Genomic DNA, 57,671 nt, shown 5'->3' with positions numbered 1-57,671 from the left:
CGGAAAGTGCGATAGTGGAGCCGAAAAGGTCACTCGGGTCATTGTTGGGGGCTTTCAGGTAGGCGGTTTGTTGCCACTGGCTCTGTTCACGCTTGAACAGATAAGCCGCGCCAGATCGGTAGTTGTCGTTATTGTTCGGGGCGGCTTCAAAGCCCTTGCCGTTGCTGGCCTCTCGGGGAGCGCCTACGGCGAGCAGATTACCATCGGCTGATAGGGACACACCTTGGCCAAAATAATCGCCGCCATCCATGTTGGAAGGCTTGATATAGGCCTGACGTTCCCAGTCGCTGCTGTATTGATAAATGTGGACTGCGCCGGCGTAGCTCGCGTTGACGACACAGCTGTCTGCGGCAGGGTTATTGATCTCGCTGATGACACATTTCTCGGCATGATCCGCGATGGCCAACGTATTGCCATCATCAGACAGGGCAAGGGCGGTGCCAAAATCGCCGGTGATGCCAACGGAGGGAGGTGTCAGTTTCTGCTGTTCGACCCAATTACCGGTTTGCAGGGCAAAGACATAGACCGAGGAGCTCACATTGGGGGCTTCGGCGGCGGCAAGACGGGTGCCATCCGCATTCAATGCGATGGAACGGCCTAGTTGGCGAACGTTGGTCTGGCCGATGATGATGTCTGCCTGGCTCCAGTCGCTATCGTTACGTTCGAACAGGTACACGGCGCCAGTAAGGTTGTCACCATAGCCCGGTGAGCCGACAGCCAGGACGTTGCCGTTGGCTCCCAGTGCAATGGATCTGCCAAAGTTGCCCCCTTTCCTGGGCGCGTCGGCCTTGATATAGGCTTGTTCTGACCAGCTGCCTCCGCTATCACGGCTGTACACGAATACAGCGCCGCTGTTGTCCAGGCAGTTCACGTCGTTTTCCGGGTCACCGTCATCGCAATGACTGTACGTCTGCAGCCCGTCGATGCCACTGGCGGCGCTGTGTTCACCGTAATGGCTGACGGCCAGAGTGTTGCCATCGTCAGAGAGGGTAAGCGCCAGACCATAGGCGCTGTTATTGCCGCTCATGGCATGGACGAGCTCAGCCTGTTGTTGCCACTGGCCATCACCCTCGTGACTGAACACCAGTACATCTGTGGCGGTATAGGCGGCCATGGTGGAGCCGTCCGCTGACAGCGTCATTTTGTAACCCAGCCCATCGCTTACCCAGGGCACTTCAGCTTTCAGGTAGCCGATGGCACCTGTCAGGTAGCTGGCCACAGAATAGGAGGGGGTATCGGAACACTGTGCCTCGTTGTCGCAAATTTGAAGGAGGTAACTGGCATTGACCAGGGTGTGCAGCGACACGTTCTCAAAGGTATAGGAAAGCAGGCCGGTTTCCGGGTCCGGTTCCAGGCTGTCGAGCAAGTTGGTGGCGGGCTCATAGCCGGATTGACCATCGATATTGAGCAGCAAACGGTAGCTCACTGCCCCCTCAATCGGTTCCCAGCTGAGTTGCAGGGATTTGCTGGCGGGTGACTCCAGCGTAAGCGGGCTTTGCGGTGAAGGTTCTTTTTCCCCTGCGGTGCCATCGCTGCTACCACCACTACCGCCGCCACCGCAGGCAGTCAGAAGTGTGGCGGAGAGAAGTAGAGACGAACGGAAGGTGTTGCCATGTGTCAGAAACATGCAGGATCCCCGAGCTGGGCAGGGGCTGTGTGTTCACTACGCATGGTCGGCGTCCCTGCCTGATTATTGTTTAACGTTCCCGGGGCAAACCTAGCCAAAAGAATTACAAAAATCTGCATATAGTGAATACCGGCTGGAGGATTTGTGACCCAGTACGCACGTTCAGGTTCGAGTTTTGAGGTGTGACATCATATTGATTTCATTGGGGTTGATGGAGTTGCTGGTTATGCGAACAGGAATAACAAAACGGAAAAAGGATTTTGTCCGTTTGCGTTCCTCTGGTGCCTGAGGCATGGCTGCCAGCAGATAGGGGAAAATGAAGGGGGGGGCAGGAACACCATGAGGGTGTTCCCGCAGTGAGGAGATCAGCCGCGCGCTATTTCCAGCACGACCTTGCCTTTGGCGGTGCGTGAGGTCAGCGCAGCAAGCGCCTGCTCATAGTCTTCAAAGGCAAACACCTGGCTGATGCGCGGCTTGATTTTGCCTTGGCCGAACAACTGAAACAGTTCCATGATGTTCTGGATGTTGGCCTGGGGTTCCTGCTGGGTGAAGGCTCCCCAGAACACGCCGACGATGGAGCAGCCCTTCAGCAGGGCCAGGTTGGCGGGGAGCTTGGGGATGTCACCGGCGGCGAAGCCGACGATCAGCAGGCGGCCGTTCCAGGCCATGTTGCGCAGGGCGGCTTCAGTGAACTTGTCGCCCACCGGGTCGTAGATCACGTCCACGCCTTTCGGATAGCGTTGCTTAAGGGCGTCCTTCAGGTCTTCTTCGGCATAGTTGATCAGGTCGTCGGCGCCGGCTTCTTTGGCTACGGCCAGTTTTTCTGCACTGCTGGCGGCGGCAATCACGGTGGCGCCCATGGCTTTGCCCAGTTCTACCGCCGCCAGGCCCACGCCGCCACTGGCACCCAGCACCAACAGGGTTTCCCCGGGCTGAATGTTGGCGCGTTGCTTGAGGGCGTGATAGCTGGTGCCGTAGACCATGGAGAAGGCGGCGGCGGTGTGGTCGTCCATGGCATCGGGTACCGGAATCAGGTTGCTTTCCGGGGCGAGGATTTCTTCAGCGAAGGCTCCGTAGCCGGTGAGGCCCATGACGCGTTGACCGGGTTGGTAGCGTTTCACTCCCTCACCCACGGCGACCACTTCCCCGGCCATTTCTCCGCCGGGGGAAAACGGCAGCTCCGGCTTGATCTGGTATTTGCCCTCGATGATCAGGGTGTCAGGGAAGTTAAGCCCTGCGGCTTTGACCTTGATCTTCACCTGCCCCTTGCCGGGCTCAGGGGACGCTACATCTTCGATCACCAGCTTGTCGGCCGGTCCCAGTTCCTTACACAAAATCGCACGCATGCATCGCTCTCCCGGAAATCGTTTTTATAGAAGAGGAACGCTAACGCTGATGGGGGGATTAGACAAATGCAGGGGGTCGATGGGCAGGGATAAGTGAGGCTAATGAGGAGCAAGTTACAAGTTTCAAGTTACAACGCGGATCAGCCCTGATGGTTTTGCAAGGCCATGCCCGCGTTCCCTAGTAATGGCGCGGGCACTAAAGTTCAGAACAGGAAAAGCGGGCTCGCGCCTTGTAACTTGAAACTTTCAACTTGTAACTGCTTTTCAGCCGTTCTTCTCAATATGCGCCAGCACATTGGCTAGGCGGTCGACGAGGATCTTGTTGATGCTCTTTTCCAGCACTCGTCCCAGCTCGTCACTGACCACGGCATCAGCCAGGGGGCGAATACGGGTGATGAAATCGGCCAGCTTGGGCACGTCTTCACCTTCCGGCAGGGCGTCGTCGCCGTACTTCTCGTCCACCAGGTGGTGGATGATCATGCCGATAAAGCGCTCGGCCAGCTTGTCCACTTCTTCGCGCACCAGGGTGACGTGGGTGAGTACGGCATCCAGGGGGACGCCCGCTTCACTCAGTTCCTTGCCGGCGTTGTAGACGCGCGGGTAGGGGATGCGCAGTCGCATGCCTTCAGGGATGATGTAGCCCAGCTTGACCGCCTTGGTCATCACTTCAGGGGTGATGTCCTCACCGAAATCGTCCAGCAGGTTCTGGTAATCCAGGTAGGACGGGACCACCGGGTTTTGCCAGTTGGTCACGGCCACTTCCAGGCCAAGAATATCGTTGAGCTCGCGGCCCTGTTCCCAGGCGATGAGCAAGTCACGGATATTGTTGAGGGTGTAACCGCGCTCCAGCAGGGCGCCGATGATTTTCAGGCGGGCCAGGTGGACGTCGGTATAGATACCGGTGCGCCCGCGTTTCTCCGGCGACGGGAGAATGCCGCGATCCTGATAGGCGCGCACGTTTCGCACTGTCGAACTCCCCTCGCGGGCCAGTTCGTCAATGGTGTATTCCTTGTGATTGCCGGCTTCTGCCGGTGCTTCCTCTGCGTCGGCCTGGGTGTATTTCTTGAGGCTGCGCAGGATCGCTGCGGGGTTACGGTCACTGGTTTTCATGGCTGCGATGATAGCCCGGTTTTTGCACAGGCGCTAGAACAGAGCACACGGCATGCAATACGCATCACGCAACAGCACGGGCAAGCGAGGCGGATGACTTCATCCCCCGGTCGCGCCCGTGTTGTTCGATCTCTTCTACGGCGTGATTTCCACCTGGGCCAGATTACGGGCAAGGGTGGGGGAGAGACGTCCCAGCCACTGCATGCCGATGGCTTCCGGGCTGACCGGTACAACGGCCTGGTTGTTTTCTACTGCGCGAACAATGGCCTGGGCCACCCGGTCTGGGGTGAAGGCGCGGCGCTGGTAGAACTTTTGCGCGTTTTCACGACGACGGCTCTGCTCTTCGTCATCCACGCCCACGAAGCGGGTGTTGCCGGCGATGGGGGTGTTGATGATGCCCGGGCAGATGGCGCTGACGCCGATCCGGTATTCTGCCAGTTCCGCGCGCAGACACTCACTGAGCATGAGAACGGCGCTCTTGCTGGTGGCGTAGGCGGGCAGGATGCGTGATGGCATGAAGGCGGCGGCGGAAGCCACGTTAACAATGTGGCCGGCCTTGCCCTGATCAATCATCTGGCGGGCAAACAGTCGGCTGCCATGGATGACACCCCAGAGGTTAACGCCCAGTACCTGTTGCCAGTCTTTCACGCTGGTATCCAGCAAGCCACCGGACAAGCCGATGCCGGCATTGTTGATGACGATATCCAGTGCGCCGAATTCTTTTTCCACGTAGCCGGCCAGTGTCTCCATGGAGCGGGTGTTGCTCACGTCACACTTGCGGCTGAGCGCGTTGCCGCCTTCAGCCGTAATGATGCTGGCGGTGGCGGCTGCAGCGTCGGCATTGATGTCGGTGCACAGCACGGTAGCGCCGCGTCGGCCAAAGGCGAGGGCGGTTTCACGGCCGATGCCGGAACCGGCACCGGTGACCAGCACAACCTTGCCGGCATCAGTTCCCTGTAGTGAGTTGGCGCTAACTTTTGCCCGTTTCAGGGGGGCGCTGGCTGGAGCACCTTCAATGTGTTGAATGAATTCACGCACCCAGCGGGCAGTCACATCCGGGTATTGTTGCAGCGGGCCCCAGTGCCCGGTATCCAGTTCGCGACGCCAGAGCTGATCAGTCCACTTTGGCAGGTCTTCCAACATGTTTGGGCGTACATAGTTGTCCTCCCGTGCCACGATCAGTTGCACCGGCACCTTGGTATAGCGCTCGCGGGGCTTGAGCAGGCAGGGCAGCATGTTGGCGCGATACAGCTCAATGCCGTGGACACCATCCTTGAGCTGGCTTGGGCTGGGCTCGATATCGAGATTTTCCGTGCGTTTGAGTACGCCGGGCCAGGCTTTGGCCAAACCCGCTTTCCACAGGGTGGGGGCAAGCACGGGTAGCTGGAAGGCGCCGATGTACCAGGAATGCGACAGCTGGTTCAGTACCGCGGCCGGATTCTGTTTCAGGTTCGCCTTCATCCACTGGCCGACATGGTCGAGACAGGGACCTGACAAGGTGGTGTAGGAGGCGATCCGTTGCTCTGCGCCGGGATCGGTCACTGACTCCCAGGTCTGGATCGAGCCCCAGTCGTGGGCCACCAGGTGCACTTTTTCGTCCGGGCAGACCGCATCCATGACGGCGTGGAGATCATCGCGCAGTTCGCGCAGCTTGTACGCTGCACGACCTTTGGGAACAGAAGAATTGCCGGCACCGCGCACGTCATAGGCAACGACCTTGAAGTCCTGGCTGAGACGTTCGGCGACTTTCTCCCAGACATGGTTGGCGTCCGGATAACCGTGTACCAGCACCACGGTCGGGCTGCGGTCTTCGCTCCAGGTCCGTACTGCCAGGTCCACACCGTCGCGGGTTACCTTGCTGTCACGCCATTGCACCATGTCGGGCCTCTTTGTTTTTCTACTGTTGTGTCAGGGTGGCTGTGTCGACGCCCAGTGCATCGGCGGCTTCATTGAGCCAGCGGGGGCCGAGGTCATCCACAATCAAAAACTCACTGCCGGCCACTGTGTGACCTGCTTCGCTCAGGCTGAACTGCCATTGCCACAGGCCGGGGATCAGAGCGCCTTCACCAATGCGGTTCCCTTCCGGCAAGTTGCCGGTAATGGGAGCCAGCCGGTAGTGCTGGCGAATCGCCGGAAACTGTTGCGCCAGCTGCTGTGGGGTTTCTCCCCTTGCCAGGGCGGTGGGCAAGGCCTCGCGCCAGGTGTTCAGCTGCAGGTTGAGTGTGGCCAGTTGAGGAAGCTCTGTGGGTCCACTCAGGCTTGCCTTGGCGGCATAGCCATTCAGGACGGCATCGCACTGGAGTATATAGCTCATGCCGGGGCGATACCGGTGCCTTCCGGGTCTGTTCAGGCCAAAGCGACGCCGGGCCGGGCGGCCGGAAAAGCGCACTCTTGGCGGGCGGGCAGGATCGAACACCTGATGGGCGCGCAGCCAGTCCCGAATCAGGTGCTGACAATCGGCCTCGGTCATGCCCGGCTGCAGGGCCGCGGCAATGATCTGCAAACACTTCTCGGCGAGGCCTTTTGCCTCAAGGTACGGAGCCAGCGCCTGCTGGTCCGGGGTCCAGAATGCGGTCATGACGCCTCCGGGTTGTTTTTAGAGTGGTTCGATAATTACATTGAGTAATGTAACAGTCAATGGCTTCGGAGGTATAAGCTGCAAGCCTGAAGCTACAACGCGAAGATCGGCTGGAAGGTGGCTCAGACTGTGGAGTTCCGCGACCAGGGAGTTAGTTGAAAGTTTAAAGTTCAAAGTTTAAACGCGAGTGGGGGTTATCAGGTTTTGCTGTCCTGTGTCCGCGTTCCCCGGTAATGGCGCGGGCACAGAATTTCAGAACCCAAAACCCTGGTGCGCGCCTTTTCAACTTTGAACTTTAAACTTTCAACTCAAAAAAAGGGCCGGCACACAGTGCCGGCCCAAGAATCACCGTAGAAAAGGGAGAGCTAGGTGATTTGGAACGCTTATGCAGCGTCGCGGAGAATGTCGCCCAGCAGGGCTTCAAAGTTCTCCAGCTGTTCACGGTTATCGTGGTCCCAGGGGTGGAAGCCGGGCTTGAACCAGTCGAACCAGGGTTTGGTAATGTTCAAGAAAATGCCTTTGCGACCCCAGGTGTGTTTGGCCACGGCGCGCCAGCCTTTCAAGTCGAACAGCCCACCCTTGATACGCACATTGTGCAGGTAGAAGGGGATCATCAGGGCAAAGAAGATGCCGGTGGCGGCAACCAAGGTGCTGGTGCGCAGGGCATAAGCACCAATATTGCGGTCGCTGCCAATGACGGTGGTGTAAACGTCGAAGGCCACCGCCTTGTGTTCGGTTTCTTCCAGGGCGTGCCAGTTCCAGATGGCCTTGTAACCTTCGTCAGAGCCTTCCATGATTTCGGGCAGATCCAGCAGGCCCCCGCCCAGGATGGCAGTCAGATGCTCCAGGGCGACGGTCGCTGCCAGCTGGAAGGCATCCGGGGTATAGTCCTGTACGGCCTTGAGCAGTTTGGCGACGGCAGCTTCCTGGGCGTGCAGTGGCACGCCAGCCTCGGCGACGAAGTTGTTGTACTCTTCGTGCTCGCGGCCGTGCATGGCTTCCTGGCCGATAAAGGCGGTCACCGCTTTTTGCAGGTCCGGGTCGGTGATCTGATCACGGTATTTGCGTACGCTGTCGATAAAGAAGCGTTCACCCACCGGGAAAAACAGGCTCATGGTGTTCAGGAACTGGCTGACATTCAGGCCATCCTTGTGCCATGTGAGGGCCTTGGCCGGGTTCAGGTTGAACTTCAGATTACGACGAATAGGTAAGATGGATACGTTCATAATTGCGTACCTCCAAAACTGTTACATCATTCGATGATACAATGGCCGTGATCTGCTTCAAGGATTTTCTTCTTTCAGGACTGACATAAATGACGATATCTCCCCGCGAAACTGCAAACCGCTTGCTGGATGGTCTGGTGGATTACCTGTTGGCCCGACTGGAGCCTGCGCAGATGCAGGGTTTTATTGAGGCAGAGCTGGATTTTGTACTGGGCAAGGCGGCGGGTTACACCCTTAACGACTGGGTAACGCCAGAGCAGATTCAGCAGACCGCACGCAAATATGCCAGCGAAATGGACATCAGCGGTGCGATTCCGGAGCTGGTGGGCGACATGGTGGAAGAGTTCTACCAACAGGCCATGGACAGTGATCGGCTGGTCGCGGATGTGGTGGATGAAGATGTGATCATGGCGTTGCTGGACAAGGTGCTGGAGATCCCCTTGTCCCGTCAGAGCATGGCCTGGCTGGGGCGCAATCCGGTGCTGTTGGCCTTGTTGGCGGGTGGTGCGCAAATGGGGATCAAGACGCTGTTACATCAGGGAATGCCTGCTGCCCTGCGGGATCAGTTGAGCAGGCGGCTGCCGGAGCGCTGGGTGAACAGCCTGGATACCCGGATGCAGGACTGGTTGCTGCGGCGTACCGAGCAGTTGTTGAGTGACCCCTGGCTGTATCGCGATGAGAACCTGGATGAGCTGCGGGAGCTGGTGCTGGTGGGCTGGCAGGATTTTTCCCAGCGGCCGGTGGCGGAGCTGCGCGAGTTGCTCAGCAGTGAAGATATCCAGGAACTGTTCGTGATTGGTTTTGAATACTGGCGTGAGCTGCGCCACACCGATTATTTCAATGGTTTGCTGGATTCCGGTGTGAAGGCCTTCTTCGACAAGTACGGCGAGATGGGTTTGGTGGAATTGCTTGAAGAGTTGGGTGTTACGCGCACCCTGATGCTCGATGATGCCCGCCGCTTTGCGCCACCGATCATCGAGAAACTGCGCCAGGAAGGGCTGCTGGAAGAGTGGCTTCGTCGCCATCTTGGAGGGTTCTTTGAGGCGGAGGAGACGCTCCAGCTTTTGAGTGAACAGTGAATAGTTAACAGTGAACAGCGCGCGGCAAAAGTGCGCAGGGCTTTTGAACGCAAGAGGCCGCGCCCAGACAATGGGCGCGGCCTCTTTGCTTTCAGTAACAGCAGGCGTTGAACGCGCCGCTGTTCACTATTCACTGTTAATTGTTAACTGTCTATCGCCCTTCTATACGCCTGCGTATGCAACAACTCCACCAGCTCTTCTTCCGGCAGCGGTTTGCTGATCAGGAAGCCCTGGATAGTGTCGCAGGACATGCCGCGCAGGATGCTGAGGTGTTCTTCGGTTTCCACCCCTTCGGCCACCACGTTCATCTGCAGGCTGTGGGCCATGTCGATAATGGCGCGGGTGATGGCGGCGTCGTCCGGGTTCTTGTCCAGGTCCATGATGAAGGAGCGATCGATCTTCAGGGTGTCTACCGGGAAGCGTTTCAGGTAGCTCAGTGACGAATAGCCGGTACCGAAATCGTCCAGGGCCAGTTCGATGCCACGCTTGCGCAGCTGCTGGAGCATTTCGATGTTTTGCTCCATGTCTTCCATGATCAGGCTTTCGGTGAGTTCCAGTTCCAGCAATTGCGGCGGCAGCTCGGTGCTGGAGAGTACCCGGTCAACGATGTCGGCCACGTTGCCCTTGCGGAACTGGTGGGCGGACAGGTTAACGGACACGGTGATGTCACCAAGGCCTTGCTTGTACCACTTGTGGGCATGGCGGCAAGAGCGTTCCAGCACCAGTTCGCCGATGGCGGAAATCAGGCCGGTTTCTTCTGCCAGCGGGATGAATTCGGAGGGTGGGATCAGACCCATGGTCGGGTGCTGCCAGCGTACCAGCGCTTCTACCGAAGTGATGCGGTTATTGGCCAGCTCCATCTTGGGCTGGTAGTGGACCACGAACTCGTTCTTGAAGATGGCCTTGCGCAGGCTGGTCTCCAGAGCAAGCTGTTCCACGGAAGCCACGCGCATGTTGCCACGGTAGAACTGGAAGTTGTTACCGCCACTGCGCTTGGCCTGGTACACCGCCATGTCAGACTGGTTGATCATGCTCTGCGCTTCCTTGGCGGTATCCGGGAAGATGCTGATGCCGATACTGGCGCCGAGCAGCAGTTCATGGCCATCAATCAGGAAGGGCTTCTTCATGGCATTGATAATCTTCTGGCACAGCTGGCTGACGGTGGCCTCGTTGCTGTATTTCTCGACCAGCAGGGTAAATTCGTCGCCGCCGACTCGGGCCAGATGTTCTTCTTCGCCTGCGAAATGGCTGAGCCGCTCTGCGGCGGCTTTCAGCAAGCGGTCACCGATCTCATGGCCAAGGGACTCATTGATGGGCTTGAAGCGGTCCAGATCGATCATCAACAGGGCCACTTTTTCCCGGTTCAGGCGCGCCAGGGTCAGCGACTTGTGCAGGTGTTCGCGGAACTGGGAGCGGTTGGCCAGGCCGGTGAGGCGGTCGTAGTTGGACAGGAACTGCAGTTGCTGTTCGGTTTCCTTGCGGCTGGTCAGATCGGTGATCATGCCTACATAGCGGATGACCCGTTTCTGCTCATCGCGCACGGCGCTCACTTGTAGCCATTCCGGGAACGATTCGCCGTTACGGCGTTTCTCGTTGATTTCCCCTTCCCAGAAGCCGCTTTCATTCAGCGCATTGGTGATTTCCACATAGGTATCACGATTGGGCTGGGTGTCATCGTGATCCAGTACCTGTTTGCCGAGCACGACGGATTCGGAATAGCCGGTGATCTGTTCGAAGCGGGCGTTGACGGCAAGGAAGCGGAATTTGTGGTCGAGAATGAAGATGCCCTCGGGGGCATTTTCGAACACGGTAGCGGCCAGGCGCTGCTGCTCCTGTGCCTGGCGGTCTTCGGTGATATCCCGACGGGTGCCGATCATGCGAGTCGCGCGGCCCTTGTCTGACCAGCGCACCACGCGGCCGTCATCCTCGATCCAGCGCCATTCACCGTCCGCATGACGGAGACGATAAACGGCGTGGTAGCGGTCACTCTCGCCCTTGAAATGGGAGACCATGGCGCGGCGGACGCGGGTCAGATCATCCGGGTGTACCAGGGTTTCCAGATCGCCGAAAAAGTTCTTGAAGTAGGCGCTGTCGTAACCGAGCAGGCGGTCGAAATTGGTGTGGTAATTGCGGCCGGTATCCAGCATCCAGTCCCACAGGCCGATATTGCTGGCTTCCAGGGCCAGCTCCAGCCGTTCGCTGGTGGCGCCCAATGCCTGGTTGGTCTCTTCCAGTGCCTGGGTGCGCTCCTTGACCATGATTTCCAGGCGCTCGTTGGTTTCCTGCAGCCGTTGCCGGGCTTCCTTGCGCTCGTAGATTTCCTGGGCCAGTTTTTCGTTCAGGGATTCCGCATCGCTGCGCGCCCGGTTGAGATAATCGATCAGTGAGCGGTTGCTGGCCTGCAGCATCATGGCCTGGTGGCCAGTGTTGTGGATGCGGCGAGCGGCCAGCAGGAAGAACAGACCCAGCACCAGCATCAACACCAGCAAGGATAGCTCGCTTTCGGTCTGGGTCTGGGACAGCCTCACCATGGTGGGGCCCAGCAGCATGGCAAGGTACAGGAAGACGGTGGGGAAATGGCTGCTGTAAGCGGCCAACGCCAGAGTGCTCAGCCCCAGCCCCATACAGGCAACCAGCAACTGGACGCTGAGCAGGTCGGGGCGGAATAACAGATCCAGCGGGTTGAACAGATAGCCTGCCATGCCGATCAGCAGCGGTGTACACAGAGCCATCGCTGAGAGGGCGGCACGGCAGTTGGCGTTAATCTCGTCATTGATGAGCTTGCGGCGAGCCATCAACAGTAGCGGTATCCGAGCCAGCTGAACCACGCTGAACAGCGCCAGCCAACCCAGCAACAGGGCGCGGGAAATCGGGGTATGCCAGTAAAAACCGACAAGCACCGCCACACTGGCGGATTCGAGAATAAAAAGCACGATGATCCCGCTGAACAGTAGTTGGCACTGCTCAGTGAGGATGCCCTTGAATGGGGCGGCCGCGCGGTTGTTCGGAGACTGCAAAGACACCTTGATTATTATCCTCTGGCCTTGTGGCCGAGTGTTTTTGTTTCTCAGTGTACCCACAGGGGAGGGGGAGGGGAACAGCCTTTATCGGACAGGATCACGAAGACAGGAAGCTGTGGTGTGATTCCACCTCTCCCGCGGCTCACATTCTGCTAAACTGCCGCGCCATGGATGACGTGACTTCCCTTATTGATGGTTTGAACTCGGCCCAGCGCGATGCGGTAGCGGCCGATGATCAGCATTTGCTGGTGCTGGCGGGGGCCGGCTCGGGCAAGACCCGGGTGCTGGTGCACCGTATCGCCTGGCAGATCGCCACCGAGCAGGCCTCGCCGTTCGGCATTCTGGCGGTGACCTTTACCAACAAGGCAGCGGCCGAAATGCGCGGGCGCATCGAGCAGCTGCTGGATATGTCTGCCGATGGCATGTGGGTGGGTACCTTCCACAGTATCGCCCACCGCCTGCTGCGCTCCCATTGGCAGGAGGCAGGGCTGCCCCAGGGCTTCGAGATTATTGATGCGGATGACCAACAGCGGTTGATCAAGCGAGTGATCAAGGAGCTGGGGCTGGACGAGCAGCGCTGGCCGGCCCGCCAGGCCACCTGGTTCATTAACAGCCAGAAAGACGAAGGCCTGCGCGCCAAGCACATGGACGCCAACGGGGATCTGTTTGCCCAGACCATGCAGAAGATCTACTACGGTTATGAAGAGGCCTGCGAACGCGGCGGCCTGGTGGACTTCAACGAGATGCTGCTGCGGGTACTGGAGCTGTTCCGCGACAACGATAGCCTGCGCGGCCATTACCAGCGCCGTTTCCGCCATATTCTTGTGGACGAATTCCAGGACACCAACAGCATCCAGTACGCCTGGCTGCGGTTGCTGGCCTATGAAGACAATGCGGTCACCATTGTTGGCGATGATGACCAGTCTATCTATGGCTGGCGTGGTGCCAAGATCGAGAACATTCACAAGTTCAGCCGTGACTTCCCGGATACCCGTACCATACGTCTGGAGCAAAATTACCGCTCCACCGGCACCATTCTCCGGGCTGCCAATGCGGTGATCGATAACAACAGCGACCGTCTCGGCAAGGAGCTGTGGACCGACGGGGGCGATGGGGACCCGATTCGTCTTTACACCGGCTTCAATGAGGTGGATGAGGCGCGCTTTATTGCTGGCCGGGTGGACAAGCTGTTCCAGGAAGGCACCGCCCGCCGTGAGATGGCGGTGTTGTATCGCTCCAATGCCCAGTCCCGCGTGTTGGAAGAAGCCTTTCTGCAGGCGGGGATACCCTATCGAATCTATGGTGGCCAGCGCTTCTTCGAGCGCCTGGAGATCAAGAACGCGCTGGCCTACCTGCGCCTGATCAGTCATCGCCATGCGGATGCCGCCTTCGAGAGGGTGGTGAATACGCCCACCCGCGGCATCGGCAACAAGACTCTGGAAACCCTGCGGGAGATTGCCCGGACCCGTGGCTGCTCCCTGTGGGATGCCGGTCAGGCCATTGTGGGTGAGCAGCTGCTTACTGCGCGGGCAGTTAACGCGTTGGCGGTGTTCCTGAATCTGGTGGACCAGCTGGCCCAGCAGACGGAAGGTCTGACTCTGGGCGAAACCACAGAGCATGTGGTGGAGGCTAGTGGCCTGGTGGCCTTCCACGGCAAGGAAAAAGGCGAGAAGGGACAGCAGCGGCTGGAGAACCTGCGCGAACTGGTGGCGGCCACTCGGGAGTTTGGAGAAGAAGACGAAGATTCTGAAATCGACTCACTCACCGCTTTCCTCGACCATGCGGCACTGGAGTCTGGTGAAGGCCAGGCCGAAGCCCATGAAGATGCGGTGCAGATGATGACGTTGCACTCTGCCAAGGGGCTGGAGTTTCCGGTGGTGTTTATCTGTGGCATGGAAGAGGGGTTGTTCCCTCACCAGATGTCCAGTGAGGAGCCAGGCCGGCTGGCTGAAGAGCGGCGTCTTTGTTACGTGGGCCTGACCCGTGCCATGCGCGAGTTGTATCTGACCCACGCGGAAAGTCGCCGCCTTTACGGTAACGAGAACTACAACCCGCCGAGCCGTTTCCTGCGTGAAATTCCCGCGGATGCCATGGAAGAGATTCGCGCCCGCGCCGGTTTCAGCCGTCCTATGGGAGGGGCTGTGCAGCCGATTCGGGAAACCGAGTCGAACGGTGTTGTGCTGGGCGCGCGGGTGCTGCACCCGAAATTTGGCGAAGGCACCGTGCTGCACTTTGAGGGGCAAGGCCCCAATGCGCGGTTGCAGATCAATTTTGATGGTGCCGGCACTAAATGGCTGGTCAGCCAGTACGCGCGTCTGGAAGTGATTTGATTTACCACAGAGGTCACAGAGTTCACGGAGAAAGTGTTGTCGTGCAAATTCTGGGCTTTCAGGGTGATGAATACGTGTCTGCCGCCGGCAAGGCATAACGTGAATGAATTAACCACAAGGGTCAGAGAGGGAAGGGCTTTCCTCGGTGAATTCTGTGACCTTTGTGGTAAAAAACAATGATTTGGAGGACGAACCTTGGACCGTCGTAAATTCGTTTCTGCCCTGGGGTTGGGGCTGGGTGGTCTGGCGCTGGCTGGCTGTGAACAGAAAGACTGTCCGCCGGTTGAGGGGCAGGCTGCAGGTGCTGAGACAGAAAAGAAGAAACCGCAGCCGCAAACCTACGAATGGAAGATGGTCACCACCTGGCCGAAGAACTACCCGGGTTTGGGAGCCGGTGCCAACCGCTTCGCCAAGCGGGTGGAAGAAATGTCCGCCGGACGGATCAAGATCAAGGTGTACGGGGCCAAGGAGCTGGTGCCGGCGTTTGAAGTGTTCGACGCAGTGCGTCAAGGCAGTGCGGAAATGGGCCACGGTGCGGCCTATTACTGGAAGGGCAAACACCCGGCTACCCCGTTCTTTACCGCAGTGCCTTTCGGGCTGACGGCACAGGAAATGAACGGCTGGCTGCATCATGGTGGTGGTCAGGAGCTGTGGGACGAGCTCTATGCCCAGTTCAATCTCAAGCCGTTTGCCTGCGGTAACACGGGCACCCAGATGGCGGGCTGGTTCAACAAGGAAATCAACAGCATCGAAGACATGAAAGGTCTGAAGATGCGCATGCCTGGCCTGGCCGGCGAAGTGTTGGCCAAGGTGGGCGCGACCCCGGTACAGCTGCCGGGCTCGGAAGTGTTCACTTCTCTGCAGACCGGTGCCATCGACGCGGCCGACTGGGTTGGCCCCTACAACGATCTGACTTTTGGTCTGCACCGGGTGGCCGAGTACTACTATTACCCGGGCTGGCAGGAGCCAGGTCCGACCCTGGAGCTGACTATCAACAAGCAGGTGTGGGACAGCCTGCCGGCGGATCTGCAGGCCATCATCCGCTATGCGGCCCAGTCCGAAAACCAGGACATGCTTGACGAGTACACCGCCCGCAACAACGCCGCACTCAACGAGCTGGTGAACAAACATGGCACCAAGCTGCGCCGTTTGCCTGACGATGTGCTCAAGGCATTGAAAGACGCCAGTGATGAAGTGGTTGAAGCGCTGGTGGCAGACAACAAGGACGCCCGCAAGGTGTACGACTCCTACCGCAAGTTCCGCGATGAGTCCGTGCAGACCATGGGTGTGGCCGAGCAGCCCTACATGAATATCCGCAGCGAGCTGGAAGGCTGATAGCTACGCAGGCGAGGTAAGGGTTGGTAAGGGTTACAGACGCGAGTGACGAGTCTCGAGTTGCGAAAACCACCGTCTTGATGGGGCGGTGTTCAGATTTTCGAAACTCGCTTCTCGACACTCGAAACTGATTTAGAAGCTAGTCCTGCGGGACGATGCGTGTGCGCCCGGTGTCATCGATGGCCACAAAGGTGAAGTGCCCTTCTGTCACCTTGGACAGGGTGCCGGTATCTTCGCGAATCCACACTTCCACCAGAATCTGCATGGAGCTGCGGCCGATGTCCTGCAGCTGGGTGTAGCAGCTCACCACAGCACCGATCGGTACTGGACGCAGGAAGGCCATGGAATCAATCGCCACTGTGGCGACGCGGCCACGGGCTTTCTTGCGGGCGGTGACGGCACCGGCCAGATCCATCTGTGACACCAGCCAGCCACCGAAGATATCGCCGTTCCAGTTGGAGTCCTGGGGCATGGCGATGGTCTGAATGGCCAGCGTGCCGATAGGTTGCGGGGTGTCGTCGGTATGATCAGTCATTTTGTTATCCATATAGGGTGTCAGGCAGCCAGGTGGCCAGGGCCGGGAACAGGGCCAGTATACCCAGCATCACCAGCTGTATAACGATAAACGGTACCACGCCCTGATAAATTTGCGCGGTACGGACCTCTGCTGGCGCCACGCCACGCAGATAGAACAGTGCGAACCCGAAGGGTGGGGTCAAAAACGAGGTTTGCAAGTTCAAGGCCAGCATTACTCCCAACCATACCGGGTCGAGCCCCATGGCGAGCAGCACCGGTCCGACAATCGGCACGACGACGAAGGTGATCTCGATAAAGTCGAGGATAAAGCCGAGCAGAAAAATCAGCAGCATCACCATCAGGGTCGCGCCGATGACGCCGCCGGGCATGGCGTCAAACAGGTGGTGAACCGCTTCTTCGCCGCCAAAACCCCGGAATACCAGAGAAAACAGGCTGGCGCCAATGAGGATCATGAAGACCATGGCGGTCACCCGGCTGGTGGCTCGTACCACTTCACGGAGAATGGCCAGATTGCACTGTCGATGGCCGGCGGCCAGCAGCAGGGCGCCAAATGCGCCCACCCCGGCGGCCTCAGTGGGGGTGGCTTTGCCTGTGAGGATGGAGCCCAGCACGGCGGCAATCAGCAGCAGTGGGGGAAGCAATCCTTTGAGGATTGATCCCCAGTCAGAGGCTGCGTGCTCGTCTCGGGGCATGGCCGGTGCCAGATGGGGTTTCCACAGGCTCACGATGAGGACGTAAAGCAGATAGAGCCCCACCAGCAACATGCCCGGAATGAGTGCGCCCACGAACAGATCACCGACGGATACCGTATCCAGCGACCACAGCCCCTGTTTGAGCTGGGCTTCCTGATAGGCGTTGCCCAGTACATCTCCCAACAGCACCAGGGCAATGGAGGGCGGGATAATCTGGCCCAGAGTACCGGTGGCACAGATCAGGCCGGTAGAAAGCTGTGGCTGGTAGCCCTGCTTGAGCATGGTGGGGAGCGATAACAGCCCCATGGTGACAACTGTGGCACCGACAATGCCGGTGCTGGCGGCCAGTAAGGCGCCCACCAGAATAATCGCAATGCCCATGCCGCCGGGTAACGGGCCGAACAGGCGGCCCATGCTGGAGAGCAGATTCTCTGCCACTCGGGATTTCTCCAGCATCACCCCCATAAACACAAACAGGGGCACGGCCATCAGGGTGGTGTTCTCGATGATGCCGAACAGGCGGTTAGGTACGAACGTCAGGTCTGCAGGGTTGAACGCCCCCAGCGCCATGCCGCCAGCGGCAAACAGTAGCGCGGTGCCACCCAGCGCGAAGGCAACCGGATAGCCGCTGAGTAGCACCAGGCAGACCACTACGAACATCAGCAGAGGAATCCACTCGATCACAGGTGGTCCTCCGGATGTTCGGTGGGGGCGTCAACCGGGTGTCCCAGCAGTACCAGTATCTGCCGTAGTGTCTCACTCAGGGCCTGGACGCTGAGTAAGGCCGGCAGGATCAGCAGCAGGGACTTGAGCAGATAGACAAAGGGCAGGCCACCATTGGCGGAGCCTTCCTGCTCTCGCCAGCTGCTCAGCACATAATCCAGCGACAACCAGAAAAGCGCGGCGCACAGGGGCAACAGCAGGAACAGGGTGCCGAGCAGGTTGACCCACGCCCTGGTGCGTGGTGAAAAGCGCTGATAGAGCACGTCCACCCGCACATGTTCGTCTTCGGCCAGGGTGTAGGCGATGGCGAGCATGAACAGGCTGCCATGCAGATAGGTAAGGGATTCCTGCAGGGCAATGTTGCCAATGCCGAAGCCGTAGCGCAGTGCGACCACCAGTACCATCCCCAGTACCAGCAGCAGAGCGAGCCAGGCTGATGCCTGTCCGATCCGTGTGGTGAAGCCGGTCAGCCAGCGCTGGCAGCGAAATAATGTTGTTGTCATAGTGTTCCAGGCACCCTTCCTGGTGCCGGTTAATCTGCGAAAGGGCGCATTATACGGGGCTTGTAGCCGGATTTCAGCCTGTGAACCCGGTCAGCACAGGGGGCAGAAAAAAGCCAAAATGGCGTCTTTTTGTAATGTGGCTGTCACAAAGCCTCTCTAGGATGCGTCGTGCTGAACATGAACTGGCTTGCAACAGTTAGAACAAACCGGGGTGGATCCAATAATCAACATCGCCGGTACCATGTGTAACCTGGAGACTTATTGTGAACTTCAAGATCAAAGCTACCCTTGCTGGCGCCGCCGCCGCTCTGGCCTTTGCCAGCGCTCCGGCCACTGCTGAAACCCGTGATTACATCTCCATCGTGGGCTCCTCCACGGTGTACCCGTTCGCTACTACCGTAGCTGAGCGTTTTGGTCGTGGTTCCAAGAACCCGACTCCGAAAATCGAATCCACCGGTTCCGGCGGCGGCATGAAGCTGTTCTGCGCCGGCGTTGGTACTCAACACCCGGACATCACTAACGCTTCCCGTCGCATGAAGAAGTCTGAGTTCGTGCAGTGTCAGGAAAATGGCGTCAAGGACATCACCGAAGTTGTGATCGGTTATGACGGCATCGTGTTCGCCAACTCTGCCAAGGGTAAGCACATGGATGTTACCCTGCGTGATCTGTTCCTGGCGCTGGCCAAGGAAGTTCCGGATCCGAAGGGCGGTGAGAAGCTGGTAGCCAACCCCTACAAAACCTGGAAAGAAGTGAACCCGGCCCTGCCGAACACCAAGATCGAGGTTCTCGGTCCACCGCCCACTTCCGGTACCCGTGATGCTTTCAACGAGCTGGCGATCGAAGGTGGTTGTAAGACCTTCCCGTGGCTGAAGGCCATCAAGAGTGAAGACAAGTCCAAGTACAAGGCTATCTGCCGCAGCATCCGTGAAGACGGCGCGTACGTAGAAGCGGGTGAGAACGATAACCTGATCGTTCAGAAACTGGAGAAGAACCCGGAAGCCTTCGGTGTGTTCGGTTTCTCCTTCCTGGATCAGAACCGTGGCAAGGTACAGGGTGCCAACGTAGGTGGTGTTGCTCCGACCTTTGATAGCATTGCTGCCGGCGACTACCCGGTTTCCCGCTCCCTGTACTTCTACGTGAAGAAAGCGCACGTGGGTGTGGTTCCCGGCATCAAAGGTTACGTGAAAGAGTTCTCCAGCGAGAAAGCCTGGGGCCCGGAAGGTTACCTGGCTGAGAAAGGCATGATCCCGCTGGGTGATGACCTGCGCAAGGACATGATGGCCCAGGCCCGCAGCCTGAAGTCCATGACCGGCGAAGAAGATCTGCACTAAACGCTGAATCTGGAAGAGAAGAAAAAGCAAGGATGCTTTGGGGGCCTCTGATCAACCCCTTGCATGCTCAGGCCTCAAGGCTGGTTCGCCCCCTCGGCAAAGGTAAAGAGGGGCGCAATTACGAAGGTGTGTGTCCACCCATCAAGGAATTGCAACAACGAGTGCGGATCAGCCTTGAGGCCCCGGAGGGCGCGGCCAGAAACGCACATCTGCTGCGCCTTGCCTCTAGGAAAGGGAGCCACCCTGACCGTCGAGGCAAGACACAACAGCTGCACGTTTCTGCACATCTGCTGCGCCTTGCCTCTAGGAAAGGGAGCCACCCTGACCGTCGAGGCAAGACACAACAGCTGCACGTTTCTGGCCACGCTGAGTATGCAAGGGGTTGGTCAGAGGCCCCCTAGCCCGACGATGGTTTCATCGTCGGGCTTTTTAACCAGCGTTTGAATTTGTGACATTTTTTTTGCAATAAACGGTACGCCACACACGTTACGTTTATTGGAGAAAAAACCTAAACGGAGAACACCATGGAAACCGGTAATCTACTGTTGCTGCTGGTGGTGATGATCGCGGGGGCCTACTACCTGGGGCACCGGCGATCCTTTACCCTGGCGCGGCCGTTGGGTGGCATTCGCCATCTGCATTCCTTGCCGTTCTACTACGCCATGCGCACCGCTATCTGGTGTGCCATTCCGGCGCTGGCGGTACTGGGGGCGTGGCTGATTTTTGATGACACCCTGATCCGGATCATGGTGATGGGCAGCTTGCCGGCGGAGGTGCTGCCGGCAGATGCCTCGTCAGCCAATCTATTGTTGAACCAGATTGGCAACGTGGCCAATGGTGCGATTGCGGCGGATGAAGTCTCTACCGCCGTGGCCGCCGCAGCGGAAAAACTGAATAACCTGCGCTCGCTCAACAGTATGGCGTTGGCGGTGGTGGTTATTGTGGTGGCCATGTTGGGCACGGCCTGGGGTTGGGTAAAAATTTCTCCGCAAATGCGCGCCCGTCAGCAGGTAGAAAAAGTGCTGCAAACCCTGTTCATGCTCAGTGCCACCATCGCGATTCTGACCACTGTGGGCATTCTCATGTCGGTGATGTTTGAATCCGTGCGTTTCTTTGGCAAGGTGCCTGCCAGTGAGTTTTTGTTCGGTTTGCAGTGGAGTCCGCAGACTGCGCTGCGCGCTGATCAGGTCGCTTCTGAAGGGGCCTTTGGTGCTATTCCACTGTTTCTCGGTACCTTGCTGATTTCCGCCATTGCCTTGCTGGTTGCCGTGCCGGTGGGGCTGATGTCGGCTATCTATCTTGCTGAATATGCTCCGCCGAAAGTGCGTGCCTTTGCCAAGCCGGCGCTGGAAGTGCTGGCGGGTGTCCCCACCGTGGTCTACGGGTTCTTTGCGGCGTTGACGGTGGCACCGGTGATTCGCCAGCTCGGTGAGTCCATTGGTCTGGATGTGGCGTCAGAATCTGCCCTGGCGGCGGGTTTGGTCATGGGGGTGATGATCATTCCTTTCGTGTCGTCTCTTGCTGATGATGTGATCACCGCGGTACCACAGGCGTTGCGTGATGCTTCGCTGGGTTTGGGAGCAACCCGTTCCGAAACCATCAAGAAAGTCATTTTTCCGGCAGCTCTGCCGGGCATCATGGGCGGCATTCTGTTGGCTGCATCCCGTGCCATCGGAGAAACCATGATTGTGGTGATGGCGGCGGGGCTTGCTGCCAACCTCACGGTTAACCCGCTGGAAGCAGTGACTACCGTGACGGTGCAGATCGTGACCCTGCTCACCGGTGACCAGGAGTTCGACAGTGCCAAGACCCTGGCCGCGTTCGCCCTTGGGCTGATGCTGTTTATTACCACTCTTTTGCTGAACGTGGTGGCGCTTCACATTGTGAAGAAATACCGCGAGCAGTACGACTAGGGGATCTGAGATGAGTAAAACTACCGAACAGGTTCGCAAGTCGCTAGCCAAGCGTTATCGCGCAGAAAAGATGTTCAAGGCCTACGGCATTGCTGCCATTGGCTTTGGTCTGCTGGCGCTGGTGTTATTGTTCACCGACATCATCGGCAAGGGTCACAGTGCGTTCTTCGAAAGCTATGTGCAGATGGAGATCACGTTTGACCGGGATACGCTCGACATCATGGATATCAATGATGATGAAGAGCTGAATTTTGCCAACTACGATGGTTTGATCCGCGATGCGCTGCGTGCAAAGTTTCCTGGCATAGAAGGTCGTCAGGAGAAGCGTGAGCTGTACGGGTTGGTGAGTACCGGTGCAGGCTATGAACTGCGCGATATGCTGATGGAGGATCGCAAGCTGCTGGGCAAGACGGTGACCCTGTGGCTGCTGGCAGATGATGATGTGGATGTGTTCGTCAAAGCCGGTAGTGATGATCGTCTTGAGTCCCGCCTCAGTGAAAACCAGAAAACCTGGATCGAAACCTTTGAAGCGGAAGGCAAGCTGGAATTGCAGTGGAACAAATCCCTGTTTACCCACGGTGATTCCCGTGAGCCGGAGCTGGCGGGTATCTGGGGGGCGGTGATGGGGTCGCTGTTTACCATGATCGTGACCCTGCTGCTGAGCTTTCCCATCGGGGTGGCAGCGGCCATTTATCTGGAAGAGTTTGCACCGAAAAACAAGTTCACCGATTTCATTGAAGTGAACATCAACAACCTGGCCGCGGTGCCCTCGATCATTTTTGGTCTGCTGGGTCTGGCGGTGATTATCGGCCTGTTTGGCATGCCTCGCTCGGTGCCCCTGGTGGGCGGTGTTGTTCTCACCCTGATGACCTTGCCAACGATCATTATTTCCAGTCGCGCAGCGATCAAGGCAGTGCCGCCAAGCATTCGGCAGGCAGCCATGGGGCTGGGGGCTTCCAATATGCAGGTGGTGTTGCACCATGTGCTGCCGTTGGCTCTGCCTGGCATGTTGACCGGTGCCATCATCGGAATGGCCCAGGCGCTGGGCGAAACCGCACCGCTGCTGATGATCGGCATGGTGGCGTTTATCGTGGATGTGCCCGGCGGCCCGCTGGATCCCTCCACGGTGTTGCCGGTACAGATTTACCTTTGGGCAGACAGCCCTGAGCAGTCCTTCGTGGCACTGACTTCTGCCGCCATCATGGTGCTGCTGACTTTCCTGATCGCCATGAATACGTTGGCGGTGTTCCTGCGCAAGCGCCTTGAGCGGCGCTGGTAACAATGAGTGTTAACGGGGCTCGAATCATGGATACTGCACAAAAGATTGACGACAAGACGCCGCGCAACGAAACGCCGGCAAGCCAGAGTGAAGGTGAACAGGCAATGGATAACACTACCCGCTACCCGGATCAGACCGTGGGCAACCCCTTCGTGGATAACGCCAAGATGCGCATGCGTGACGTGGATGTTTTCTACGGTGAGAAACAAGCCATCCACGGTGTCAGTCTGGATATCGGCAAGAACGAAGTGGTTGCACTGATCGGACCGTCCGGTTGTGGTAAATCCACTTTCCTGCGTTGCCTGAATCGCATGAACGACACCATCGATATCTGTCAGGTGAAGGGTAACCTGCACCTGGAAGATCAGGACCTCTACGATCCCAAACTGGATGTGGTTGAGCTACGTGCCCGGGTCGGCATGGTATTCCAGAAGCCAAACCCGTTCCCGAAATCGATTTACGACAACGTGGCCTACGGTCCACGCATTCATGGTCTCGCCAACAAGAAATATGACCTGGATGAAATCGTGGAAACCAGCCTGCAGAAGGCGGGCCTGTGGAATGAAGTGAAGGATCGTTTGCACTCGCCGGGTACCGGTTTGTCCGGTGGCCAGCAGCAGCGTCTGTGTATTGCCCGCACCATCGCAGTCAGCCCGGAAGTGGTGCTGATGGATGAGCCCTGCTCTGCACTGGACCCGATTGCCACGGCCAAGATTGAAGAGCTGATTGCCGAGCTGAGCGAGTCTTACACCATTGCCATCGTGACGCACTCCATGCAGCAAGCGGCGCGTGTGTCCAACCGTACTGCCTATTTCCATCTGGGTCGTCTGGTGGAAATGAATGACACTGAGACCGTGTTCACCAAGCCGGAACACGATCTGACAGAAGCCTATATCACCGGTCGCTTCGGTTAAGGACAAGGAGACACTCATGGATCGCATGCATTTTGGTGAGCACAGCTCATCCCAGTTCAACGAAGCGCTGGAATCTATCCGCAACAACCTGATGGAAATGGGTGGTCTGGTAGAGAAGCAGGTGGTGGATGCCCTTCAGTCCTTGCTGCAGGCCGACTCCGCACTGGCAGAAAAAGTGCTGGAGACCGAAGACAAAGTCGACAAGCTGGAAATGCTGATCGACGAAGAGTGTACCAAGGTGTTGGCCCTGCGCCAGCCGGCGGCCTCCGACTTGCGACTGATCATCGCCGTGACCAAGGCGGTATCTGATCTGGAGCGCATTGGTGACGAATCGGCCAAGATCGCGCGCATGGGACTTCAGCTGGCGGAAGAGGGTGAGTCACCGCGTGGCTATGTGGAAGTGCGCCATATCGGCAACCATGTGCGCAACATGCTGCGCGATACCCTGGATGCCTTTGCCCGCTTTGATGCCAAGAAAGCGCTGGAAGTCGCGGCCGAAGATAACGAAGTGGATCTGGAATACCGGAGTGCCATGCGTTCGCTGGTGACTTTCATGATGGAAGATCCCCGCGCGATCTCACGGGTGCTCAACATCATCTGGTCACTGCGTGCTCTGGAGCGTATCGGAGACCACGCCCGCAACATCGGTGAGCAGGTTATCTATCTGGTAGAAGGCAAGGACGTCCGCCACATCAGCGTGGACGAGATCGAAGCGAAGCTGAAGAAATAAAAGCAGCTACGAGCTGCGAGCTTCAAGGAAAACCCGGCCCGACAAAGGCCGGGTTTTTTGTTGGGATTTCCGTAGGAGCGTCGCTTGCGGCGCGATAACCCTGCGTCGTTAAAGGCGGATTTACCACAGAGGCCACAGAGATCACTGAGTTAAAACAAGGATTTTCTCTGTGATCTCTGTGGTGAAAAGGTTTTTGATCCTGGGCCAGAATCGCGCCGCGAGCGACGCTCCTACGGCAAGGTTGGGTTTTTAAGCGCGGCGACGAGACTGCCCGCTGGAATAATCTTTCCAGCGTTGCAGCTTGAAGCTTGTGGCTTGCGCCTATAATATCCGTATTTCCGGATATATGGATAAATGTTGCCCATGCTCACCCCCACCCAACTGTGCAAATGCCTTGGCGATGACATCCGCCTTAGCTTGATCTGCCTGCTTCATGGTCGCAAAGAAGTGTGCGTGTGTGATCTGGTGGATACATTGCAAGCGCCGCAATCGACCATCTCGCGTCATCTGGCCCAGTTGCGTCAGTGTCAGCTGGTGGTCGCACGCCGTCAGGGTACCTGGATGCATTACCGCATTAACCCTGAGTTACCGGACTGGGCAAAAAAGAGCCTCAAACAATTGGTGCCCGCCGCGCGTGAAGCGTTGGCGCTGGATGCCGCCATCGCTTCCTGCTGTGAGACCTGACATGCAACTGCAACCACTGACTATTCTGGTGCTATGCACCGGCAACTCCTGTCGCTCCATCATCGGCGAGGCGCTGATCAATCACCTTGGCGAAGGTCGCTTCCGGGGTTTGAGTGCTGGCAGTCATCCCACCGGGCAGGTGAATCCCGGTGCCCTGGCGGTGCTGGCTCGTCATGACATTTTTCCCGAAAACCCGGGCTCCAAGTCCATGGATGATCTGGAAGGGGAAGAGATCGATTTGATCATTACGGTGTGCGACAGCGCGGCGGGTGAAGCCTGCCCGGTGTGGCTGGGTGATACTCCGAAACTGCATTGGGGTTTGCCGGACCCTGCCCATGCCACGGGTACCGATGAAGAGGTTGCCGCTGCGTTCGAGGCCACATATCAACAACTGGAAAAACGCTTGCAAGCCTTGTTCAACGTTTCACTGGATAGCCTGAACGAAAAAGGCCTGGTGGCTTGCGGTGAAGACATTCATCAGCAGATGGGTGATCTCTGATGCCGTTCTTTGAGCGCTATCTGAGTGTCTGGGTCGGGTTGGCCATTATTACCGGCGTTACTCTCGGACTATGGCTGCCGGGTGTTTTTCAGGCAGTGGCGGCCTTTGAATATGCCCATGTGAACCTGGCGGTAGCGGTGTTTATCTGGGTGATGGTCTACCCGATGATGATCCAGATTGATTTTCATGCCATCAAAAAAGTGGGCAACAATCCGCGCGGATTGCTGCTCACCCTGGTGATTAACTGGTTGATCAAGCCTTTTACCATGGCTGCCTTGGGTTGGTTGTTTTTCAAGGTGTTTTTCGCGGGTTGGGTGGAGCCGGAAACGGCGACAGAATATATCGCCGGAATGATCCTGCTCGGCGTGGCACCGTGTACCGCTATGGTCTTCGTGTGGAGTCAGCTCACTAAAGGGGACGCCAACTACACTTTGGTGCAGGTCTCGGTGAACGACATCATTATGGTGTTCGCGTTTGCGCCGATTGCTGCGCTGTTGCTCGGTGTCAGCGACATCACCGTGCCCTGGGATACCCTGATGCTGTCGGTGGTGTTGTATGTGGTGCTGCCTTTGGTTGCCGGGTTTATGACGCGCCAGCTGTTGGGCAGTGAAGAGCGGGTGGCAGGCTTTGTTCATCATCTCAAGCCGGTCAGTGTCATGGGGTTGCTGGCCACCGTAGTACTGCTGTTTGGTTTTCAGGCAGAGACCATTATCGCCAAGCCAATGGCAATTGTATTGATCGCCATTCCATTGCTGATTCAAACCTATGGCATTTTCGCAATCGCTTATTGGGCGGCCAGGCAGCTTCGTCTCAAGCACAATGTGGCGGGCCCTGCATGTTTGATCGGCACCAGTAATTTTTTTGAGCTGGCGGTGGCAGTCGCCATCAGTCTGTTTGGTCTCAACTCCGGCGCGGCGCTGGCCACGGTAGTGGGGGTACTGGTGGAGGTGCCGGTGATGCTGTCGCTGGTGGCCATCGTCAATCGCACGCCGCAATGGTTCGAAGAAAGCAATTAATAGTTAATAGTGAATAATTAATAGCGAAAGCCAGAACGGCGGAGATGGGCCGGCGTCCATTTCCGTCCCGGGGTTTCGTTGGGTGGAAATTGTCTCGGCAATCGCCACCATTGTGTGGAGAACAAAAATCCAATGAACGATATCGCGAACCTTGATAAGAACTGTTTCCGGATTCCGACACCGGATGAGGTGTTTCGTGATCAGCCGTCCAGCCACAAGCCCCGTATCCTGATGCTGTATGGATCGTTGCGGACACGCTCCTTCAGTCGTCTGGTGGTGATGGAAGCAGCGCGGTTGCTGGAGGTCATGGGGGCGGAAACAAAAATCTTCCATGCCGATGGTTTGCCGCTGCCGGACAGTGAAGATGTCAGCCACCCCAAGGTGCAGGAGCTGCGAGATCTGGTGAGCTGGAGCGAAGGGATGGTGTGGTGCTCTCCCGAGCGCCATGGTGCCATGACCGGCATCATGAAAGCCCAGATCGACTGGATACCCCTGTCGCTTGGGGCGGTGCGGCCAACGCAGGGGAAAACGCTGGCCGTCATGCAGGTATGCGGTGGATCACAGTCATTCAATGCGGTGAATCAGCTGAGGGTGCTGGGGCGCTGGATGCGGATGGTGACGATCCCCAACCAATCTTCTGTGCCGAAAGCCTTTCTGGAATTTGACGACAACGACCGTATGAAGCCCTCAGGCTACTACGATCGCATTGTCGATGTCATGGAAGAGCTGGTGAAGTTTACCTATCTCACCCGAGACCGAAGCGACTATCTGGTTGACCGTTATTCGGAGCGAAAGGAAAGTGCAGAAGCGCTCATGAAACGGGTCAACCAGCGAGACATGTGAAGGCGTTTACTGGCTGAGGTGAAATCCTGCACGGGGGAAGTGATTGGCAACTTCACCTACCGTTGGGTCCTGCCGAACCACAATCCAACCTGACCTGTTGCTGGCTGCGAGAACACCGGATACAGGCTCACGACCATAGTCGCTGGGTGCAATGGTGACAGGTTGACCGATAAGCTCAGCATCCAGATCGCTTTCGGGCAGCTCCCGTGGCCAATGGCTGCGAGCGATATCCAAGGCGTCATCGGCACTGATGGTGGTAGGGTTGCCTTGCCCGAAACCTTGCAGGCGATCCATCCAGGCGTTCACTTTCGGGTAGTTCGTAACAACACGCTGCTCCGCCAGATCGCGCTGAAACCAAAGGCTATGGTAGGCAGAAAAATCCCCTGCGTTGGGCGTGTCCCCAAACAGGAAAGGCTGGTTTTCCAGCATTGCTTCCAGGCGGTCCAGGTGTTCACGCACCATACGTTTCATTTTTCCGGGGCCATGGGCTTTGACCTTGGCTTTACTGCCCATGCGCACCCGATCCCATAACAGCTTGCAAAGATCGCTCAGGCTGGATTCCTTCAATACTTTGCGCAGTAGCGTCAGGTTGCCGGCACTAATAATGCAGGCAAGAAAGATATCCAGATCGACTTCACGGATAAATTCCTGAACCTCTTCCGGGCAATTTTCCATTGCCAGCTCAGGCTTGTTGCTCAGCCGTGCGATCTCCCTTGCGATGGTGCGGGTGTCACAAAATACATCCGCCCCAATCTGGGCAACCGGAATCTTGCGGTAGCCGCCAGCCAGTGGTGCCAGTTGTGGCCGTGGCGGCATCTCCTTCACCTCTACGGATTGCCAGTCGAGACCCGCATAGCCAAGCATGGCACGCACCTTCTCGGAAAAGGGGGAAAAGTGGTAATGATGAAGGGTCAGTTCTGACATAGAAGTGCATACTCAAGAGGATCTACGGAGCAGGCATCTTCGGGAACGTGAGTCGAAATGGCAAGGCAGCAGGCTCAAGGAAGCGGGCGTTAGGGTCAAAGGCGAAACGGCAGGATCACAGTTGTTGATTCAGCCATTGGACAAACTGTGCTTTCGGTAGCGCCCCCGACAGGCGCGTTACCTCTTTTCCGTTTTTCACAATCATCAGGGTCGGGATTGAACGGATCTGGAACCGCGCTGCGGTTTGTGGACAGGCTTCGGTATCTACCTTGATAAAACGGGCCTGGGAAACGAAGTCGGCAGCACAGGCCTGAAAGGTTGGCGCGAACTGCTGGCACGGGCCGCACCAGCTGGCCCAGAAGTCCAGTACCAAAGGCAGGCCGTTACGATCAAGCAGACGCTGGAAAGAGGCGTCGGTAGCCACCAGCGGTTGTCCGTTCAGCAATACGTTTTTGCATTTTCCGCATACCGGTCGTTGTTGCAGACGCTCCTCAGGTACACGGTTGATGGCCCCGCAGGAGGGGCAGGTCAGTTCAATGGCCATGGTGCTGTCACCTTTCCGGGCTGTTCCTGTGAGATGGTGCCGGGGACCGGTAAATCAAGGTGAAGGCAACCAGGGAAGACAGGAATTCTGTTGATCGCTATTTTGTGAAGTAGGGAAGCAGATTTGCTGCTTCTCCTTGTCTATAACAATGGGGTCTGACTCTGGCCATGGATTGGGAAGCGCTTGATCTGGATGACGAAGCCAGCCCAGCAGTTGTAGCTTGGCGTCAAGATGGGCCATACGCAGTAAGTAGCCTTTCATGTCCGGGGTGGCAATTTCCAGCAAATAGTTGCCAAACGGGTTGCGAATCGTCTGGCCTGTTGTGGGGGGCGGCATGACGTAATGGTCATTCACAATAATGACGGCAGGGTTTTCTGAAAGATCCGCGTAATGCAATGTAGACGCCAGATCACGATTGAGAGTGATGTTGGTTCTTGTGCCAAGGGCCAAGGCAAGGCGCTCCCAGATAGTCATTTCCGAAATCCCCTGCTTGTATTGTTCATCGATCAGGAATCGGGCGCGAAGAAGGAATTCATATCGCAGTGCCGTAGCGAGACTTTTTTCCTCAATCGAGAGTCTATAATCCGCGAGAGCAACCGGCGTTCCTTCCTGAACAAGCAACGATGCAAACTGAATTTTTTCAGCAAGAATTCTTGCGGTAACCAGCTTGCTGATCAAGTTGTGCTCTTGACCAAGGAAATGACGAATATGTTTGATTTCAGTGGCGAGGGCGCTGGCGATGTTAGGCTGGGTCAACAGTTGTAAGGAAGAGAGACGAGACGCCTCCAACAGTAAGGCGTATCTTGGAAAATCCACGGTAAGATTCAGAGGGGTGTTATCGACATAGCGATCCATTGTGATCAGCTGTTGATAACGTTCAATCAAGGTTTGATAGTCACGCAGGATAGCTGGAATGGCGTCAGCGTACTTTCGTTGGTTTGCCAGACAGGAGTAATTGGCATAGTCACACAGAAGGTCTGGACTTACTTGCCGGTCAAAATGGTTGGGAATGGCAACAGTGGGATCCTTAAGACGCGCGTAGAAAAGACGGCGTCCTTCTTCTTCGGCAGACAGGCCGGGTTCGCTGCCAATGCCGAGGAGTAAATTGTAAGCCTTGCTTTCTTTAACCGGTTCTTCAATCCAGTGTTGGGCCACTGGATTTAGTGATTCGTCGCTGATCCACCAGCCAAGAAAAAAAATGAATCCGGTAAAAAGAATCAGAATAATGGCGTTTTTCATGTTTCCCCCGAAACGTGATGTCGCCGCTGGTTATTTCCCGGCTGGATACCAGCGGTCTAGCCCGATCTCGATATTGTTGTCTGTAGTGCCAAACCAGACCTGGCCATCCTGAATCATGGCCTGCAGCTGCATGGTCCGGTTCACACATCCTTCCAGTGCAACTTCACTGTCGTGATCAACATATATGACGGAAAGATTGTCGAAACGCTGCACCTTGTTCTTGATGCCATCCCACCATACCTGCGGCGCGCGAGGGCCATAACAGTAAACGGTGACGCGTTCTGCATTGCCGCATGCCTTGCGCAGGCGTTTCTCATCCGGCATGCCCAGATCAATCCAGTGTGTGATGGTGCCGTTGGGATGGTGCTGCCACAGGTCCGGCTCTTCCGGGTTGGAGATCCCTTTTGAAAACGCGAGATCCTCATTGGCATTCAGTGCGAAGGCCAACAAGCGCAGCATCATCCGCGACTCGGTTTCCGATGGGTGCAGCGCCACGGTCAGATTGTGAGTGGCGTAGTAGTCCCGGTCCATATCGGAGAGGGTCAGCTCGGCTTTGAAGATGGTGGCAGTGAGGGCCATGAATACATTCCGCTAGAGGCCTGGCGTAGGGTGCCAGGGGTTGGCGCCTGTTGGCGCAGAAAACTGTTGTGCTCCAAGTGGCACAGAATACGCTTTTTGGCGTCAGGCGTCCTCCGTGGGGGGGCTGGCACGGGTGTTGTTTTGTGGGAGCGGCGGTTCCGCCGCGATGCGCCGAGCCATGCTTGGGGCGCGGTATCGCGTTCGCACCCCCAGGGCATGGCAAACACCCGCTCCCACGTGGACAGCTAGCCTAGCAACGCCCAGATGCCGAAGCCCACAAACAACAACGCACTGATGCGATGGGCCCAGGTTTCCAGCTTTTCGCTGGCGAACTGATGGCCGAGCCAGATCACCGGCAGGTTGGCTGCGATCATGCCCAGGGTGGAGCCGGTGAGCACCGGCCAGAACTGATCCTTGAACTGGACTGCCAGAGCTACGGTGGCGAGCTGGGTCTTGTCGCCGATCTCGGCGATGAAGAACAGCACCAGGGCGGTAAGGAAAGGGCCGTATTTCGGCTCGTTGCTGATTTCTTCGTCATCGTCAGGGATCAGCATCCACAGGCCGAGGGCAATAAAGCTGCTGCCGAGGATCCAGCGCATCCATTCCATCGGGATAGCGCCCGCCAGCCAGTCCCCGAACCACACCGAGACGCCATGGTTGAGCAGGGTGGCGATCACCACGCCAGCCAGGATCGGCCAGGGTTTGCGGAACTTGAGGATCAGGGCCAGGGACAGCAGCTGGGTCTTGTCACCGATTTCACCCAGCGCGACCAGCAAGAAGGAACTGAGAGTGGCTTCCATGATGATTTCCAGAGGGGCGGGATTACTTCGACACAGAGACACCACCTGCCAATCCCGCCCCAGCGGAATGCAAGTCGTGTCTCAGGTCTCGTCAATCCACCGGCCCTGACGGGCTGGAGCGGATGTGGACGCCATGCGCATGAGGCGCAACTATGTTGACGGCCACCTTGAGGCTGTTCAGCGAGGAAAGCGGTTCGAGCGACTACTCCCCCAAGACGGGTGAAACCATAGCGGAAATCTGCCGTTCAGGCCAGTACAATGGGGGAGAGCAGTTGCAAGCGACAAGTTTCAAGTTGCAAGGCGCGACAGTTACCCTTGTGATCTTTTGGGTCGTGCCCGCGATTTTGCGCCTGAGCGCGGTGACAGGCCTTAAAGATTGTTGGAATGTTTGTCGCGTTGAATCTTGCAACTTGCGCCGTTCTGACCCGACCTTAGTGCAGAAGAGGCTCACATGAGCGATGACCGTCTGATTGATATCGAAACCAAGCTGGCCTATCAGGAGGATCTGATCGAGGCCCTCAACAAGGTCGTTTCCGATCAGCAGCTTAAGATTGATGAGTTGGAAAAGGCCTGCCGCAAGATGGTGGATCGGTTGGTGGATCTGTCTGAAGCCTTTGAATCGGCGCAGATCGAAGATGCTCCACCGCCCCATTATTGAGAAAGTGCGTAATATGCAGCAATGCATGAAAGGCTCCGCCGAAAGTTTGATGCGAATTTCGCAGGTAATCCCTGTGGGTTCCCACCGAGGGAGAGAACACTCCGCTTGTGTGTCCCTGTTTCCTTCTGCTGGCGAGGGTGCTGTTTTTGTGGGAGCGGCGGTTCCGTCGCGATGCCCCGGCATGGCCTTTTCGCGGTCGAACGCCCGCTCCCACAGCGTTGTTGGCGACTATTAGTCCTTGGTGTTCACTCGCCAAGTCTTTATTCCTGCTAGAGTGCGATGAACCCCAAAAAGGTTCATCGCGGATTAGCGGGAATGTGTGAGGTGGATAAGCACAGGACGCAGAATCCTGTGTAAAGGTCGCCAAAGGGTCTAATGCTGTTCACTTGAGTTCTATGTTTCTGTGGGAGGGTGCTTGCACGCGAATGAAGCCCCTGAAAATAAAGGCTTCGCTTGCAAGCAAGCTCCCACAAAAGGCCAAAACCACCCCTTAAGTGAACCGCATTACACCAAAGGGCCAGGGAGCAGGAGTCAACTGTGGGAGCGACGGTTCCCTCGCGATGCCTTGCATCGGTCTTTGCGGGAATATGGAGTGACGGGAGGAGAGACTTGGAAAGCCAAGGGTTCATCGCTGGCAACAACGCTGCGGGAGGGCGCTTGCACGCGAATCTTTGCCAATAACGTCAACCCTTCGCGTGCAAGCCCCCTCCCACAGTACTGGCCTTCTGGCGAGCCGGGGTTCGCGTCAGGCGTTTGGCTGAACATCGCCTTTCCCGTTAATCCGCGATGAATCAAAAAAAGCCCCCTATGCAGAGCGTCGGGGGCAAGGAGAGTGATTCGTTAGCGGTTGGGCATATCGGGTTGCATTCGGTTGTCGACGACCGGGTCGCCGGCTACTGCCTGAGGCGGGTTGTGTTGCCGGGCAGATATCCACTCGAGGATATCTCCCCAGATTTCTTCACGCCGCCGGTCATGCAGGGTGGCGTGGGTAATCTTTTCGTAGCGCAGTAACGTCTTGTCCTCGCTGGCCAGGTGTTCCAGGGTGTATTCACTGGATTTGACCGGTACCAGCACATCCCGGGTGCCTTGTTGTATCAGAACCGGAACAGTGATCTGACCAAGCCCTTTCTCGACCCGTGTGGTGGCGTTTTGCAGGCCAGTGAAATAACTGAGTGGCAGCGCCTTGTGAGTGGCATAGGGATCGTTATGGAAGTTCTGTTGATTTTCCTCTTCCTTGAGAATCAAGCCGATACCGATATGTTCGACTAGCTTGCCGTGATAAAAGGCCGGCATGTTGGGGAACAGCTTGCCAGGCTGAGCCAAGGACCAGAGCCCGATATTGGACAGCCAGTGTGGAGAGCTGACCGGGCCCAGGCTTAGCCCCGGCCTGACCGCTGGCGCATTGAGGATGAGTCCGTCTACCTCTGCGGTTTTTTCGATCTGAGACAGCAGGACAATGGCACCGCCCATGGACTCGCCTTGCAGATAAACAGGCAGGTCCGGGAAGCGGGCCTTAACCTCGATGTAGGCGCTCTTCAGATCCAGCAGGTATTCATCGTAATTGCCGATGACGCCATTGCGGCCATGCCCCTGGGACTGGCCCCAACCACGCAGGTCGATACCAAATACGGCAATGCCTTGCGCCGCAAAATAGTTGGCCATCGGCGCATAAAAACCGGAATGGGCGATGGTGCCATGCACCAACAACACTACCGCTCGAGGTTGACTCTCATTGGGCAACCACCATTGGCCAAACAGATCCAGCTGATCCTCGCTTTCCAGCACAATACCGTGCGCACCCTCGGCGGCGTGATAACTTTCCGGAAGAGCGTTGCGCGCCGGGTCCTGCGTGAACATGGCGCAGCCTTGCAAGGCTGCCATGCTCCAAATGAGCAAAATGACATGCAGTAAACGAAAGGGCATGATTCTTTTCCGTCAGGATTCGGTTGGTCAGGGGATTTTCAGGATGACGTCGCTGTGCCAAGTGCCAGCGGGGATGGCCATGCGACCAAAATCTTCGGAACCAAAACCGATGGTGCCAATCAATGGATCCCCTGCGGCACCGCCAAAGTGGGCAGATTGACCAATGTCGAGATCGTTGCTGATGGCCAGCTGCGGCAAGCCATCACTGGTGTGCTGGCCCGACACCATGGACAGGCTGCCGTTACGCCATGCGATCCGGCCGGACACATCCTTGACGTAAAATTGGGACTCCGGACTGGATACCTCGCCAACCGTGATGTAGCTGTTGTCCAGGTCGAGCAGGCCGTTGAAGCCGATGGGGGCGGCACCCGTTCCCTCCACAGGAAGAGGGTTGAGGACAAACAGGAACTGGCTGGTGTTGAGATTTACATCAATCAGCGACACCTTGGTCAGGGCGCCATAGCTGAGGTTATCCATATAGCCGCCGCCGAAGATAGAGCGGAAACGGTATTGGGCCTTATTGTCAGTTTGTAGCCACAGGCCACCGGGCAGATTCGGATAACGGGTATCGCCATTGGTGACGCGGATGAACAGATCGCGTGCCTGGTAAATGATGTCGCCATTGATAAACCCGACGCCGGAATTGGAAGCGGTGTCGACCATCATGAAATGGGTATTGGTTTGCCAGCCGTTGCCTGAGGTGGCGCGTATGGAGGCGTTGCTGCTGTTGGCGCGTCGCCAGGCATCTGGTGATTGCGCGATCAGGTTGATGTCAGCCCGAATACCGGTATCCGTTGTCGCCACCGCTGCGCCATCCTCTCGTCCGTAGGGGTAGAGAAAGATATCGGCATCCAGCTTGCCAAACGTAAAGGCTGCACCCCAATTCACAGGGGTGACCGTGCCGTTGTCTAGGGGGTCTTCCACTTCCACCAGGGTGTTGTAGGCCAGTAGTCGGCCATCACGCATGAGTATGCCGAAGGCGGCTTCGTTAGCGCCGGGTAAATCGTTTGCGTACCACTCACCGTTTGCTGCATTACAGGCATTCATATCGACAACGCCAGAGGTGGCACTGCCGGCACAGAGTCCAGCGGGGCCGACGCCACCCTGGAATACATCAAAGATAATCGGCAGCTCAAACATGGGGCCCGGTGCGTTGCCTAGCCGCTGCCAGTTGCTGAACCGGGCGATGGTGCCGTTGCCACCCGCTTCTCCCAGAGACAGGGAAAAATCGCTATCAAAATCCCAGGCGGTATAGAGACTGATACCCTGAGAGCGTTCTCCTGTCTCGCTGCCGTCAAAGTCTTGGTAGGTGTCGGCGCCATTCAGATAAGTGTTATAACCAAAGCCTCCTGGTTGCAGGCGCCAGACTGGATTGACCAGGCCGCCTTGCCAGCCAAAGCGGAGCAGATTATTGCGACCGCTTTGATCAAAATCGGCGGGGTTCGCCTTGAAGGCAAGATCAAAACCGATATCAACTTGTGCAAAAGGTGCTGCGAGCAAAAAACCTTGCGCGTCGATACCGATGCGGCCAGTGGCATCGGCCTGACCACCGGCGGCTCCATTGGTAAAGCGGGCAGCCATTAACAGATTTGCCAGACTCAATTCTGGCGTACCAGGACCGCCTTGTCGGTAGATCAGGTCGCCACTCATGGAGGCATTCAGGGAAGCAAAATTGCCTGCGCTGTTAAAAAGGCCGCCGCGATTGGAAAGCGCAAACTGACCGGAAGAAATCAGTGCCAGTGACCCCAGTGATCGTGCTGAAGCATCGTCTGCTGCGGTATGGAAGGTTAGTCCGCCAATTTCAAATTTTTGGGGTGTCCAGCTGCCGGACAGGCCCAGGTAGGGATTGCCAGAGCCATCGCTACCGACGTCCACATCCCATTGCTGATGCAGTGTGCCGTCAACCCCTTCAAGGCTAACGGTATTGAGTTGAGTGCAGGCATGCTGGTTGGCCGTGCCGCCAGTACAGCTGCCATCGTTAAGCCCGTTGTCGTCGGTGACCCACTGGATACTTTCGGCAGTGATACCGGTTGCGCTGTCTAGCATCACGGTGACGCCATCGGCACCGGTTACCCCGGACAGGGCCATATCACTCATGGCTTGCAGGGCCAGGGCGCTGGCAGGCAGTGCGCTAATGAGTAACAGAAAGGCGGCGTGTCGTTTCATGGTGGGCACCTCAACAGAACACGGCGCTGCCGTAGCAGTTAGAGACGCGGGGTAGATCAATCTTGGGATTATCGATGATCAAGCGCCCTTCGGGGCCTAGAAGGCTGACTACTGTGCCTATATCGACATTCCCGACGTTGATTCTGTCCGGTGGATTGATATTCAGAAGCTTGGCACCGGGAGCATTAAGCCACCAGCCGGTATTGGCGGTGGGCGCATAGGCGCTCCCGCAGCGGCCATTGCTTGGAATCTGTCCATAGGAAGGATTGCAGGCATCATAGGCCACGTTGCTGAGTGGCAAGGCCTTGCTGTAATTGGGCCAGGCAACAGGCTCCCGTTGTACCGAGATAAAGAAATTTTCGGTGTCGGGTGTCAGTAAATAATGGACCTGACGCATATCAATCACCAACTGGCCGTAACCTTCTGTGATGAGTGAGTCGGCCACAAGTTGAGCGGGCCCACAGACAAGGATGTTCCACCACTGACAATTAAGATCAATGGCATCAATACTGAGTTTGGCGGCGGCAACATGCAGTTGCTGCATTCGAGTGCCGCCGGCGTCCACGAGAAAAGGGGTGGTACCAGAATGACAACCGTATTGCGTTGGGTTCATTCGGCCAAAGCAAGTGTTCAGATCAGTTGTAATAAAACCAGCAATATTCGCTCGTGCCCGAATAGCAGCGGAGAGCTCGAGTGAAAGAAAACCGGACACACTGTTGATGCCGGAATGGCAATTCACCACGCCCTGACCGGTTGTGGCACCGGGGTTACAAATGCCGCCATGCTCCTGATTGATAAGCGGGGCAAGTGACTCCACCCCTGGACCGGTATAGCCTTCGCTGGCTTTGCCCGCGCCGGTGTAGTCTCGCCCCATGGTCAGTGCACCATTGATTCTTTGCCCGCCCACTTTGAATCCGACGACCTCGCGCAGGGTGGCGGCATCATCATTTTTAATGGCCAGCTCCACATAGGGCCGGATCAGTTCAAAAGCACTGTCGGGGCCGTCCAGAGAAGGAAAGTCGCCATCGTTATTGATACCCATGAAACTCAGGTAGTCGATGTCGATATCGCAGGCGGGAGAGGTGGTGAGCAGATCATTCACGCCGCCGCAGCCGAGCTGAAACTTGGCGATGTTCATGTTCAGATTAAGTTTGACGTCCATGCCCATGCGATAGAAGTCAAAGTCGGTGGGGCTGCCGACACCTTGCTGGCCAGCGAGTTCATTGGCACCGATATGATCAGACAGGAACAGGCTGCCGTTTTGCCCGGTGACCTGTGCCAGGTTTTCATCGTCCATTTCCTGTAGTGCGGCATGGGCAATGGAGACAGAACATAGCCACAGGATTACCGAACAGGCGATGAAAATACAGGATAACCACGCGCTGTTGATGATCAGTGATGATCGTGAAGAATTCCTAGAAACCAAAGACATAGGCGTCCCCCATAAATTTTGACTGCGAAGGTGCATTCAGGGCGCTGCTGTCAGACATACGGAATCCCAGCACGCTGCCACTGGCCACATCTCGCATGAAACCGGGCGTGGCACCGTCGTCGAATTCCAGGGCGGTGCGACCAATGTTCATGAACAGACTGAAATCGTTGTAGTTGCCGACCGGGCCGCTTTGTGGATAGCTGACTTTCATGGCCAGCTCGCCGGTTGGCAGGCAGCCCGCGACACTCTTTCCGCTGATAAGACAAGTGGGTGTACTGCCTTGCGACAGGAAGCGTTGGGTATTGGAAAAGGCGGTTGCGGTGCCGGGTAGAGTGGTACTGGTCAGGCGAATATCGTTGAGGGCCAGATAACCGTAGTAATCCTTGAGCATTAACCAGATGCCTTCGCGGCCGGCAAACTCCAGGCCCATGCGACAGGGGTTAAGTGCTCCGCTGCAACCAACGGGATTAAAATTTTCATCCACATTGTTGCGCAGTTTGAGCGTGAGTTGGACGCCTTGTTGTCCGGTAATCAGTGAAAGCTGTTCATCATTGACCGGTTCCATGGCGAGCGTGGAGCAAGGCAGCAAAAAGATCAGTGCGATAAGAACAGAACGTGTTGTTCTCATCAGCACACCCCTGCCTGGCAGCTGATCATTTCGAAGCGATTGATCAATAGGCCTTCCATGCGGGCATCACCCAGGTTGACGCTAGCGGTCGGGAAAACGCGACCGGTGTTGCCAGGTCCGTTTTGTGTCGGGCCATTGCCGTTAATGCTGCAGCCGCCGCTCCCGTCGCTATTGCAATTGTAGTTTTGGGTGATGTGCATGCTGCTGGTTTCACCGCGCTTATCGATGCGGGTGGTGCGTTGTGCATAGGCATTAAAGGGGCCGCAGCCGTCGCAGGCGCGGAAGAAAATACCGTCGCCGTCATCACCGTTGGCAGGATTGCTGTCACTGTCGATGTAGCCATTGATCAGGTTACGCGCCCCGGCAGCAATGCCGCTGTCGCCTGGGTCGCCTGAGGGTGTGGTGCTTGAATAAATCCGCAGATCCGGGTGCCAATCGCCGTAGCGAACATGGCCATGGCTGGCTCGATAGTTGGTGCAGTTCAGGCTGTTGGCTCCCCAGCCGGAGCAAGGGGTATTGCGATAAGCCAGATGCTGGAGCGCAGTGAGGAAACCGCGATCATCACCGCTGCTTTGTCCGTAGTAGGTTGGGTACACGTTGGGGTCATCAGGAACCTGGGTCAGTTCCACTGAAAACCCGCCATCGGTGCCAACCGCATTCAGCACCAATGCCTGGTAGTAGAGTTGCCCCAGAGGGATAAAGGCTTCCACATTGCGAAAATACAAACCGCCAATGTTTTGAAACTGTGGCGGGGCTCCGATGGCATTGGGTGAGCTGGCGGTCTGCGCCACGCTAAAGCGAAAATCGCCCTGCAGATGGCTGGTGTACATGATGCCAAAGGTCTCGCCGTAGCGGGGGGTGCTGCCGGTTTCGGTGAATTTGAACAGGCGAAAAACGCTGCCGGCAGCGTTGCCGCGAATCAGTGTCTGACTTTGCAGCAAGCCGCCGCCGTTGGCGGTACCGGAGCCCTGGGACAGGGTTTGGGTGGCGGAGTTTCGGGTGGCACCTGCTTCGATTTCTCCCCAGAACGACAGCATGTAATCCGGCTGGCTGGTGGGGGCCAGAAATTCATAAATGGTTTTGTCGGGTGCCGCAGGATTGCTGTTGACCGGATCACCCTGATAATCCATCCCGGCAGGTGACCAGGCGCGCATCAGGTAGGGGTTATCAAACGGCGAAAACTGGCTGATGGTGCCGCCGCGGGGGCAAGACATGAAATCGCCGGAGGCACAGGCACTTTCTGTCCAGTGAGTGCCGATCTCGGAGGCGGCGGTGATGCTCGCGCCATACCAGCGCAGGTCCCCGCGTCGCCAGCAATTGCGATTGGAGGCGATATCGCCGTAGCCGGAACAGGCATTGGTGGGGGCGGTGCCCACCTGCTCAAGATAGCTGGTTGGAGCCATCAGGTAGGCGAAATTATCCAGCGCCACGGCAATGCCTGCGCCATGGGCGGAGGACATTTCGCTGTCGTCCAGCGCCAGTAACAGCGCCGTTGTTATTGTTCTATTCATGGCGTACCTCGTCTGATCGGCAAGCCTGCCAAGACCAAAGGGGTATTGTGGGGTTGGCGAAAAAACCAGCGCAGCGGTAAATGTTGCCAGTGAGCGGACAAATCATGACGACGCAGTGAATGCGCCAGAGGGAGGGTAGAGGGCACTCACTGCGCTGTTACTATGGTGGAATGACGCTCAGCGTGCCCTGTTGGTGATGGCGATATTGCCGGCAGGCCGGTTCAGCTTGGCCGGGTCGGCTTCCGCCAGCTGCTTTAGGGTGACCGGCAAGGACAGGGAGCCGCTGACCAAGGTGGCGTCGCCAAACCCTATGTGTCGGGTGTTGAATTGGGGGTGTCGACTGAACAGCACCAGGCCGAGCTGATCACCGGGCTCCAGTGCTACGGCTATCGGCGGCAGGGCGCTGTCCTGGTTGAGCGGAATGGGGGCCAGCTGATCGTTGACCAGTGACAGGTGGGCTTTGCCCGCTTCGCGCTTTACCAGCGCGGCGAGCACCGGGCCGTCGCCCTCGGACGTCAGGTGCAGAAGAGGAGTGCCGACACGGTATTCTTCGCTGCTGGCAGTATGCAGGGGAATGAAAGCGGGGCGGATACCGGCATCCCGAGCCTCGGCAAAGGTTTCGCTGAGCCCAGCCTCACTGCGCCAGCCTGCAAACCAGTCGGTCATCCCTGTCCACCATCGCCAGCTGCCGCTGCGATGGCCTGACAGTTCAACCGTAGCCAGCGGGTAGGTGTCTCTGGATTGAGGCCAGTCATTCAAGGCGATGCCCCAACCTTCGCTGGACACACAGACCGGTGGCAAGGCGGGGGGCTGTCCGTTGTCCAGTTGGGATTTCAGCCAGTCCACCGCCACTTGCTTGCTGTCGAGGGCGGTTTCGCCGCAATGGAGCTCTTTCTCGAGATACCAGACAGGCAGGGAGGGCGAGTGTTGCTCAAGGGGTAGCAGATGGCCGCCCTGCTGGACGATAAGGGTGACGTCACGACCGTTGCGGGCAAAGCAATCTCTGGCTTCCAGAGCCTGATCCACATCAAACAGCACATCCCGGAAGCCTTGAATCAGCAAGGCATTGGCGTTTGGCGCCATGTCTTGATTGCAGTAATAAGCCATGGAGTGGCTGGCGTACTCCTGACGTACTTGCTCGTCCATTTCGCCGTCCATGGCTTTTTTGAAGGCGTCTCGCAGCGGCGGATTCAGCTTGCGAAAGTTCACCCAGTCACCCATCAACTTGAGGGTCTTGATCCAGCCGCCCTTGGGTACGTCGCCGGGGGCCAGGGCGGTTTCCAGGTCGTACCAGGTAGTCATCGGCACCAGCGCGTCAATACGAGCATCCAGCATGGTCCCGATCAGCTGTACGCCGCCGCCGTAGGATTCGCCCACCATGCCGACCTTGATGTCGTCGTTATCATCGCGGGCAAGGCGAGGAATGTTCTGCTCAGCCCAGTCCAGTATGGTGGTCAGATCACGCACTTCCAGATCCGGGTTCATCACGTCGATGACGCCATCGGTGCCACCATGGCCGCGTTGGTCCCAGGTGATGAGCCAGTAGCCGTCCTGCCACATCTGTTTGGCGATCTGCCCGCTGGGTAACAGGGCATAAAGATCAATGCCGCCATTCATACGACGCAGGCCAAAACCGTGGGTGTGCAGCATTAGCGGCGCGGTTTGCCCGGCAGGCAATGCTGGCTGCCACAAGGTGGCCGCAATATCGCCGCCGTCATGGGCCTTGATCACTATCTGGAAGCGTTGCGCTGTCAGCGCAGATTCCGCAGCAATGGCGGGAGGTGTGCGCATGGCGCAACCGCTCAGGGCGGAGATCAGCGCCGGGAAAGCGATGATGAAGAGAAGAAGACGTTTCATTGTTGTTCTGCCGTCAGTGGCGCATTTTGCGCGCGAATTTTTGACAGCATCATGGCCTCAGGCAGGCATGAACGGCAGCGGTAAATGGCGTCACAGGGGTGGCTAACCGGGCCAGCCTTTGCTTTCCCGGTAGGCGGAAGGCGATTTCCCGGTCCAGTGTCGAAAACGTCGCTGGAAAGAGCGGGCATCGGCAAAGCCCAGGCGGTTGGCGATGTCCTGCACGGTGAGTGTGCCTTCGCTGAGAAACTCCTGTGCCAGCTGGGCACGCAGGCTGTCGAGGAGCTGCTGCCAGGAAAGGCCGGCATCCGCCAGTCGCCGGTCCAGGGTGCGCACGGAAATCCCCAGGCGGTCTGCAACAATCTCTCGGCGAGGCGAACTTCCGGCCATCAGAGTGCGAACTTGCAGTTTGATCTGCTGGACAATGCTCTGATGGGTTTGCTGTTGAGCCAGCTGCTGGCGGGCCAATTCTTCGGCCACACGCATGGCGTCACCACTGTAGGCGTTCAGGGAGATATCCAGTAGTGAGCGATGAACCACGACGCGAATTTCCGGCGCTTCATAACGTATCGGGCATCCCAACAGTGTTTCCAGATAGGCTTTGCTGGTGTCAGAGGCGGGGGCATGTTCGAACTGGATTTCGGTGACTCTCAGATCCTGCCGACCGGTGATGAAGGTGGCGAGTTTATAGAGCAGCACCGCCATACTTTCTGCCAGATGACGGCGAATCACCGGGTTGGGGTATGCCAGCAATCCCTGAAAGGCCACATGATCGTCTGCGGTGCTGAGTAGGCGGATGGCCCCCGCATTGCCACCGACCAGGGCCTGATATTTCAGCGCAGATTCAACGGCCTCATGGCCGCTACCTGCCATGGTAGCCACGGTGGGTAGCACGCCGTAGAGCGAGGGCATGACTTGCTCGCCAATACGGATGCCAAGCATGTCATCGCCGCTTTCCAGGATCAGTTCCAGCAGAAACCGCTCGAAATCATCCACCGGGGTATGATGCATCGGCTGCAGTGTGATTTCGGGAGTCATGCCGGAGCGTTGCAGGATGTCGGCGGCAGGCAGGCCCAGCCTTTGCGCGCCGTAGTAATACTGCGAAACACCGATGCCGGTGATGTAATAGTCCGCTGTCATGCTGGCAAACCTTTCAGAGGAGGGTTGCATCCTGTTTTGTTCTTGTCCGCTGCAGGCAGTCGAAAGCCGGCTATTGTTTCGAAGCCTGTGAGTGCCGACCAGAGACCGATTTGGTCAACATGGCGGCAAATATCGCCGCCCGGGGTTTCAACGGACTCACAGCGCGTCGCGATATTTTGAGGGCGTGAGTCCGGTCCATTGCTGGAAGCGGCGCTGGAAGGATCGGGTATCGGAGAAGCCCAGCCGCTGATTGATCTCGGCCACGGTCATGTCGGTAATCTTCAGATAGTCGCAAGCCAGCTGGGAGCGGGTGTCGTCCAGCAATTCCTGCCAGGACAGGCCATGCTCGGCCATGCGCCGGTCCAGTGTCCGCAGGCTGATATTCAGCCGGTCGGCGACGGTTTTCCGCCGCGGCAGGCCGCTGAGCATGAGGTCTCGGGCTAGCCAGCGTATTTGTCCTGCCAGATCCTGCTCGCGTTGGACTTCGGCCAGCTGTTGCTGGGCGGCGGCTTCTGCCTGTATCAGTCGCTGGTCATTGAAGACATTAATGGGCAAATCCAGGGTATGGGCGTCCAGCTCGACCAGGTTATTGGTGGCGCCGAAGGTCACCGGGCACAGGAAGATGCTTTCCAGGATTGACTGCTCTTCATCGTTCACCGGGTTGTGTTCCATCTCCACCCGGCAGGCGGTCAGATTAGGTTGCCCGGTAATAAAGCGCACCATGGAGGTGCCAAGCAGGATCAGGTTGGTCATCAGATGTCGGCGTAGCACCGGCTGCTGGGTAACCATGGAGGCGGTCAACACCATATTGCCATTGTCCATCTGTTCCAGATGGAAGCCGCCGGAGTTGCCGCCAATCAGGGCCTGGTACTTGGTGGTGAAGTTAATGGCCTCACGCAAGCTGGTGGCACTGAACGCCAGGGAGGTCATGGTGTTGAAGATGGCGGGCATCATTTGCTGGCCGATATGCAGGCCCAGCAACTCATCCTGACTGGTCAGCAGCAACTCCCGTAAAAACGCTTCAGCCTGCCAGGTGGGCACCCGCGCCATGGGTTGTAATGCCGTCGCGGGGTCCAGACCGCTGCGCTGCAGGATTTCTGCGGCGGGCAATCCGAGGCGTTCGGCGCCGTAATAAAGCTGTGCCAACCCCACGCCTGAAATAAAGTGGTCGCGGTCGGTGGTGATGCTGTCTGGGATAGGAGAGGGCTGATTCATGCCTTCATTTTGCAATAAAAGCACCGTGCTCGAATAGAGATCGAACCCCATTCGACGGAAAACGCTTCCTTTCACTGCATGAGGGGCGCGGCTTTGCGGGTATCTACGCGGGTGTGCAAGCGTGGTGAAAGACGGTTTTACCACAGAGTTCACAGAGATCACTGAGGGGGAGCGGTTTTGGTGGTGTTGCCTGGATTCCGGGTGGGTGTGCCTGGCTGGCGCCTGGTTCGTCCCTCGAGAGGAACTCCTGCAGAAAACCGTTGGTGACAACGAAAGAGGCCGCGCCCAATCGCCTGGTCGCGGCCTCTGTCCGCTCAGTGTGGCAAGACGCCACCCCGCGCAGCTATTAACTATTCACTGTTAACTATTAATTGCCTTACTCCGTGTCCTCGATGCTAAGTCCTCGCGTTGCCACGTCCAGGCTGGAAGCATCGGTTTCGTTGCCGAGCTTGATCATCAGGCGCAGGTCGTTGGGCGAGTCGGCATGGAGCATGGCGTCTTCGTAGGTGATCTCGCCGGCGCTGTAGAGATCATAGAGTGCCTGGTCGAAGGTCTGCATGCCTTGTTCGCGGGATTTGCTCATCAGCTCCTTGAGCATGTGCACTTCGCCCTTGCGAATATGATCCTGTACCAGAGGGGTGCCGAGCAGTACTTCAATGGCGGCACGGCGGCCCTTGCCATCCGGGGTGGGGATCAGCTGCTGGGCGACAATGCCCTTCATGTTCAGTGACAGATCCATCCACAGCTGGTCGTGCATATCCGCCGGGAAGAAGTGAATGATCCGGTCCAGCGCCTGGTTGGCATTGTTGGCGTGCAGGGTGGCCAGACACAGGTGGCCGGTTTCGGCGAAGGCGATAGCCTTGTCCATGGTTTCCCGGGTCCGGATCTCACCAATCAGGATCACGTCCGGAGCCTGACGCAGGGTGTTCTTCAGGGCCACGTCAAAGCTGTCGGTATCAATGCCTACCTCTCGCTGGGAGACGATACAGCCCTGGTGCTGGTGGATAAATTCGATGGGGTCCTCAATGGTGATGATGTGGCCCTTCGAGTTCTTGTTACGGTGGCCGATCATGGACGCCAGTGAGGTGGACTTACCGGTACCGGTAGCCCCCACGAAGATCACCAGGCCACGCTTGGTCATGGCCAGTTCCTTGATCACTGGCGGCAGGCGCAGGTCGTCCACATTGGGGATCTTGGTTTCGATGCGACGCAGCACCATGGCCACCAGGTTGCGCTGGTAGAAAGCCGAGACACGGAATCGGCCAATGCCACGGGCAGAAATAGCGAAGTTGCATTCGTGCTTGTCGACGAATTCCTTGCGCTGCTTCTCGGTCATGACCCCAAACACGATGTCCCGGGTCATGTCCGGGGTCAGGGCGTTCTTGGTCACCGGCAGAATCTTGCCGTGGATCTTCATGCTGGGCGGTACACCGGCGGTAATGAACAGGTCAGACCCGCCCTTTTGCACCATCAGTTTGAGTAGCTCTTCAAATTCCATGTCACTTGCCTGCGTGCCCGGAGCGTATGCCGGGAAGTTGTTATTCGATGATTAGATGGAATCCGGGCTCTTGGCTTTTTCGCGTGCCACATCGCGTGCCACCAGCCCTTTCTGTACCAGCCCCTGCAGACACTGGTCCAGGGTCTGCATACCCAGCGCCCCACCGGTCTGGATGGCCGAGTACATCTGCGCCACCTTGTCTTCGCGAATCAGGTTCCGGATCGCCGGGGTGCCGATCATGATTTCGTGGGCTGCCACCCGGCCGCCACCGTTTTTCTTCATTAGCGTCTGGGAAACAACCGCCTGCAGGGATTCCGAGAGCATGGAACGCACCATGGATTTTTCTTCGGCGGGGAATACGTCCACCACCCGGTCAATGGTCTTGGCTGCAGAAGTGGTATGCAGGGTGCCGAACACCAGGTGACCGGTTTCCGCCGCAGTCAGAGCCAGGCGAATGGTTTCCAGATCCCGCATCTCGCCCACCAGGATGATGTCCGGGTCTTCCCGCAGGGCGGAGCGTAGCGCTTCGGCGAAGCCCAGAGTGTCACGGTGCACTTCCCGCTGGTTCACCAGACACTTCTTGGATTCGTGTACAAATTCGATGGGATCCTCAATGGTGAGGATATGCTCGTAACGGGTGTTGTTGATGTAGTCGAGCATGGCCGCCAGGGTGGTGGACTTGCCGGAACCGGTGGGGCCGGTGACCAGCACAATGCCACGGGGGAATTCAGAGACCTTCTGGAATACCTTGCCCATGCCCAGATCTTCCATGGTCAGTACCTTGGAAGGAATGGTCCGGAACACCGCGCCGGCACCGCGGTTGTGGTTAAAGGCGTTGACCCGGAAACGGGCCACCCCGGGGACCTCGAAGGAAAAATCGGTTTCGAAGAATTCCTCGAAGTCCTTGCGCTGCTTGTCATTCATGATGTCATAGATCAGCGCGTGGACTTCCTTGTGTTCCATGGCCGGCAGGTTGATGCGGCGCACATCGCCGTCGACCCGGATCATCGGAGGCAGACCGGCGGAGAGGTGGAGGTCAGACGCGCCGTTTTTGGCGCTAAAGGCGAGCAGCTCGGTAATATCCATGGTGTCTTCTGGCGTTGTTATGCGTTGTGGGCAAGGGTACGGCGGGCACCCCTTTCCGTTATTATGTGAGTTTATTATGTGGACTGCGGCTTACCCGCAATCTCAGAAATTCGTCCTAAAGTAACCCGACCTTCTAAGGCGTTCAAGGAACTGCAGTAGGAATTCGCCTTCGGTAGGAAAGTGCCGCCAGGCGGCCCCAGCATTGAATTCAAAGGCAAGCATCCCCCATGCAACAGCAAAACAGCCCCTTGACCACCCTCCGTGAGGAAATCGCGACGGCCTGCCGGCAGGTGGGTCGGGATCCCGATGCAGTGACCCTGCTGGCGGTCAGCAAGACCCGCAGCGCGCCGGAGTTGGCGGCGTTGGCCGATCAGGGGCAGCGGGATTTTGGCGAAAATTACCTGCAGGAAGCCCTGGAAAAGATGGCTGCGCTGGCTGACAGGGAGCTGATCTGGCATTTCATCGGTCCGATTCAGTCCAACAAGACCCGCGATATCGCCGCACGTTTCCATTGGGTGCACTCCGTGGATCGGCTCAAGGTGGCTCGTCGCCTCAGTGAGCAACGCCCCGATGGGCTACCCCCCCTGAATATCTGCATCCAGGTGAATGTGGATGATGAAGAGAGCAAAAGCGGAGTGCCGCTGGCCCAGGTGCCTGGGCTGGTTGAAGCCGTGGCCGGATTGCCCAATCTGACCCTGCGTGGGCTGATGGCCATCCCCCGGGCGGACAGCCATGACGGCAACCGCGCCGCTTTCCGACAACTCGCCATGACACTGTCACAATTGCGCAATACAATGCCCGCCCTCGACACGCTCTCCATGGGCATGAGCGCGGATTACCGGGTGGCCATTGAAGAAGGTGCCACTGTGGTACGGTTGGGGACCGCCCTGTTTGGTCCCCGTCCGACCCGCTCGCCCGGCGTGTGATGCGCAACTAGAAGGACAAAGCAGTTATGGCACAGCAACTGATCGGTTTTATCGGTGCCGGCAACATGGCAACCAGCCTGGCCGGTGGCATGGTGGCGAAAGGAATTCGCCCGGCCCGTATCTGGATGAGTGATCCTTCCCAGGACCGTCTGGATGAGGTGTCCCAACTGCACCGCGTGCATGTGAGCACGGAAAACCGTGACATTGTCAGCCGGGTGGATGTGCTGGTGCTGGCGGTCAAACCGCAAATGATGCAGGCCGTGTGTGAAGACCTGCGTGATCTGGTGGCGGATCGCCAGCCGCTGGTGATTTCCATTGCGGCGGGCATCACCGTGGCCAATCTGAAGACCTGGCTGGGCGAGACCCCGGTGGTACGGTGCATGCCCAACACCCCTTCTCTGGTCCAGGCGGGTGCCACCGGCCTGTTTGCCGCCGATGGCGTCAGCGATGAACAGAAAGCCATGGCCAAGGAAATCCTTGGCTCAGTGGGCCTGACCTTCTGGTTTGACGAGGAAAAAGAGCTGGATGCGGTCACTGCCGTATCCGGTTCCGGCCCGGCCTATTTCTTCCTGCTGATGGAATCCCTGATCGAAGCCGCCAAGGCTCAGGGTCTGGACGCCGCCACTGCCCGTCAGATGGTGCTGCAGACTGCCTGGGGTGCCGCGCAGCTGGCGATTACCAGCGAAGTCGGCCCTGATGTACTGAGAAAGCAGGTCACCAGCCCCGGCGGCACCACCGCGGCGGCCCTTAATGTATTTGAAGAAGCGGGCTTCCGGGAACAGGTTCAGGCTGCGGTTGCGGCGGCGCGGGAGCGGTCGGAAGAGCTGGCTGGCTGAGAAGCAAGTTTCAAGTTTCAAGTTTCAAGGCGCGGATGAGTCCCTCTTGTTATTTTGCCTTTGAGTCCGCGCCTGAACGCATGGCGCGGGCACAGAAATAGAAAAATCGGGGCGTCAGCTCGCGCTTTGCAACTTGAAACTTGTAACTTGCAACTCCCCGCCCTTTGAAATTTGCCCCCCTTGCCCCAAACTCTTCCCCTGTTGCGACCAACGGAGTAATCCATGAACCCCCAGGGTGCCTTGATCTACCTGCTCGATTTTGTCTTCAGCGCTTATATCTTTATTGTGCTGACCCGGTTTGTGTTGCAACTGGCGCGGGCGGATTTTTATAACCCGATCTCCCAGTTTGTACTCAAGGCAACCAACCCCTTGCTTAAGCCCTTGCGGCGTATTATCCCCGGCTATGGCGGGTTGGATGTAGCGTCGCTGGTGTTGGTGGTGCTACTGATCATCCTCAAGGCGTTGGTCATTCTGGGTATCAAGGTGGGCGGTTTTCCGTCGGGTATTGGCGGGCAGCTGGTGTTATATGCCCTGCGTGAACTGGCTAACGTGCTGCTCGACTACATTTTCTGGGCGGTACTGATCCGAGTGATCCTCAGCTGGGTGGCTCCAGACCCTTATAACCCTATGGTGCGCATCATCGTACAGATTACCGAGCCCATCATGGCTCCGGTGCGCAAGTTGCTGCCGCCGATGGGAGGCTTCGATCTCAGTCCGCTTTTTGTGCTGCTGGGCATTCAGCTACTGCAGATTCTTTTTCAACTGCACTGATTTGAATATCACCAAGGTGCTGGCCGGGTGTCGGCTGCCTTGGTGCCTCTGTCATCGTGCTGAAAGATGACCGAAAGGTCGTGAAATCACGGTAAGTAATCAGCATTTTCCTCGAAATTTTCATTTTACGGCTAGCCAGCTGCCAGTAGAGTGAGTGTTCTATTAACGGACGTATGGACCGCACAGTGGATGACCTGCGGGATTTCAGCGTGACCAGTATGCGCGCGCTGCATCAATTATCGCTTTTGGACAGAACCGATCTGCCGACGCTGTTTCAGGCATACCTTAAATGTGGCTGTGAACTGCTGGGCTTGTCGGTGGGTATCGTCAGCCAGATCGATCACGGTCGCTATACCGTTTCAGCTGTAGAAGGCGGCAGCGGCATCAACCCGGGGGATGTGTTCCCGCTGGGCGAGACCTATTGCCACGCCGTGATCAACAAGCAGGGCTCTGTGGCACTGCATCATGTGGGTGCGCTGAATGAAATGCGCAGCCACCCTGCTTATCTCAGCATGCAGTTGGAATCCTATATCGCAACGCCTCTGCGGGTGTGCGGCCACATTGTCGGCACCTTGAATTTCAGTGATGCCCAGGCTCGCCCCGAACCGTTTACGGTGGAAGAACTGGAGTTCCTTGAGTTGATGGCCCAGAGCCTCAGCCAGGTACTTGAGCAGGATCACCTGCAGCGCGAACAACTGCAGAGTGATATGGCCCGAGAAGCCAGCGAGGCGTTGTTCGAGGCAGCGTTTCAGCATGCGGCTATCGCCATGGCCATTGTGGCGGCGGATGGCCGCTGGCTGCGCGTGAATGATGCGGTCTGCGATCTGCTCGGTTATTCCAGCCGTGAACTGCTGGGTATGGATTTCCAGAGCATTACCCACCCGGATGATCTGAATAAGGACCTGGAGCAAGTTCAGGCCCTGCTGCGTGGCGACAAGAATCAGTACTGGATGACAAAGCGTTATTTCCAGCGCAGTGGCGAGCTGGTCTGGGCGTTGTTGGCGGTGTCTATCGTGCGTAATGCCGATGGTTCTCCGCGTTGTTTCCTGTCGCAAATCAAGGACATCTCTGCCCAGCGTGAAGCCGAGAATGCCTTGCAGGCCAAGCGCGATGAGCTGGAACAGATGAACATGGAGTTGGTGCAGCTGGCGCGGACAGACGGTCTCACCGGCCTCAGCAACCGTGACGTGATGATGGAAGCGCTGCGCCAAAGTCACATGAGCTGCGCGCGCAGTGGTGAGCCCCTGTCCTGCCTGTTCATGGAGCTGGATGGTTTCCGTGGGTTCAATGAACGTTACGGCCACAGCGAGGGCGATGTGTTGCTCAAGACGGTGGCTGATACGCTGGCGCAACGCATTGGCAAGCAAGGCGTGGTCGGTCGCTACAGCGCCGATGTGTTCATGATGTTGCTGCCCGAAAAAGGCCTCAACAGTGCCCTGGAAATAGCGGAATCCTGCCGCAGCCAGATCAGCTTGTTGCCGGAGTTGCCCGAGCCGGTTTCTCTCAGTGTGGGAGTGGCGGCGTTGCTGCCGGAAGAGGGTGAGGCCCTGCCGGATACTGACGATTTGCTTCGCACCGCCGACTTGGCGTTGTTCGCTGCCCGTGAAACCGGGGGCAATGGCGTCAGAGCGGTACGTGCCGAAGCGGGGGCTCAGCCTGCCTGAGGCCTGATCCCGCTGGCTTGGCTGTCATTGGTGAGTCAGCGGGATGCCCTCAGAGGCTGTTAGGGGCTGTGACTCATGCCTGCTACCAAAGGCAGGGAGTTTTGCCCTGTTTTTCCTGGGATTCCATCCAGCTCAATATCCGCCCGCCCAGCGGTCGTTGGGTGGCTTCCTGCGCCAGCGTCACGGCGGCGCGCAGTTTTTCCACATCAATACCGGTCTTCAGGCCGGCACTCTCCAATAGGTAGACCAGATCTTCGGTGGCCATGTTGCCGGTTGCGCCCGGTGCAAATGGGCAACCGCCCAGCCCGCCAATGGAGGCATCAAAGCGACGCACGCCCAGGTCGGCCGCCGCCCAGGCCATGGCAGCGGCCAGCCCCCGGGTGTCGTGCAGGTGAACATAGAATTTCTCGGCACCAAACTCCCGGATCAGCGGTGCCATGATGTCCTTCATCTGTTGCGGGTTACCGGCACCGATGGTGTCGGCAATGGCCACTTCGTCAGAGCCGGCGGCAAACATGCGCTCGGTGAGCTGCTGGGGCAGGGTGACAGGCACGGGGCCGTCATAGGGGCAGGCAAAAGCGCCGGAAATATAGGTGCGGGTGGCAATCCCGTCTGCCTTGGCGGCAGCAATGATGGCTTCGCAGCTCTGCGTGGCCTGTTCCAGGCTCATGCGCAGATTACGCTCGTTGAAGGAATCCGTGGTGGAGAGCACCAGCGCCACCGTGGGGTAGCCTGCCTCTTTGGCGAGCTGATAGCCCTTCAGGTTCGGGATCAGGGCGGTGTAGTGCAGTGGGAAGTGTAGGTCATCACCTTTGGGCAGCAACGGGGTCAGGGCGGCGGCATCGGCCATTTGCGGGATCGCCTTGGGGCTGACAAAGCTGACCGGCTCCAGATAGCGCATGCCCGCATCCACCAACAGCCGGGCCAGCCGGGCCTTGGTGTCAGTATCCACGGTGATGGGCTGGTTCTGCAGTCCGTCACGCAATCCGACTTCGTTGATGATGGCCTTGTCGCTCATGAGATTGCCTTACCCGTTAAAAAAGGGGCTCAGTTTGCCATTGTGCGGACGCCGGCGCGAGTGGCCAGAACTGACAGGTTCTTGGTGATTTCGGTTTTCAGTTCGGGCGCGACCTGTGACAACAATGTGCCACTCACAGAAACCGTGAATACCGATAACAAACAGGAGCCACCATGAGCAGCCCGACCCCACTCGCCATGCTCAAACACGTGCATCACGGCGCTTACCGTTGCCGGGATGCAGAGCAGACCCGCTGGTTTTATGAAGATGTGCTGGGCCTGCCGCTCAAGCTGGCCATGGTCTTCGATGAAGAGCCGGGCACCGGTCGCAAAGTGGACTACATGCACCTGTTCTTCCAGATGGGGGATGACAACTTTATCGCTTTTTTCGATGCCCCAGACAGTGCAGATGAAATGATGTTTCGTCCCCGCCATGCCTTTGATCTTCACCTGGCGTTCGAGGTGGACACCATGGAGCAACTGAAGGACTGGCGCCGCCGCATCAACAAGGCCGGTCGCCCCTGCTTTGGGCCAGTGGACCACGACTTCATCCATTCCATCTATTTTGTGGATCCCAACGGCATCCCGTTGGAAATCACCGTGCGAGACCCGAGTTACGAGAAGGTGGTCGAAGAGGATGCGGCTCAGGCCCACGATGCTCTCAAGGCCTGGACAGCCCAAACCCGCGCTCAGAAAGAGGCGTTGTTCGGCGCGGCGCTGGACATGCGCGGCATCGACACCAGCAAGACCGACTTTTCCAAAGTCAAAGAGGCCATGAGCCAGAACAAGGGGCAGGCAGAATGAGCAAGTATTACGACCGCACACCGCACCTGATTGCCTTCTCCGAGCAATCCAGCTTCAAGGACACCTATGCGGGGCCAATGGATCTGGTGACCCTGGAGGCGCATCTGCTGACGCCGAAAAGTGGCCCCGGCAAGACGGTGGTGGTGTTCATGCATCCGGTAGGCGGTGGCGCCTATCTGCCTATGGTATCGGCGCTGGCCAGGGCTGGCCTGTCTGTCATCTACTGCAACAGCCGTTACCGTGGTGCGGACAGCGCATTGCTGATGGAAAAGGTGGTGGCTGATCTTGGCGCTTGCGTGCGTTACGCCAGGGAAAAACTCGGTTATGAGAAAGTGGTGCTGGGCGGCTGGTCCGGTGGCGGCTCTCTGAGCCTGATGTATCAGGCGGAAGCAGAAGATCCACAAATTACCGAGACACCGGCAGGCGACCCCTATGATCTGGTGGCTCAGCAACTGATTCCTGCAGACGGCATCATGTTGCTGGCGGCCCATGTGTCCCGCGCCATCACCATGACGGAATGGCTGGATCCCTCGGTAAAAGATGAGAACAATCCAGAAATTCGCGATCTGGAATTGGATATCTATCATCCGGATTGCCCCAACCAGCCCCCCTACAGCGACGCCTTTGTGGCCCGTTTTCGCCAGGCACAGATCGACCGTAACCGCCGAATCACGGATTGGGTGAAGAGCAAACTGGCAGATTTCCGCAGCCAGGGCCTGCACAGCGAAGAATTCGGTTTCGTGGTGCATCGCACCATGTGTGATGTGCGCTGGCTGGATGCCACCCAGGATCCCAATGACCGCCAACCCGGCACCTGTTACCTGGGTGATCCGCGCACCGTGAATAACGGCCCGGTGGCGCTGGCACGCTTCAACACCCTGCGCGGCTGGCTCAGCCAATGGAGCTATGATGATTCCCGCGCCAATGGTCCGGCGTGCGCCAAACGTATCCGGATTCCGGCCCTGGTGATCGGCAACTCTGCGGACAACGCCTGCACGCCGAGCCATACCCAGCGACTCTATGAATGCTTTGCCGAGGGCCAGGCCGAACGTTATGAGGTGGAAGGCGCGAATCACTACTACTTCGGCCAGCAAGACAAGATGGACGAAGCGGTGGAGGTTTGTATGAATTGGCTGAAAAAGCACAATCTGGCCTAGGCGTTGCCAAGCCCTGTCCTGGCGTCCCCTTGCTGCCAGGGCCTGTTAACACTGCCAAAAAGGGCACCTGTTGAGCCCCCCCAACCCGCCAATCCAGGCATGAGGAGTGATGTTTGGTTTCTCCAAATGAGTGGCGGGTTGGGGGGCTCAACCCGGAGGGCTGATCCCTTTTTCCGCCCAGCAGCGCCATCCGTTGTTTATGTAGAATGACTACACGGCACATCGGCTGACACTACTGGACGAAAAAATGCATTCAGCAGGTGCCATTTTGGTAGTGTTAACAGGCCCTAACGTCCTACCCTTATTGACTCACGAGATACTGCAATGAGCGTGATCCTGTTTCTGCTGGCCCTGGTGATTGCCGGGTCTGTCATTATGACTTTTGGCCTGTACCTGTGCTGGCATTACGACCGCCACAACTTCCCGGAGCAGGCAAAGGTGCCGGACGAACCTCCCATGCGGTTGCTGCCCGGCCTGATTGCCGTGTTCAAGGAAGCGGCGGCGCTGTTTGTCCTGTTTGCCATGTATCCGTTGCGTTTGTTGCACGACGCTTCCCCGGCACGCACCCGTCACCATGGTGAGACACCGGTGATTCTGGTGCATGGCTACGGCGGCAACAGCGCCAACTTTCTGCTTATGCAGTGGCGACTGAAATGGCGCGGATGGTCCAATGTCTATTCGGTGAGCTACACCCCGCCGCATATCAACGCCCGCAAGTTGTCGCAGCAGGTAGCGGATCATGTGGAACGTATTCTGCAAGCCACGGGGGCAGAAAAGGCCCACCTGGTATGTCACTCCATGGGTGGCCCGCTCACCCGCTATGCATTAAAAAACCTGGGTCTTGCAGGCAAAGTGGACAAGGTAGTGACGCTGGGCAGCCCGCATTATGGCTCTCGCGTGGCGGCTCTGTTCCCGCCGCTGGGGGCGGCTGCGCAGCTGCGTTATAACAGCCCGTTTATTCGGGAGTTGGCGACGGAAGAAACCTGCCCCGGCGGTGCACGTTACTTCTCCATTTTTTCCAACATGGATAACTTTATTCTGCCGTCCTCGTCGGCGGTGTTGCACGGTGCGGAAGAGAATGTGCACGTTCCCTATCTGGGCCATGCTTCGCTGCTGTACAGCAATCGAGTGCTGGATCAGGTGGAGCGCTGCCTGCTCAAGCCGCAGCAGAGCGACGAGTGAGGCTGACCACCCTGTAGGAGCACCTCTCGAGGTGCGAACCTGCGGAGCAAGTGGCACTTGCCTGACTGGCGAATGCCGGCCTGCTGTTTCATCGCACCGATTAAAGGTGCTTGTCCTCGCCGGACGGGCCCAAAGGGGTGTAACGCGACGCCCCCACTGGCATTCCGGCCATTCCCCGGTATGGGCATGGCGCTCCAGCGGGAAAAACATGTTTTGCAAACCCCCGCTTCCGCCCCCTTGCCCCGACTCCGTTCGGCCTGCTCCGGAGGCACACTCCGGTACTCGCCCTAACGGGGAAGATGCCGTGCGGATGGCATTGGTGCGGTAGCAGCCTCGAAAGCGAGTCGCGAGTGTCGAAAGGCAAAACCCTCACTATTTGAAGGGGGCTTTTGATTTTCGTAACTCGTCACTCACAACTCGCTTCTTTCCTCCCATCCTCCAAATCTTGACGACCATCAACATCGACGTTGGTTGAGTTGCCTTTGCCGCTATTCAGGATCATGGTTAAGGAACCGAAGCCATTGTTGAAAAAGGAAGCAAGCAATGAGTGAGTACGGAGCGACAGTTGCCTGGCACCTGAAACCGAATACCCCTTTTGACTATGAATCCTTCAACCGGGACCACGAGTGGACCCTCAGCGGCGGCGAAGTGGTGCAGGCCTCGGCCTCGCCGGATTTCTTCGGCCAGCACAACAGGGTAAATCCTGATGAGGCGGTGGTGGCCGCCACCTCCAGCTGCCACATGCTGACCTTCCTGGCTATCGCGGCCAAGCGTGGCATCAAGGTGCTCAGCTATATCGACAGGCCCTCCGGCACCGTGGAAAAGAACAGTGACGGGCGGGTGGCGATTACCTCGATCACCCTGCGCCCGAAAGTGGTCTTTGAAGATGCCGATCTGGACGGCCCGGCACTGCAGAAGTTGCACGACAGCGCCCATCGCAACTGCTTTGTGGCGAATTCGCTCAAATCCGAGGTGATCATCGAGCCGGACTGAGGCACTTGGGCCTGCCGGCGTCGCGTTGGCAGGCCGATGCCGGGGTATACAAAAGACCGGGCAGTCACCCTTGTTGATGTGAGCATCACGCCATCCCGCTAGAATGTTGGCCATATTTTGCCGGCACGGTTGCTTCCGTGCGCGTTAATGACCAACAGGGTGAGCCAGTATGCTTGATCAAAACGAAATCGATCTGTTCCGCGATAACGTCAAGAAATTCCTCGAAAACGAAGTCGCCCCGCACTACAACCAGTGGGAAAAAGACGAGAAATTCCCCCGTGAGCTGTGGAACAAACTCGGTGAAGCCGGCCTGCTGTGTGTAGACGTGCCGGAAGAATACGGTGGCTTTGGTGCCTCCTTCGCACTGTCTGCGGTGATCGTAGAAGAAGCCTCCCGTGCCGGTTACGGTGCCCTGGCCTCCAATATCTCTGTGCACTCCGATATCGTGGCCCCTTACATCCTGCACCTGGGCAGCGAAGAGCAGAAACAGGCCTGGTTGCCGAAAATGGTGACCGGTGAAGCGGTAGGCGCCATCGGCATGACCGAACCAGGTGCCGGTTCCGACCTGCAGGGCATGAAAACCCGTGCCGACAAAGATGGCGACGGCTACAGCATCAACGGCCAGAAGACCTTCATCACCAATGGCCAGCACTGCGACGTCATCGTGCTCGCCACCAAGACCGACCCGAACGCCGGTTCCAAGGGTATGACCCTGTTCACCGTGGATTGCTCCCTGCCGGGCTTCTCCCGCGGCCGCAACCTGGAAAAAATGGGTCACCACGCAGCGGATACCTCCGAGCTGTTCTTCGAAAGCGTGAAAGTCGGTGCAGAGCAGATCCTGGGCGGCGAAGGCAAAGGCTTCGCCAACCTGATGAACGAACTACCCCGCGAGCGTCTGATTCTGGCCCTGGGTGCGGTGGCCGCCTGTGAAGGCATGATCGAGCGCACCATCGAATACACCCAGGAGCGTATGGCATTCGGCCAACCGATCAGCAAGTTCCAGAACACCCGCTACGTCCTGGCAGACCTGCACGCCCAGACCCAGATCAACAAGGCGTTCTGCACCCAGTGCACCGCCGAGTATGACAAGGGCGAGCTGAGCACCACCAACGCCTCCATCGCCAAGCTCACCACCACCGAGCTTCAAGGTGTGGTAGCAGACAAATGCCTGCAGCTGTTTGGTGGCTATGGCTACATGCAGGAGTACCCCATCTCCCGCGACTACGTGGATGCCCGCATCCAGCGTATCTACGGTGGTACCAGCGAAATCATGAAGGAAATCATCTCCCGGGATATCCTCGGCCGGTAATTTCCCTCACGGGTTTCCGAAAAAAGAACGCGGCTCTGGCCGCGTTTTTTTATGCCTGGGGGAAGTCAGCTACGAGCGTTGAGCTACGAGTTGTGAGGAAAGTCAAAACCAGGGCTGTTCCGTTGTGAGAAGCACTCCGTAGGAGTGCTGCCTGCAGGCGAAACCTGATCACAGTCAGGAAAAAATAAAACCGAAATGGTGCGAAAGAGTAATGCCATAGCAATGGCACGCGCCGTGCTCAACAGATAGGAGGGCATGACGTGTAAGATATGGCTTACAGAAAAAGCTAACTAATTGATATAGAGTGATTTTATTCGAAGCTAAAATCGGCGAAACAGTACGGTTGTACCGGTATTATGTCGAACGCTTCGAGTTTTGTCGGATGGGATAAGTTCTCAATTTCGGGTTAAGTGATTGTTGGTGGGGATGTTTTTGTGGCTGAATCCGGAAAACCGAAAATAATTATGTCGAATTGAGTTAAGTCGATTCGTTCGACTTAA

Annotated in this window: 48 protein-coding genes (1 of these 48 running past the window's edge); 22 read left to right on the top strand and 26 right to left on the bottom strand. The window is 57.6% G+C overall.

Annotated features, from left to right (window positions below; all coding sequences use genetic code 11):
- The 6 genes from Y5S_RS17450 to Y5S_RS17425 all read right to left on the bottom strand — a co-directional run.
- Positions 1–1,627, bottom strand: partial view of an FG-GAP repeat protein gene (locus tag Y5S_RS17450; RefSeq protein WP_035234911.1) — the 5' portion only. The gene continues 116 nt to the left of window position 1, outside the view; only the first 1,627 of its 1,743 coding nucleotides appear in the window; it begins with the start codon at positions 1,625–1,627; the stop codon falls past the left edge of the window.
- 365 nt (positions 1,628–1,992) lie between these two features.
- Positions 1,993–2,973 (bottom strand): NADPH:quinone oxidoreductase family protein, encoded by a 981-nt coding sequence (locus Y5S_RS17445; RefSeq protein ID WP_035234910.1) that lies wholly within the window; start codon positions 2,971–2,973, stop codon positions 1,993–1,995.
- 264 nt (positions 2,974–3,237) lie between these two features.
- Entirely contained in the window at positions 3,238–4,083 is an 846-nt protein-coding gene (locus Y5S_RS17440; protein ID WP_035234908.1) for a MerR family transcriptional regulator, read from the bottom strand.
- Positions 4,084–4,218: 135 nt separating this feature from the next.
- Positions 4,219–5,961 (bottom strand): SDR family oxidoreductase, encoded by a 1,743-nt coding sequence (locus tag Y5S_RS17435; RefSeq protein WP_035234907.1) that lies wholly within the window; start codon positions 5,959–5,961, stop codon positions 4,219–4,221.
- A 19-nt stretch (positions 5,962–5,980) separates the two neighbouring features.
- Positions 5,981–6,661: a M24 family metallopeptidase gene (locus tag Y5S_RS17430; protein WP_035234906.1), complete on the bottom strand. Its 681-nt coding sequence runs from the start codon at positions 6,659–6,661 to the stop codon at positions 5,981–5,983.
- A gap of 383 nt (positions 6,662–7,044) precedes the next feature.
- Positions 7,045–7,887, bottom strand: a complete 843-nt coding sequence (locus tag Y5S_RS17425; RefSeq protein ID WP_035234904.1) for a metal-dependent hydrolase — start codon at positions 7,885–7,887, stop codon at positions 7,045–7,047.
- Positions 7,888–7,976: 89 nt separating this feature from the next.
- On the opposite strand from Y5S_RS17425, the gene Y5S_RS17420 reads away from it, so the two are divergent.
- Positions 7,977–8,966 (top strand): hypothetical protein, encoded by a 990-nt coding sequence (locus Y5S_RS17420; protein WP_035234901.1) that lies wholly within the window; start codon positions 7,977–7,979, stop codon positions 8,964–8,966.
- Between the two features lie 143 nt (positions 8,967–9,109).
- Here the strand turns inward: Y5S_RS17420 and Y5S_RS17415 are convergent, their stop codons facing one another.
- On the bottom strand, positions 9,110–11,989 hold the full coding sequence (locus tag Y5S_RS17415) for a GGDEF domain-containing phosphodiesterase (RefSeq protein WP_035234900.1): 2,880 nt from the start codon (positions 11,987–11,989) through the stop codon (positions 9,110–9,112).
- Positions 11,990–12,153: 164 nt separating this feature from the next.
- Between Y5S_RS17415 and uvrD the strand changes: the two genes are divergently transcribed.
- Together uvrD and Y5S_RS17405 are read left to right on the top strand one after the other, a co-directional pair.
- Positions 12,154–14,316, top strand: coding sequence for a DNA helicase II (gene uvrD / locus Y5S_RS17410; protein ID WP_035234899.1), 2,163 nt, complete (start codon positions 12,154–12,156; stop codon positions 14,314–14,316).
- A 195-nt stretch (positions 14,317–14,511) separates the two neighbouring features.
- A complete protein-coding gene (locus tag Y5S_RS17405) occupies positions 14,512–15,651 on the top strand; it encodes a TRAP transporter substrate-binding protein (protein ID WP_035234897.1) in 1,140 nt (379 codons plus the stop codon).
- Between the two features lie 139 nt (positions 15,652–15,790).
- Here the strand turns inward: Y5S_RS17405 and Y5S_RS17400 are convergent, their stop codons facing one another.
- From Y5S_RS17400 to Y5S_RS17390, 3 genes are read right to left on the bottom strand one after another with little or no spacing between them, the layout of a single operon-like run.
- Positions 15,791–16,186, bottom strand: coding sequence for an acyl-CoA thioesterase (locus tag Y5S_RS17400; protein WP_035234895.1), 396 nt, complete (start codon positions 16,184–16,186; stop codon positions 15,791–15,793).
- Between the two features lie 4 nt (positions 16,187–16,190).
- A complete protein-coding gene (locus tag Y5S_RS17395) occupies positions 16,191–17,561 on the bottom strand; it encodes a TRAP transporter large permease (protein WP_407921424.1) in 1,371 nt (456 codons plus the stop codon).
- Entirely contained in the window at positions 17,561–18,106 is a 546-nt protein-coding gene (locus Y5S_RS17390; protein ID WP_035234892.1) for a TRAP transporter small permease subunit, read from the bottom strand. The genes Y5S_RS17395 and Y5S_RS17390 overlap by 1 nt, the downstream gene beginning before the upstream one ends.
- 275 nt (positions 18,107–18,381) lie before the next feature.
- Between Y5S_RS17390 and Y5S_RS17385 the strand changes: the two genes are divergently transcribed.
- The 9 genes from Y5S_RS17385 (at position 18,382) to arsH (ending at position 27,315) form a co-directional block, all read left to right on the top strand.
- A complete protein-coding gene (locus tag Y5S_RS17385) occupies positions 18,382–19,437 on the top strand; it encodes a substrate-binding domain-containing protein (protein WP_035234927.1) in 1,056 nt (351 codons plus the stop codon).
- Positions 19,438–19,961: 524 nt separating this feature from the next.
- On the top strand, positions 19,962–21,350 hold the full coding sequence (gene pstC, locus Y5S_RS17375; protein ID WP_035234889.1) for a phosphate ABC transporter permease subunit PstC: 1,389 nt from the start codon (positions 19,962–19,964) through the stop codon (positions 21,348–21,350).
- 10 nt (positions 21,351–21,360) lie between these two features.
- Complete coding sequence (pstA, locus tag Y5S_RS17370; protein ID WP_035234888.1) at positions 21,361–22,629, top strand: phosphate ABC transporter permease PstA; 1,269 nt, start codon at positions 21,361–21,363, stop codon at positions 22,627–22,629.
- A gap of 104 nt (positions 22,630–22,733) precedes the next feature.
- Entirely contained in the window at positions 22,734–23,543 is an 810-nt protein-coding gene (pstB, locus tag Y5S_RS17365) for a phosphate ABC transporter ATP-binding protein PstB (protein WP_407921423.1), read from the top strand.
- A 16-nt stretch (positions 23,544–23,559) separates the two neighbouring features.
- The gene (phoU, locus tag Y5S_RS17360; protein ID WP_035234884.1) at positions 23,560–24,273 is read left to right on the top strand and encodes a phosphate signaling complex protein PhoU; all 714 of its coding nucleotides are present in this window, start codon (positions 23,560–23,562) and stop codon (positions 24,271–24,273) included.
- 363 nt (positions 24,274–24,636) lie between these two features.
- Positions 24,637–24,957 (top strand): metalloregulator ArsR/SmtB family transcription factor, encoded by a 321-nt coding sequence (locus tag Y5S_RS17355; protein ID WP_052041693.1) that lies wholly within the window; start codon positions 24,637–24,639, stop codon positions 24,955–24,957.
- Between the two features lies 1 nt (position 24,958).
- The gene (locus Y5S_RS17350) at positions 24,959–25,456 is read left to right on the top strand and encodes an arsenate reductase ArsC (RefSeq protein WP_035234881.1); all 498 of its coding nucleotides are present in this window, start codon (positions 24,959–24,961) and stop codon (positions 25,454–25,456) included.
- Entirely contained in the window at positions 25,456–26,472 is a 1,017-nt protein-coding gene (gene arsB / locus Y5S_RS17345) for an ACR3 family arsenite efflux transporter (protein ID WP_035234879.1), read from the top strand. The genes Y5S_RS17350 and arsB overlap by 1 nt, the downstream gene beginning before the upstream one ends.
- A 132-nt stretch (positions 26,473–26,604) precedes the next feature.
- Complete coding sequence (gene arsH / locus Y5S_RS17340; protein WP_035234877.1) at positions 26,605–27,315, top strand: arsenical resistance protein ArsH; 711 nt, start codon at positions 26,605–26,607, stop codon at positions 27,313–27,315.
- A 6-nt stretch (positions 27,316–27,321) separates the two neighbouring features.
- Here the strand turns inward: arsH and Y5S_RS17335 are convergent, their stop codons facing one another.
- The 5 genes from Y5S_RS17335 to Y5S_RS17315 form a co-directional block, all read right to left on the bottom strand.
- On the bottom strand, positions 27,322–28,239 hold the full coding sequence (locus tag Y5S_RS17335; RefSeq protein ID WP_035234875.1) for a glutathione S-transferase family protein: 918 nt from the start codon (positions 28,237–28,239) through the stop codon (positions 27,322–27,324).
- Between the two features lie 115 nt (positions 28,240–28,354).
- Complete coding sequence (gene trxC, locus Y5S_RS17330) at positions 28,355–28,783, bottom strand: thioredoxin TrxC (protein ID WP_035234873.1); 429 nt, start codon at positions 28,781–28,783, stop codon at positions 28,355–28,357.
- Between the two features lie 54 nt (positions 28,784–28,837).
- On the bottom strand, positions 28,838–30,022 hold the full coding sequence (locus Y5S_RS17325) for a hypothetical protein (protein ID WP_035234872.1): 1,185 nt from the start codon (positions 30,020–30,022) through the stop codon (positions 28,838–28,840).
- Between the two features lie 30 nt (positions 30,023–30,052).
- Complete coding sequence (locus Y5S_RS17320) at positions 30,053–30,601, bottom strand: YaeQ family protein (protein ID WP_035234870.1); 549 nt, start codon at positions 30,599–30,601, stop codon at positions 30,053–30,055.
- 245 nt (positions 30,602–30,846) lie between these two features.
- A complete protein-coding gene (locus Y5S_RS17315) occupies positions 30,847–31,401 on the bottom strand; it encodes a TMEM165/GDT1 family protein (RefSeq protein ID WP_035234869.1) in 555 nt (184 codons plus the stop codon).
- A gap of 451 nt (positions 31,402–31,852) precedes the next feature.
- Between Y5S_RS17315 and Y5S_RS17305 the strand changes: the two genes are divergently transcribed.
- Entirely contained in the window at positions 31,853–32,059 is a 207-nt protein-coding gene (locus Y5S_RS17305) for a SlyX family protein (protein WP_035234866.1), read from the top strand.
- Positions 32,060–32,899: 840 nt separating this feature from the next.
- Here the strand turns inward: Y5S_RS17305 and Y5S_RS17300 are convergent.
- The 10 genes from Y5S_RS17300 to Y5S_RS17255 form a co-directional block, all read right to left on the bottom strand.
- Positions 32,900–33,982, bottom strand: a complete 1,083-nt coding sequence (locus Y5S_RS17300) for an alpha/beta fold hydrolase (RefSeq protein WP_035234864.1) — start codon at positions 33,980–33,982, stop codon at positions 32,900–32,902.
- A gap of 27 nt (positions 33,983–34,009) precedes the next feature.
- The gene (locus Y5S_RS17295) at positions 34,010–36,148 is read right to left on the bottom strand and encodes a DUF6160 family protein (protein WP_035234863.1); all 2,139 of its coding nucleotides are present in this window, start codon (positions 36,146–36,148) and stop codon (positions 34,010–34,012) included.
- Positions 36,149–36,158: 10 nt separating this feature from the next.
- Positions 36,159–37,580, bottom strand: coding sequence for a hypothetical protein (locus Y5S_RS17290; protein WP_156107852.1), 1,422 nt, complete (start codon positions 37,578–37,580; stop codon positions 36,159–36,161).
- On the bottom strand, positions 37,564–38,208 hold the full coding sequence (locus tag Y5S_RS17285) for a DUF6160 family protein (RefSeq protein WP_035234859.1): 645 nt from the start codon (positions 38,206–38,208) through the stop codon (positions 37,564–37,566). Before Y5S_RS17285 ends, Y5S_RS17290 begins: the two co-directional genes overlap by 17 nt.
- Positions 38,208–39,719, bottom strand: a complete 1,512-nt coding sequence (locus Y5S_RS17280) for a hypothetical protein (protein WP_156107850.1) — start codon at positions 39,717–39,719, stop codon at positions 38,208–38,210. The genes Y5S_RS17285 and Y5S_RS17280 overlap by 1 nt, the downstream gene beginning before the upstream one ends.
- Positions 39,720–39,896: 177 nt before the next feature.
- Positions 39,897–41,576 (bottom strand): alpha/beta hydrolase, encoded by a 1,680-nt coding sequence (locus tag Y5S_RS17275; RefSeq protein WP_035234856.1) that lies wholly within the window; start codon positions 41,574–41,576, stop codon positions 39,897–39,899.
- A gap of 102 nt (positions 41,577–41,678) precedes the next feature.
- The gene (locus Y5S_RS17270) at positions 41,679–42,713 is read right to left on the bottom strand and encodes an AraC family transcriptional regulator (protein WP_035234854.1); all 1,035 of its coding nucleotides are present in this window, start codon (positions 42,711–42,713) and stop codon (positions 41,679–41,681) included.
- A 156-nt stretch (positions 42,714–42,869) separates the two neighbouring features.
- Complete coding sequence (locus tag Y5S_RS19255; RefSeq protein WP_197055174.1) at positions 42,870–43,928, bottom strand: AraC family transcriptional regulator; 1,059 nt, start codon at positions 43,926–43,928, stop codon at positions 42,870–42,872.
- A 376-nt stretch (positions 43,929–44,304) separates the two neighbouring features.
- The gene (locus tag Y5S_RS17260; protein ID WP_035234852.1) at positions 44,305–45,426 is read right to left on the bottom strand and encodes a PilT/PilU family type 4a pilus ATPase; all 1,122 of its coding nucleotides are present in this window, start codon (positions 45,424–45,426) and stop codon (positions 44,305–44,307) included.
- A 51-nt stretch (positions 45,427–45,477) separates the two neighbouring features.
- The gene (locus Y5S_RS17255) at positions 45,478–46,512 is read right to left on the bottom strand and encodes a type IV pilus twitching motility protein PilT (protein WP_035234850.1); all 1,035 of its coding nucleotides are present in this window, start codon (positions 46,510–46,512) and stop codon (positions 45,478–45,480) included.
- 227 nt (positions 46,513–46,739) lie between these two features.
- On the opposite strand from Y5S_RS17255, the gene Y5S_RS17250 reads away from it, so the two are divergent.
- The 4 genes from Y5S_RS17250 to Y5S_RS17235 all read left to right on the top strand — a co-directional run bounded on the left by Y5S_RS17250 (position 46,740) and on the right by Y5S_RS17235 (position 50,709).
- On the top strand, positions 46,740–47,438 hold the full coding sequence (locus tag Y5S_RS17250; protein ID WP_035234849.1) for a YggS family pyridoxal phosphate-dependent enzyme: 699 nt from the start codon (positions 46,740–46,742) through the stop codon (positions 47,436–47,438).
- A 26-nt stretch (positions 47,439–47,464) separates the two neighbouring features.
- The gene (gene proC, locus Y5S_RS17245; RefSeq protein ID WP_035234847.1) at positions 47,465–48,274 is read left to right on the top strand and encodes a pyrroline-5-carboxylate reductase; all 810 of its coding nucleotides are present in this window, start codon (positions 47,465–47,467) and stop codon (positions 48,272–48,274) included.
- 222 nt (positions 48,275–48,496) lie between these two features.
- Positions 48,497–49,045 (top strand): YggT family protein, encoded by a 549-nt coding sequence (locus Y5S_RS17240; RefSeq protein WP_035234845.1) that lies wholly within the window; start codon positions 48,497–48,499, stop codon positions 49,043–49,045.
- Between the two features lie 173 nt (positions 49,046–49,218).
- On the top strand, positions 49,219–50,709 hold the full coding sequence (locus Y5S_RS17235) for a sensor domain-containing diguanylate cyclase (RefSeq protein WP_035234843.1): 1,491 nt from the start codon (positions 49,219–49,221) through the stop codon (positions 50,707–50,709).
- A gap of 82 nt (positions 50,710–50,791) precedes the next feature.
- On the opposite strand, the gene Y5S_RS17230 is transcribed toward Y5S_RS17235, so the two are convergent.
- On the bottom strand, positions 50,792–51,727 hold the full coding sequence (locus Y5S_RS17230) for a hydroxymethylglutaryl-CoA lyase (RefSeq protein ID WP_035234842.1): 936 nt from the start codon (positions 51,725–51,727) through the stop codon (positions 50,792–50,794).
- A gap of 173 nt (positions 51,728–51,900) precedes the next feature.
- Between Y5S_RS17230 and Y5S_RS17225 the strand changes: the two genes are divergently transcribed.
- The 5 genes from Y5S_RS17225 to Y5S_RS17205 all read left to right on the top strand — a co-directional run bounded on the left by Y5S_RS17225 (position 51,901) and on the right by Y5S_RS17205 (position 57,171).
- Complete coding sequence (locus Y5S_RS17225) at positions 51,901–52,530, top strand: VOC family protein (RefSeq protein ID WP_035234841.1); 630 nt, start codon at positions 51,901–51,903, stop codon at positions 52,528–52,530.
- A complete protein-coding gene (locus Y5S_RS17220) occupies positions 52,527–53,687 on the top strand; it encodes an alpha/beta hydrolase (RefSeq protein ID WP_035234838.1) in 1,161 nt (386 codons plus the stop codon). Before Y5S_RS17225 ends, Y5S_RS17220 begins: the two co-directional genes overlap by 4 nt.
- A gap of 324 nt (positions 53,688–54,011) precedes the next feature.
- A complete protein-coding gene (locus tag Y5S_RS17215) occupies positions 54,012–54,869 on the top strand; it encodes an esterase/lipase family protein (protein ID WP_035234836.1) in 858 nt (285 codons plus the stop codon).
- A 543-nt stretch (positions 54,870–55,412) separates the two neighbouring features.
- Positions 55,413–55,862: an OsmC family protein gene (locus Y5S_RS17210; protein WP_035234835.1), complete on the top strand. Its 450-nt coding sequence runs from the start codon at positions 55,413–55,415 to the stop codon at positions 55,860–55,862.
- Positions 55,863–56,031: 169 nt separating this feature from the next.
- Positions 56,032–57,171, top strand: a complete 1,140-nt coding sequence (locus Y5S_RS17205) for an acyl-CoA dehydrogenase family protein (RefSeq protein ID WP_035234833.1) — start codon at positions 56,032–56,034, stop codon at positions 57,169–57,171.
- Positions 57,172–57,671: the final 500 nt, after the last annotated feature.

Source organism: Alcanivorax nanhaiticus, from assembly GCF_000756665.1.
Taxonomy (GTDB): Bacteria; Pseudomonadota; Gammaproteobacteria; order Pseudomonadales; family Alcanivoracaceae; genus Alcanivorax; species Alcanivorax nanhaiticus.
This window is presented reverse-complemented; position numbering and strand designations above follow the sequence as displayed.

Excerpts from the sequence above, each read along its gene's own strand:
- Y5S_RS17325 (WP_035234872.1), bottom strand. The coding sequence starts at position 30,022 with ATGAAAAACGCCATTATTCTGATTCTTTTTACCGGATTCATTTTTTTT.
- Y5S_RS17215 (WP_035234836.1), top strand. The coding sequence starts at position 54,012 with ATGAGCGTGATCCTGTTTCTGCTGGCCCTGGTGATTGCCGGGTCTGTC.
- phoU (WP_035234884.1), top strand. The coding sequence starts at position 23,560 with ATGGATCGCATGCATTTTGGTGAGCACAGCTCATCCCAGTTCAACGAA.
- Y5S_RS17240 (WP_035234845.1), top strand. The coding sequence starts at position 48,497 with ATGAACCCCCAGGGTGCCTTGATCTACCTGCTCGATTTTGTCTTCAGC.
- Y5S_RS17235 (WP_035234843.1), top strand. The coding sequence starts at position 49,219 with ATGGACCGCACAGTGGATGACCTGCGGGATTTCAGCGTGACCAGTATG.
- Y5S_RS17285 (WP_035234859.1), bottom strand. The coding sequence starts at position 38,208 with ATGAGAACAACACGTTCTGTTCTTATCGCACTGATCTTTTTGCTGCCT.
- arsB (WP_035234879.1), top strand. The coding sequence starts at position 25,456 with ATGCCGTTCTTTGAGCGCTATCTGAGTGTCTGGGTCGGGTTGGCCATT.
- Y5S_RS17225 (WP_035234841.1), top strand. The coding sequence starts at position 51,901 with ATGAGCAGCCCGACCCCACTCGCCATGCTCAAACACGTGCATCACGGC.
- Y5S_RS17205 (WP_035234833.1), top strand. The coding sequence starts at position 56,032 with ATGCTTGATCAAAACGAAATCGATCTGTTCCGCGATAACGTCAAGAAA.
- uvrD (WP_035234899.1), top strand. The coding sequence starts at position 12,154 with ATGGATGACGTGACTTCCCTTATTGATGGTTTGAACTCGGCCCAGCGC.
- Y5S_RS17420 (WP_035234901.1), top strand. The coding sequence starts at position 7,977 with ATGACGATATCTCCCCGCGAAACTGCAAACCGCTTGCTGGATGGTCTG.
- Y5S_RS17275 (WP_035234856.1), bottom strand. The coding sequence starts at position 41,576 with ATGAAACGTCTTCTTCTCTTCATCATCGCTTTCCCGGCGCTGATCTCC.
- Y5S_RS17300 (WP_035234864.1), bottom strand. The coding sequence starts at position 33,982 with ATGCCCTTTCGTTTACTGCATGTCATTTTGCTCATTTGGAGCATGGCA.
- Y5S_RS17270 (WP_035234854.1), bottom strand. The coding sequence starts at position 42,713 with ATGACAGCGGACTATTACATCACCGGCATCGGTGTTTCGCAGTATTAC.
- pstA (WP_035234888.1), top strand. The coding sequence starts at position 21,361 with ATGAGTAAAACTACCGAACAGGTTCGCAAGTCGCTAGCCAAGCGTTAT.
- Y5S_RS17250 (WP_035234849.1), top strand. The coding sequence starts at position 46,740 with ATGCAACAGCAAAACAGCCCCTTGACCACCCTCCGTGAGGAAATCGCG.
- Y5S_RS17440 (WP_035234908.1), bottom strand. The coding sequence starts at position 4,083 with ATGAAAACCAGTGACCGTAACCCCGCAGCGATCCTGCGCAGCCTCAAG.
- Y5S_RS17280 (WP_156107850.1), bottom strand. The coding sequence starts at position 39,719 with ATGAATAGAACAATAACAACGGCGCTGTTACTGGCGCTGGACGACAGC.
- Y5S_RS17230 (WP_035234842.1), bottom strand. The coding sequence starts at position 51,727 with ATGAGCGACAAGGCCATCATCAACGAAGTCGGATTGCGTGACGGACTG.
- Y5S_RS17320 (WP_035234870.1), bottom strand. The coding sequence starts at position 30,601 with ATGGCCCTCACTGCCACCATCTTCAAAGCCGAGCTGACCCTCTCCGAT.
- Y5S_RS17260 (WP_035234852.1), bottom strand. The coding sequence starts at position 45,426 with ATGGAATTTGAAGAGCTACTCAAACTGATGGTGCAAAAGGGCGGGTCT.
- Y5S_RS17295 (WP_035234863.1), bottom strand. The coding sequence starts at position 36,148 with ATGAAACGACACGCCGCCTTTCTGTTACTCATTAGCGCACTGCCTGCC.
- Y5S_RS17290 (WP_156107852.1), bottom strand. The coding sequence starts at position 37,580 with ATGTCTTTGGTTTCTAGGAATTCTTCACGATCATCACTGATCATCAAC.
- Y5S_RS17350 (WP_035234881.1), top strand. The coding sequence starts at position 24,959 with ATGCAACTGCAACCACTGACTATTCTGGTGCTATGCACCGGCAACTCC.
- Y5S_RS17390 (WP_035234892.1), bottom strand. The coding sequence starts at position 18,106 with ATGACAACAACATTATTTCGCTGCCAGCGCTGGCTGACCGGCTTCACC.
- Y5S_RS17255 (WP_035234850.1), bottom strand. The coding sequence starts at position 46,512 with ATGGATATTACCGAGCTGCTCGCCTTTAGCGCCAAAAACGGCGCGTCT.
- trxC (WP_035234873.1), bottom strand. The coding sequence starts at position 28,783 with ATGGCCATTGAACTGACCTGCCCCTCCTGCGGGGCCATCAACCGTGTA.
- Y5S_RS17220 (WP_035234838.1), top strand. The coding sequence starts at position 52,527 with ATGAGCAAGTATTACGACCGCACACCGCACCTGATTGCCTTCTCCGAG.
- Y5S_RS17355 (WP_052041693.1), top strand. The coding sequence starts at position 24,637 with ATGCTCACCCCCACCCAACTGTGCAAATGCCTTGGCGATGACATCCGC.
- Y5S_RS17430 (WP_035234906.1), bottom strand. The coding sequence starts at position 6,661 with ATGACCGCATTCTGGACCCCGGACCAGCAGGCGCTGGCTCCGTACCTT.
- Y5S_RS17425 (WP_035234904.1), bottom strand. The coding sequence starts at position 7,887 with ATGAACGTATCCATCTTACCTATTCGTCGTAATCTGAAGTTCAACCTG.
- Y5S_RS17210 (WP_035234835.1), top strand. The coding sequence starts at position 55,413 with ATGAGTGAGTACGGAGCGACAGTTGCCTGGCACCTGAAACCGAATACC.
- Y5S_RS17435 (WP_035234907.1), bottom strand. The coding sequence starts at position 5,961 with ATGGTGCAATGGCGTGACAGCAAGGTAACCCGCGACGGTGTGGACCTG.
- pstB (WP_407921423.1), top strand. The coding sequence starts at position 22,734 with ATGGATAACACTACCCGCTACCCGGATCAGACCGTGGGCAACCCCTTC.
- Y5S_RS17335 (WP_035234875.1), bottom strand. The coding sequence starts at position 28,239 with ATGTCAGAACTGACCCTTCATCATTACCACTTTTCCCCCTTTTCCGAG.
- Y5S_RS19255 (WP_197055174.1), bottom strand. The coding sequence starts at position 43,928 with ATGAATCAGCCCTCTCCTATCCCAGACAGCATCACCACCGACCGCGAC.
- pstC (WP_035234889.1), top strand. The coding sequence starts at position 19,962 with ATGGAAACCGGTAATCTACTGTTGCTGCTGGTGGTGATGATCGCGGGG.
- arsH (WP_035234877.1), top strand. The coding sequence starts at position 26,605 with ATGAACGATATCGCGAACCTTGATAAGAACTGTTTCCGGATTCCGACA.
- Y5S_RS17305 (WP_035234866.1), top strand. The coding sequence starts at position 31,853 with ATGAGCGATGACCGTCTGATTGATATCGAAACCAAGCTGGCCTATCAG.
- Y5S_RS17315 (WP_035234869.1), bottom strand. The coding sequence starts at position 31,401 with ATGGAAGCCACTCTCAGTTCCTTCTTGCTGGTCGCGCTGGGTGAAATC.
- Y5S_RS17445 (WP_035234910.1), bottom strand. The coding sequence starts at position 2,973 with ATGCGTGCGATTTTGTGTAAGGAACTGGGACCGGCCGACAAGCTGGTG.
- proC (WP_035234847.1), top strand. The coding sequence starts at position 47,465 with ATGGCACAGCAACTGATCGGTTTTATCGGTGCCGGCAACATGGCAACC.
- Y5S_RS17400 (WP_035234895.1), bottom strand. The coding sequence starts at position 16,186 with ATGACTGATCATACCGACGACACCCCGCAACCTATCGGCACGCTGGCC.